Genomic DNA, 56,665 nt, shown 5'->3' with positions numbered 1-56,665 from the left:
ACCGCCCGCCGCCTCGGCGCCGTCGTCACGGCGTACGACGTACGCCCCGCGTCCCAAGGGGAGGTGGAGTCACTGGGGGCCCGGTTCCTCGACGTCCAGAGCCCGCCCGACGAGGAACCGGACACCGGACACGGCGGCTACGCGCGGGAGCTGACGCCCGAGGAGCAGGAGGCCCAGCGCGTCGCGCTCGACGAGCACATCGCCCGCTGCGACGTCGTCATCACCACCGCGCAGGTGCCCGGCCGCCGCCCGCCGCTCCTGGTCACCCGGGACGTGCTGCGGCGGATGCGGCCCGGCTCGGTCGTCGTCGACCTCGCCGCGAGCGAACGCGGCGGCAACGTCGAGGGCTCCGAACCCGACAAGACGGACGTCCTGGCGGGCGGTGTCACCGTGATCGGCGCCGGCCGGCTGCCGTCCGCGACGGCCACCGCCGCCTCCACGGCCTACGCCCGCAACCTCCTCGCCCTCCTGCGCCACCTGGTGCGGGACGGCGAACTCGTCCTCGACCCCGCCGACGAGATCACGGTGGCCCTGACGGGAGGCGGACCGTCATGAACGACCTCGACCTGCTCACCGCGATCACCGTGTTCGTCCTCAGCGTCCTCGTCGGCGTCGAGGTCATCAGCAAGGTGCCCGCGACCCTGCACACCCCGCTGATGTCCGGCTCCAACTCGGTGCACGGCATCGTCGTCATCGGCGCCATGCTCGTCGCCGCCGAGTCCCACACCTGGCCCGGCTACGCGCTGGCCTTCGCGGCGATGGTGTTCGGCGCGATGAACGTCGTCGGCGGATACGTCGTCACCGACCGGATGCTGGAGATGTTCAAGGCCCGGCCGCGCGACGACGCGAGGGAGGGGCGGGCGTCATGAACGTCTCCGACACCGTCCACTACGTGTTCCTGGCCGCGGCGGCCTGCTTCGTCCTCGGCCTGCACCTGATGAACCACCCCCGCACCGCCCGCCGCGGCAACACCCTCTCCGCCGCCGCCATGTCGGTCGCGATCGCCGCCACCGTCTGGCTCGTCGCCGCTGACGGCACCATCACCCGCACCGGCTGGCTCGTCCTGGCCTGCGGCGGTCTCCTCGGTGCCGCTCTCGGCCTGTGGGCCGCGCGCGAGGTGAAGATGACGGCCATGCCCCAACTGGTCAGTGTCTTCAACGCCGTCGGCGGCGGCGCGGCGGCCCTGATCGCGGTGACCGACCTGCTCCAGACCCCGGACCCGGCGGGCACCGCCGCCCGGGTCTCGCTGCCCGGCGCCCTCGACATCGTGATCGGCGCCGTCACGTTCTCCGGCTCGCTGATCGCCGCCGGGAAACTCCAGGGCGTCGTCTCCGGGGCGCCGGTCGTCTTCCCGGGCGCACGGACGCTGAACGTCCTGCTGCCCGCCTCGTTCGTCGCCGGCACCGTCTGGCTCGTCCTCGATCCCGGGTCCCGGCCCGCCCTCTACGGGCTCGCCGCGCTCGCCCTGCTGTTCGGCGTGACCATGGTCCTGCCGATCGGCGGCGCCGACATGCCCGTCGTCATCGCTCTCCTGAACGCCTTCACCGGATCCGCGGTCGCCATGGCCGGCTTCGTCCTCGACGAGACCGCGCTGATCGTCGCCGGGATGCTCGTCAGCGCCTCGGGCGGCATCCTCACCAAGCTGATGGCCGACGCCATGAACCGCTCCGTCGCGAACATCGTCGTCGGCGGCTTCGGCACCGGCGACGACGCCCCCGCCGCGACCGGCGCCGGGCAGGCCCAGGTGCGCGCCCTGTCCGCGGACGACGTCGCCATCCAGCTCGCCTACGCCCGCAAGGTGATCCTCGTCCCCGGATACGGGCTCGCCGCCGCCCAGGCCCAGCACGAACTCGGCGCCCTCGCGCAGCTCCTCACCAGCCACGGCGTCGACGTCAGCTACGCCGTGCACCCGGTGGCCGGCCGCATGCCGGGCCACATGAACGTGCTGCTGGCCGAGGCGAACGTGCCCTACACCCAGCTCAAGGAGATGGACGACGTCAACCCCGAGTTCCCGCAGGCCGACGTGGCCCTGGTGATCGGCGCCAACGACGTCACCAACCCTCTCGCCCGCCGCCCCGGCAACGCGATCTCCGGGATGCCGATCCTCGACGTCGACAAGGCGCGTAGCGTCGTCGTCATCAAACGCTCCATGGGACACGGGTACGCGGGTATCGACAACGAGCTCTACACCGACCCGAGGACCGGCATGTTCTTCACCGACGCGAAGAAGGGCCTGACCGAGCTGAAGGCCGCCGTCGGCGAGTACGTCGCCTGACCGCGAACGCGGGACGGGCCCCGCCGGCCGGCGGGGCCCGTCCCGGTGCGCTGGACTCACTCCTCCGGCACCATGTCGATCGCTCCCGCAGGGCACTCGGCCGCACACAGCCCGCACCCCTTGCAGTAGTCGAGGTCGATCGAGAACCCCTTGCCCGGCCCGAGCTTGGTGATCGCGTTGTCCGGGCAGACGCCGTAGCAGTTGTCGCACTCGAAGCAGTTCCCGCACGACATGCAGCGCCGTGCCTCGAAGAGCGCCGTGGAGCGGTCGAGGCCCTGCACCACCTCGTCGAAGGTGGAGACCCGGCGGGCCAGCGTGAGCCGGGGCCGTACGGAGGCCGGCGCGTCGGAGTAGTACCAGGTGTTGAGCCGGTCGGCACTCGCGGGCGGATGCTTCGTGCCGGGCGCGTAGGGCGTGCCCCGCAGAAAGGCGTCGATGTGCCGGGCCGCCTTCTTGCCGTGCCCCACGGCCACGGTCACCGTCCGCTCGGCGGGCACCATGTCGCCGCCCGCGAAGACGCCCTCGTGGCCGGTCATCAGCCCCTGGGCCACCTGGACCGTGCCGTGCTCGACGGTCAGGTCCGGCACGCCCGCGACGAGGGACAGGTCCGATTCCTGGCCGAGCGCCAGCACCACCGAGTCCGCCTCCAGCTCCTCGAACTCGCCCGTGGGCTGCGGGAATCCCGTCTCGTCCAGTGCCATCCGCTCGACGGTCAGCCGGCCCTCGGCGGCGTGCTTGATGGTGGACAGCCACTTCATCCGCACACCTTCCTCCAGAGCCTCCTCGACCTCCTCGTCGTGCGCCGGCATCCGGTCACGGGTGCGCCGGTAGACCACCACGGCGTCGGTGGCACCGAGGCGGCGGGCGGTGCGGGCCGCGTCCATCGCCGTGTTCCCGCCCCCGTAGACGGCGACCCTGCGCCCCAGCAGCGGACGCCCTTCCCCCTCCATGCTGCCCAGCAGCGCCACCGCGTCGAGGATCCGGGCGCTGTCCCCGGCCGGGATGTAGGCCCGCCTGCCGATGCCCGCGCCCACCGCGAGGAACACGGCGTCGAAACCGCCGTCCTCCTGAGCGGCCAGCACGTCCGCCACCCGCGCGCCGGTCTCGAGGGCGACACCGAGCCCGCGGATCCGGCCGATCTCCGCGTCCAGTACCTCGCGCGGCAGCCGGTAGCGCGGAATGCCGTACCGCATCATTCCGCCGAGCCGCTCCTGGGCCTCGCGGACGGTCACCTCGTGGCCGAGCAGCCGCAGGTGGTACGCGGCCGACAGGCCGGCCGGACCGGAGCCGACGACCAGGACCCGCTTGCCCGAACCGGTGGCGGGCGCCGGCACGCTCCAGCCCCGCCGGATCGCCTCGTCGCCGAGGAACCGCTCCACGGAGTTGATGCCCACCGCGTCGTCGACCTGCACACGGTTGCAGGCGGTCTCGCACGGGTGGTAGCAGACCCGGCCCATCACGGCGGGCAGCGGGTTGTCGCGCATCAGCTCCCGCCACGCCGCCTCGTAGTCACCGCTCTCCGCGTGGAACAGCCACTGCTGGATGTTCTCCCCGGCCGGGCACGCCTGATTGCACGGCGGCAGCCGGTGGACGTACTCGGGACGCTCGGTGCGCCAGGCCCCGGTGTGGTTGGCGAGACTCGACCCCACATCCAGGGTGATCGCGAACGGCTTCTCCTTCACGGTGCCTCCTCCTCGTCCTCGGCGAGCCCGAAGCGGGCGATGTTGCGGTCGGCGGCCCGTTGCAGCCGGGCGACGACCTCGGTGCGGACCCGGGGCTCGAAGAGGTGCGCGTACCGCTTCTGCGGACGCAGATACTCCTCGACCGGCACCCGCCGGCGGATCGGCGTCACGTCGGTCACCTCGCCGTCGACGGCCTCGAACACCGGGAACAGGCCGCACCGCTCGGCGAGCCGCGCGATGCGCACCGTGTCGTGGGCCGGCGTGCCCCAGCCCAGCGGACAGGGCACCAGCACGTGCAGATAGCGGGCCCCGCGCATCCCCATCGCCCGGTGCACCTTGGCCTCCAGATCACGCAGCCCGGCGACGGTGGCGGTCGCGACGTACGGAATGCCGTGCGCCATCGCGATCAGCGGCAGGCTCTTGCCCTGACCGAACGGCGCGCCCGACTGGGTGGTGGCGGTGCGCGCCGCCGGGGGAGTGGCCCCGGAGCGCTGCACACCCGTGTTCATGTACGCCTCGTTGTCGTAGCAGACGTACAGGACGTCGTCGCCCCGCTCGAACATGCCCGACAGACAGCCCAGACCGATGTCGACCGTGCCGCCGTCCCCGCCCTGTCCGATCACCCGGACATCCGTGCGGCCCTTGGCGCGCAGCGCGGCGGCCACGCCTGCGGCGACGGCGGGCGCGTTCCCGAACAGCGAGTGCAGCCACGGCAGTTGCCACGACGTCTCCGGGTACGGGGTGGAGAACACCTCCAGGCACCCGGTCGCGTTGACCGCGATCACCTTCCCGCCGGACGCCCGCTGCGCCGCGTCCAGTACGTACCGGGCGCCCAGCGCCTCCCCGCAGCCCTGGCAGGCGCGGTGACCGCAGGTGAGTGTGTTGGAGCGGCCCGGGTCGGCCTGGTCGGAACGGAGTTCGGGAGCCAGCAGCCGGTTTCCCGCCGCGAGACTGCCCACCTGGTAGAACCTCACCTGCCGTGCGTCGCTCACCGGTTGCTCCCCATGTCCCGAAGGATGTTCTCCGCCGAAGGACCCGACCGCCGGGTGCGCGCCATGCGGGCCAGCTCCCGCTCCACGAGCTCCGTGTCGAGGTCCAGGAACGTCAGCTCGCCCAGCCGCCCGGCGAGCGCGTCGTCCAGCAGCCGGTGCAGCGATGCCTTCGTGATCGCGCGTCCGCCGAGCCCGGCGACCACGGTGTGGCCGTCGAGCCGGATCCCGGACAGCGCCATCCGCACGTTCGCCGACACGATCCCGCCGACCCCCACCGAGAACGCCCGCTCCAGCACGACGACCCGGCGCGCCCCGCCCAGCACGGCACGCACCGCCGCCAGCGGGAACGGCCGGAACGACGTGATCGCCAGGACCCCGATCCGCACCCCCCGCCCGCGCAGCTCGTCGACCACGTCGCACACCGTGCCGCACACCGAGCCCAGCGCGACGACCACCGTCTCGGCGTCCTCGCACGCGTACGGATGCACCAGCCCGCCGCTCTCCCGCCCGAACACCTCCCGGAACTCCCGCGAGACGCGCGGAATCACCTCCAGCGCCCGCATCTGCTTGGCGTGCGCGAGATAGCGCACCTCGGTGAAGGCGTCCGGCCCGACCATCGCGCCGATCGACACCGGCTCGGCCGGGTCCAGGACCTGACGGGGCTCGTACGGCGGCAGGAACGCGTCCACCCGGTCCTGTTCGGGGATGTCGATCCGCTCCCAGGCGTGCGTGAGGACGAAGCCGTCCATGCACACCATCACCGGCAGCGACAGCTCCTCGGCCAGCCGGAACGCCTGCGGATGCAGGTCGGCGGCCTCCTGGTTGTCGCGGGCGTACAGCTGGATCCACCCCGAGTCGCGCTGGGACATGCTGTCGCTGTGGTCGTTCCAGATGTTGATGGGCGCCCCGATCGCCCGGTTGGCGACCGTCATCACGATCGGCAGCCCGAGCCCCGACGCGTTGTACAGGGCCTCCACCATGTACAGCAGGCCCTGGCTCGCGGTCGCCGTGTACGCGCGCGCACCGGCCGCGCTCGCACCGATGCACATCGACATCGCCGCGAACTCCGACTCCACGTTCACGTACTCGCAGGAGCCGACCGCGCCGGATTCCACCAGCCGGCTCAGCTCCTCGACGATGTGCGTCTGCGGGGAGATCGGATAGGCGGCGACCACCTCGGGCCGGCAGTGCGCGACGCTCTCGGCGACCGCGCGCGAGCCCTCAGTCTGCTTCAGCATGGGCGTACTCCTCACACACGGTCCGCACGAACGCGTACGCCTCCCGGGCGGCGTCCGCGTTGGCCGGTCCCAGCAGGCCGGGGAAACGGTCACGGATCGCCTCGGTCAGCGCGTCGATCCCGACACAGCCGGTCAGCGCGGCCAGCCCGCCCAGCAGGGCGGCGTTCGGCACCGGCCGGCCGGTGCGGCGCAGGGCGATCGACGCCGCGGGGATCGTCAGGACGCGGCCGGTGAGCGTCTCCAGACCGAGGCCGGCCGCGTCCCGCGCGGAGTTCACGAGCACGGCTCCGTCGCCCCGCAGCCCTTCGAAGACGTCCACCTGGTGCAGCAGCGTCGCGTCCTGGACGACGAGCGCGTCGGGCCGGGTGACCGGTTCACGCACCCGGATCGGCCGGTCGTCGATCCGGCAGAACGCCGCCACCGGCGCGCCGGTCCGCTCCGAGCCGAAACTCGGGAACGCCTGTGCGTGACGGCCCTCGTCGAACGCCGCCACCGACAGCAACTCCGCGGCGGTGACAGCTCCTTGACCGCCGCGGCCGTGGATACGCACCTGGAACACGGGGACTCCTTCCGCTGGGGCCGGTGCTTCCAGTCGTACTGCGCGCCCCGTCCGCGCTTCAGGGGCCGAACGGCCCGGTGAGGGGGCCGAGCGGGATATCGCGGCAGGGCCGGCGCGCGGTCAGACGGAGTGGTCGTCGTCGGCGTCGCTCTGTTGCCCGTCGGCCGACGGCACGGGGGGTATCGTCAAACCCTTCAGCTGCCGGCCGGGTTCCGCGTCGCTGAGGTTCTTCCGGAGCCGGTCGGCCTTGCGCAGCTGCTCCATCGCCGCATCCGTCTCACCGTCGGTCCTCAGAGCCGCTTCGTGTACGCGGGTGAGCCGGATCCTGTCGCGGCGCTGCTTCCAGGTGTCGTCCCGGGTGTCCTGTTCGAGGATGTCCAGCGCCTCGCCGGCCAGGTCGCGGGCTCTGCCCGAGTTGCCCAGGGCCAGCTCCAGCGCGGCCTTGATCCCCATGGTCCACGCGTTGTGGGCCCGTTCGGCGTGGCGTTCCTCCGGGGCCATCGCGTCGTGGTGGCGGCAGGCCTGGCCCGCCCAGCGCAGCCCTTCGTCGAGTTCCTTCTTCCAGCGGCCCCGGCCGAGTGCGTGGGCCTTGTTGAGGTGCGCGAGCGCCAAGTCACGTAGCGCGGCGGCGTGGTGGGGACGTTCCGCCTCCCGGTAGAGGTGCTCCAGTTGCGCGCACTGCTCCACCGCCTGGGAGAGGAACTTGATGCTCTCGTTCCAGTGGCGGGCGTCGCCGTGGCAGCGGCCCAGGACGGTCAGCGCCCGCGCCAGGTCCCGTTCCCACCAGCCGTTGCGGCTGTTGTGCAGGCGCTGGTAGAGGTCCAAGGCACGGTCGGCCGAGACGAGCGCGTCGTCGAACTTCTCCGCGTCGGCCTGGCGCCGTGCGAGGGTACGCCAGGCGAAAGCCTCGGCTTCCGGGATCTCCCAGGGGCGCAGCGGCGGCTGCGGCGACTCGGCGGGAAGTCCGGTCGTGACCAGGTCGAGGGCGTCGGCCGCGACCTGTAGAGCCTCCCGGCAGCGGCCCGTCTGCGCCAGTGACTCCGACAGGTTGCACTGGGCACTGCTGAGATAGCGGTGGTGCGAGCGGTCGGGGTGGCTGTGCAGGAGGGTCTCGTAGATCCGGACGGCCTCGCGTGCGCTCTCCAGCGAATCGGACAACCGTCCGATCTCCAGATGGCGCACCCCGGCGTTGCTCAGCGAGTGGGCCTTCTCCAGCAGGTACGCGTACGAGTCGTCGAGCCGGGCCAGCGCGTTGAACTGCCGCACCGCCTGCAAGGCGGGGTCGTGCGCCTCGTGCCGGTGTCCGGCGTCGGCCAGGACCCGCGACAGTTTCCGGTTCTCGGTCGCCCAGCGGAACTGTGTCTCCCGGCTGGGCGGTTGCTGGGTCTCGTAGAACGCCACCGCCTTCCCGCGCAGGATGATCGCGAGGTTCAGGAGGGCGTCGGGCTCCTTCTCCTCCAGCTCCCGCGCGGCGGTCGCCGCGAACTCCCCCTCCCAGTCCCCGGGGCGGTCGAAGACCGTCTCCAGGGCCGCCGCGAGGGACCTGCCGGTGGTCGCGTCGGCGGTCTCCAGCGCGGCACGGACCAGCCTGATCAGGGCCGCCGCGTGCCGCCCGACCGCCACCCGCAGCGCGCCGCGGACCACTGGATCCGAGGGCCGCCCGGACGCATCGTCCCCGAACGCCGTGGCGCTGACCATCCGGAGCGTGGCCAGCGCCTGCCGGGCCCCCGCCTCGGGCTGACACGTCGGGTCCACGTCGAGCGCCTCGCAGAGGAGTTCGGGGAAGTCCCGGACCGTGTTCGCCACCAGGTGCTGCGCGAGCCGGGCGGGGCGCAGGGGGCGCAGGGCGCCGTACCCGTCGATGCGCTCCTGGAAGTAGCGCACCAACCGGCGGCGGTACTCCTCCGACGCGTCCTTGAGGTCGGGCACCATCCGCAGCCGTTCGGCGGCCTGGGTCTCCTGCTCGCCCCGGGTCTCCCCGCCCGCGAAGGCCAGGCTGGACACCGCCACCACCCGGTCGAGCAGGACCGGGTCCTTCGGCAGGCAGGCCCGTTCGGCGTGGTCGATCCAGTCCTCCCGCTCCAGGGCGAGTGCCTGCTCGTAGAGGGACTCCGGGAGGGGGCGCGGACCGGTGGTGCCGTGCTGGGCATCCCACTCCGGGTGCAGGAGGCTGTGTGCGTCGCTCATGGCGAGGATGAGGACGAACAGACAGCTGGCGAAGTCCGGGTCGGCGAGGTTCGCGGACGGCTGCGGAAGTCCGCTGTCCGCGGTCCGCTCCGGTTTCCCCTCCGACCCCGCGCTCCGGCGCAGGAACGCCCGGCACGCCTTCGTGTAGATGTCCTCGCGCTCCGCCGCGTCGAGACACAGGAGCCGGTACGGATCCTTCTTCGCCAGTTCGCCGTAACGGTGCCGGAAGGCGGGCCACCACCGGCTCTCGTACCGGGTGGTCGCCAGTACGCGGACCTTCCTCCCATCACTCCGGTGGCGCAGCAGGGCGTCGAGTTCGCCGATCCTGCCGTCCGCGTCGTCGACGACGATCAGCCGGTCCTCGTCCAGATCCATCAGGCGCGCGATGTCCTCCGCCGTCGCCAGCGGGTTGAGCGGTCCCGCCACCCAGCCGAGACCTGTCATCCGCGCGCACAGCTCCCGGGCCAGCCGGGTCTTGCCCACCGAGTGGTCACCGCTGACGAGTTGCAGGGAGACGGGGCGCGGAGCCGAGTCCGTCGTGCACCACTGGGTCAGTCTGCGGAGGTCCTTCTCACGTCCACAGAAGTCCACCAGCTTGTGCTGGGGAAGCAGCAGGTCTGCGGCCGACGAGCTGTCGGAGAGATCCACATAGGGCGGCTCCAGCACCTCCTGTCCTTTCCAGACCGGCTCGATCACCATGGACCGTGCATCCCCTTCCGTGAGCAGGCGCAGGAACTCCTCCTGCTCGCTCAGCAGTTGGACGGGGATCACCTTGAGCCGTCCGGCCTCGCACGCGTCGTACGCGCCGATCAGGCCGAGCAGCCTGCCCCGGCTGAAGACCGCCGCTCCCGAAGCGCCTCGCCACAGCGCGCTCTCGGTGAAGGAACCGGTGCTGACCTGGAAGACCTGGTACCAGCCGGTCCGTGCGGGACCGGTCACCGTTCCGCTGCCGGGGATCAGATGCCCCAGGGTGTGTTCCAGGTTCTGGCTGCGTGCTTCGGACGCCCCCCGCGGGAAGGCGTACGTCTCCGCCGCGAGAGGCTCGGTGCCGGTGAGCCGGCCCCATGCGACGGGCCGCGTCGTCCGCAGTCCGAAGGGGTCGGCGCTGGACGCGCGCAGGAGAGCGAAGCCGTCCACCCCGGTCTCGCGGAAGCCGTCGCTCAGCGCGGCGACCTCGAACCGCGCGGCCGGACCGGCCTGCCGGGCACCCTGCCGTGCCCCCGGCCGCAGCACCCGGACCTCGGCGCCGTCCCCGACCTCGCCGACGCAGTGCGCGGCGGTGAGGACCAGCTGCGGCGCGACGAGATACCCGGAGGAGGTCCCGCGCTCCGAGCGGACGAACGCCACCCGCGGCAGATCAGGGGAGGCCACGGAACTCACCTCCCGGATCGGAGACGAGAGCCGTTCCCTCCAGGCCCAGCCGGATCGTCACGCGCTGCGTCACGCTGTCGCCCCGGCCGGCGCCCGCCTGCGTGGTGACCAGCCAGAACCTCACCCCGCCGGAGGCCCGCGCATCCCGGACCACCTGCACGGTCGTCTCCAGCTCGATCCCCTCCACCTGGAAGACGGGACCGCCGGTCCGTGCCCCCTCCCGCTGCGCGTCCTCCAGGGACCGGCGCAGCGCGGTGATCATCGACGCCAGGTCGATCCGCTCGTTCTCGGACACTGGCCCTCCTCGTCCGGCGTGTCCCGTCCCGCCCAAGGGACGGCCGTACCTCACCCCCGGCCCTCACCGGCCCACGGCCCGTGCCTCAGCTCATCGGCGATGCCGGCCGCCCACTCCTCGACGGCCGCCCAGTCCCGGTAGTCGCGGAACCGGCCGCCCAGGAGGTGGAACAGCAGCCGCCCGCCGCGCGACAGCTGGTCGCGTGACACGACGCCGGAGAACAACCGGTGCTCTCGGTACGACAGACCGTCGGGGAGCGCCGCGAGGATCAGCGGTATCTCCTTCGGCGCCAGCCGCCGCCACGGCCCGCGCAGCGCGGCCGGCATCCCGACGCTGAACAGCCACACGGGCCGCGTCGCCAGGACGCCGAGGTTGTCGTACGCGAAGTCCCGGGCCGGCACCAGCCATGCCTGGCCGTGCACCGCGCTGCCGAGGACGAACGCCCGGTACGCGTCGGCGTCGTCGACCGACTCCACCGGCCGGGCCTCGGCGCTCAGTCCCGCCGAGCACAGCCGGGACGCGATCCGTTCGGCGATCTCCCGCGTGGAGCCGTGCGCGGTCGCGTATCCCACGAGGACGTCCATGGCCTCACCTCCATCCGTTCCCGCGCACAGCGGTCGTGCACCGTGCGCCGACGCCACCCTGTGCCGCCGACGGCACCGCCCGGCAGGGGCCGTACGGCCCTCTCCGCCGTACGGAGGAACCCCGCGAAAGAGCCATGCGGACCAACACCCCCTGCCCGTCCGGCACTTGGGGTGAGTGAGGGGGAGGTGTCGGATGGAACCGTCGGGAGGAGTCCGCCATGAGCACCGCGAAACCGGCCACGCGCCGGATCCACCGCCCCCTGCTCCTCGCCACGGCCGTCGCCCTGGCGGCGTCCCTGACGACGGCGTGCGGGAACAGCACCGGCGGCACGTCCGAGAGGAACACCGGGAACACTGGGAACGCCGGGACCACGGACGGCGCGAGCGGCGGAACCGCCGGCGGCTCCGGCTCCCCGGACGGTCGCGGCACGCCCGGGTGCCCCGGTGCCGTCGGGACACCCGGCGGCTCCGGCATGCCGATGTCCCCCGGGACCGGACCGCACCGGATCCGGACCTCGGTGTACTTCCTGCACGGCGAGCAGGTCTCGCCCGCCCCGCGCACCGTGACCGCGCCCACCACCGCGGCCGGCGCCCTGCGTGCGCTCCTCGCCGGCCCCGACCGCTACGAACGCGACCACGGCCGCACCACCGCCATCCCGGCCGGTACCCGGCTGCGCTCCGTCGTGGTGCGCCGGCACGTCGCCACGGTCGACCTGACCGGCCGCTACGACGACGGCGGCGGAAGCCTCTCCATGCGGGCCCGGCTCGCGCAGGTCGTGTTCACCGCGACCCGCTTCCCGTCGATCGAGAAGGTCGGCTTCGCACTCGACGGCAAGCCGGTGACGGTCTTCGGCGGCGAGGGCATCGTCCTCGACCACCCCGTGGGCCGCGCCGACTTCGAGGACCTCGCGCCGCTCGTCCTGGTCGAGTCGCCGCTGATCGGCGACACCGTCCGCACACCGATCCGGGTGTGGGGGAGCGCCAACACCTTCGAGGGGACGCTCCGGCTGAAGCTCACCGACGCGGCCAAGCACACCGCGGCAGACGTCCGGGTCACGGCCACCTCCGGCTCCGGCACCCGCGGCACGTTCGACGTGACGATCCCCTACCGGGCGGCCCGCTCCGGCGCCGGGACCCTCACCGCGTACTGGAACTCGCCCAAGGACGGCCGCCCGGTGATCGAGGACACCGTCCCGCTGAACCTCCTGCGGTGACCGCCGCCGGCGGGAGCCGGGTCGGTGGGCCGGGGGCGGCGGACGCCCCCGGCCCACACCCGTCACACCGGGACCGGGCCGGTCAACTGCACGATGTCGTCGCCGGCGACGTCGTGCAGCCGGATCGCGAGGTCCTCCAGGGCACGGCTCGCGGCGAGTTCGTCACCGATCTCCGGGACAGGACGGTCGACCGGGTTGCGCCGGGCCAGTCCTCGGCCCGTGAGCTTCGAGGTGTCACGCGTGGTCAAAACGGCTCGCGCGCGCGTCTCGTCGCCCTCCTGGGTCAGATAGATGCGGACCGTCCACTCCTTGGCTTCCATCGTGGGCACTTCCTCTCGGCCGTTCGGAGCGGGCCCCGGTGTCCGGGGCCGTGGACGGGGCCGGCCTCCCGAACCGGCCGGCCCCGCCCTGTCGGATCAGGAGACACGGCGCAGGTGCTGTTCCCTCTCCAGGACAGCCGCCTGGTCGGTGACCTTGCGGGACAGACCGGACAGGAAGCGCAGCACCTCGTACCAGAACCAGGCGCAGCCGGCGATGAGCAGCCCGGTGAGGGTGGTGCCGATGGTGGCGTTGCGCACGGTGAGGTTCCAGGCCCCGAAGAGGTCGAAGTCGGCCAGCCACGCGGCGCCGACACCGAGGGCCACGAACGCGAACGCCCAGAGTTCCGGTATCAGTTGCAGATAGCGGTGCCCGACCTGCGCGACGATCAACGAGGCCAGACCGAGCAACGCCAGCATTCCGAAGGCGTACATGGGTTGTGCCGCCTTTCTGGCGTGATGGAACGGCAGGACCGGGGGAAAGGGGGCCGAGGCCGGCTCCTTCCTCCCTCCCTCTCACCGTTGCGCGCGCGGTGAGCCTGTGCCAGGGACCGACCGGACTTTCCTGGAGAGGGCGCTCGTCACACGGCGCACGCGGGGAAGCGGGCCCTTCGGACCGGCAGGTGAGCCGTTCGGCCCATGCTCCGGTGTCCCCCGGGATGAAACGGTGGGAGACGTGCCCGTGAGACGTACGGCGACGCCGTTCCTCCCGGAACGGATGCCGTACGAGGCCGCCCGTGCGGCCTCTCGGGAAAAGTGGGTGGGCCGCCCACCCCGGTGCCGGGTCCGCACCGGTCGGAACGGGGAACGACATCGTCGTCGGAGGGGATCCCCGTACGACCCGCGGGGCCGGCACTCTCGGGGGAGGGCGGCCGGGGCAGGAACGGGAACAGTCCGCGGAAGCAGGTGGTGACCATGCGAGCCAGAGTCGGTGACATCCTCGTCGTCGAAAGCCCGACCACCGGTGTCACCCGGCGCGACGGAGAGATCGTCGGACTGCACCACGAGGACGGCACGCCCCCCTACGACGTGCGCTGGTCGGACACGCACGAGGTGACCCTGGTGTTCCCCGGCCCCGACGCGCACATACGCCGGACCGCCCGCGGGGATCGCACCTGACGTCCCCGACTCAGCCGATCTCGACCGTGATCCCGGGAGGGGCGCACAGGCTGTTGTGCACGGCGCAGCGGTCGATGACGGCCCGCAGGCTCTGCCTCAGGACCGAGGTGAGCGGCGCCGGCGGCAGGACGCGCAGGCGGACGGCCGCGACGCGCGGTGCCGGTCCCTCGGCGAGCGTGAAGTCGGCCTTGACCCGCAGATGTTCGTACGGCTGGTCCAGGAGCCGCAGGAAGCGCGTCGCGTCCGACGCGGCGCAGGAGGCGAGTGCCGAGACGAAGAGCTCCAGCGGGGTGGGCCCCTCGTTGTCGCCGCCTTCCTCGACCGGTTCGTCCACGGTGAGTTCGTGGTCACGCACGAAGAGGGCGAACGCCCGGTCCGCGACGTGGGTGACCTCGACTCGCCCGGGAGGCCCGGCGAGCGCCCTGCGCAGCGTGGGGACATCGGTGTCACGGGCTGGTGAGAGCTGGTTCATGGGACCACCCCCTGGGGTGCGGCGGATGCCGGTACGGGCGCGGCGCCGGGCGGGCCGACAACTTCATCCTGGGACGGAGAGCCGTGTCCGCGAACGGGCCGGTCGGGCCCTTCCACGGGGACGGTCGGCCCGTGACAGGCGCACGAAGGGTGTGCGGGGGCGCGTACACGGGGCGCGGTCCGTTCCGGCGTCTCAGTCCCGGCCGTCGAGGCACTCCACCGCCAGGTCCCTCATCCGGGCCCGCTTCTCCCGCAGTTGTTCCCCCTCCTGGCGCCAGCTGCGGTGGGCGTGCAGACGCCAACGCCGTGGTCCGCGGCGCTGCCAGCTCTCTTCGGCGATCCGGGCACACGCGTCCTCGACCACCAGCATCATCACGTTCGGCAGCCGGAGGGCGGCCTCCACCCCCACGGTGCGCTGCGCGCACGTCAGCTCCAGGAACGCCGACGGACGCCGACGGGAGCGCAGCCACCACGGAATCCCGCTCACCGTCACCACCTCCGCTCCCGCCCAAGTGGTCGAGCATGCAGGTCCGCGGCACGGAGCGGAACAGGCCGACCGGCCCCGACCGGGGCACCGGGCGGCCTGTTCACGAACGGACGGTCACTTGACGGTCTTGACGCCGGAGATCAGCTTGCTCGCCAGGTCGGACTGGACCAGCAGATGTGTGTGGCGGACCGGACCGCCGGGGGTCGTCCAGGTGAGCGTGACCAGGCTCCTGCAGCGGCCGGAGCCGGTGCCGTTGGAGGAGACGGACCACTGGACGGGGACGTCCTTCGTGCGCAGCATGCCGTCCTGGTGGTGCACCGCCTCCCAGCGGACCAGGGCACGACGGAAGCTCGCGGTCAGGTAGTGCTGGCGCAGCGAGGTGCTGAGCCGTCCGTGACCGGAGTCGTGCAGGACGTCGATGTAGACGCCGTAGAAGTCGGCCACACGGTCGACGGCGGACAGGGTGCTGCCGCTGCGGACCGGGTGAGCCGCCGGTGCCGCGTCGGTGCCACCGGCCGCGGCGGCCGGGGCGAGCAGCGCGACGAGAAGGACCGGGGCTCCGGTCGCGACACCGCGCCGCATGCGTGAGGCGCTCATGGTGTTCTCCCTCCTTCCTGATGTCCGGAAGAACACGGGGAGTTGCCCCGCTTCCAGTACACCGCGCGGCTTCCGCGGACGTGGTGGGCCGATCGGTCCGATCCGGCGGCCGTCCGGTTCACCGGGCACGTGGAGGCTGCGCGCCGGACGCCGCAGCCCGGCCGAGGAGCTCGGTGACCTCGGCGTCGGAGATCTGGCCGAAGTCGCGGTACCAGGCACCTACCGAGCCGAGGAGGCGCGAGGCCCGGGGACAGACCACGGCGTCGGCCGCGGTGCGCAGGCGGCGGACGGCGGCCTCGGCCGCGACCGGCACCGCCAGCACGACCGCGGCCGTCCCGCGCCGACGCGCGATCCGGCAGGCGGCCTCGGCGGTCACCCCGGTGGCCAGTCCGTCGTCCACGATCACGACGGTGCGTCCGCTCAGCGGGACAGCCTCGCGTACCGCACGGCACAGGCGCAGACGCCGGTCGAGTTCGGCCCGCTCGGCGCGCAGTACGCTCTCGCGTTCCGCGGCCGTGAGCCGGGCCCGGGCGATCATGCCGTCGTCGAGCAGGAGCACCTCGTCCTCCCCGACGGCCCCGAAGCCCACCTCGGGCTGTCCGGGCAGCCCGAGTTTGCGGACGACCAGCACGTCGAGCGGCGCGTCCAGCGCCCGGGCCACCTCGTAGGCCACGGGCACCCCGTCCCGCGGCAGACCGAGCACCACGGGGAGACGCTGGCGCAGGAACCCCAGGTGTCCGGCCAGCTGTCGTCCGGCCGCCCGACGGTCGTCGTACCGCACGGGCCCCTCCTTCGCTGCGGGATGCCGTCCGGCATCATCCCTCCATCCGAGCCGTCGGCGGTCGACGCGGTCAGGGGCGACCGGGTCCCGGCGGGGGACCATCGGACCATTCCGGGCGAAGGCCGCAGGCGCCAGTGTGACGGCTGTCCGCGCGCTGTGGCCGCTACGGCGGGACGACCGACAGAGGGAGGTTCCATGGCGTGGAGCAGGCTCACCCCTCTGCGTCGGCCGACGGTCTTCCTGCGCCGCGTCCGTGGTGCGGTGCGGGTGGCCCTACCCCGGTCGGCCCCCCTGCCCGTCGCGATCCGCTGCCACGGGGGATGCCTCGTCATCGAGGTGCTGCGCGAGATCGGTCCGGCCGCGGAACCGGGCCTCGGCCGCCTGCTGCACGCGGCGATCCGTCCTGGCGGCACGGCCGTCCTCGTCGATCTGCGGCGGGCTCCCCGGCTGGGAGGCGGAGGCCTGGGACTGTTGTGCATGGCCCGTCTGCTGGCGGACCGCCACGGCCTCGCGTTCGCGCTCGTCGGCGCCGACGAGCCTCCGCCGGTCCCGCTCGAGCCGGACCGGCCGCGCGGCGAGGCGGTCGCCGACCGGCTTTCCGACCGGGCGCCGGTCCCCGTCGGCCGAGGGCCGGCCGGTCGCGCTCTGTGACGGGTGTTCGCCGGTCCGCAGGCGCGCGCACCGAATGCTTCGCCTTGGGAGGGCCGTCCCAAGGCGCGCTGACGTGGACGCGTCTGATGCGTTCGGCTGAGAGGAAGGGGGCCGGATCGCCCTGCGGGCCTGGTCGGTACGGCGTATTCGTGCCTGTGACGTCCTGGTCGGACGTCGGTTGTCGGGAATGCGCCGCTCTCGGGAGGCGCGACGGCCTTACGCTCCTGGTCCGCGCCCCGGACCCCGGCCGGATCAGCACGACCAGCGCAGCGGAGATGACGTGCCGTGAGGAGAACCCTCAGCGCCGTGCCGTCCGCAGTACCGACGGCGGCGGAGTCCGGGACCGTTCGTCCCCGCCGTGCTGCCCCCGTGCCCGGCCCCCACGGCCCCGGCGCCTTCCCTCTCCCGCGACCCCGTGCGCCCCCGCCCCAAAACCCCGAGGTGTCCGACCGTGCCGTCCCGCGTCGCGGGTGCCCGGCCGAGGGGGAACGGGGGCGATCGATGACCTGGTACACGACGAGTCGGCCGACCGCTCGCGGGAACCGGTGCCGTACCCGGTTCCGTCGAGAGCGCGGGCCCGGTCGAGCCGTCGACCGAGGGTGGGGAGACCAACGTGAGCACGGAGAGCGGCGGACCGCTGCGCAGGCTGCGACTGGACGACTTGCTGGACGAACTGCACGCGCGCATCGGCGCGGTCCGCAGCACCCGCGACCGGGTGCAGTCCCTGCTCCAGGCGGTGCTGGACGTGGGCTGCGGACTGGAGCTGTCTCCGGTGCTGCACCGCGTCGTGGAGGCGGCGGTGACCCTGGCGGACGCCGAGTACGGAGCGCTCGGCGTGATCGGGGAGGACCGGCGCCTGTCGGCCTTCGTACCGGTCGGGATGAGCGAGGAGACCCAGGAGCGGATCGGCCCGCTGCCCAGGGGCCACGGCCTGCTGGGCACACTCATCCGGAACCCGGAACCGGTCCGGACCGCCGACGTCGCCGGCCACCCCGACTTCCGGGGCTTCCCCGAACACCACCCGCCGATGCGGTCCTTCCTCGGGGTGCCCATCCGGGTCCGCGACGAGGTCTTCGGCAACCTGTACCTGACGAACCGGCGCGGCGCGCCCGAGTTCGATGCCGAGGACGAGGCCGTCGTCTCGGCGCTCGCCGTCGCGGCCGGCGTCGCCATCGACAACGCCCGGCTCTACGAGGAAGCGCGCCGCAGGGAGACGTGGCTGGCCGCCGCGGCGGAGATCACCTCCGCTCTGCTCGCGGACAGGACGCAGACGGAAGTGCTGCGGATGGTCGCCTGGCACGCGCTGCGCAACGTCTCGGCAGACCTGGGAGCCGTCCTCGTCCGCACGGACGGTGGCCGGGCGCTGCGCACGGCGGTCTCCGTCGGCGAGGGCGCGGAATTCTTCGCCGGCCTGCGACCGCTCCCGCGGGCGGGCCTCCTGGCGACGGCGCTCACCGGCCGTGGGGCCGTCGCCGTCGACGACCTCGCCCGCGAACTGCACGTCGGCGAGGAACTGGGACTCGGCGTGGCCGTCCTCGTGCCGTTGGGGGTCGCCGGGTCGGCCCGGGGGGTCCTGCTGCTCGCCCGGGGCAAGGGACGCGCGCCCTTCGGGACGGCGGAGACCGGCCCGCTGGTCGGTTTCGCCGCCCAGGCGGCCGTCGGCATCGAACTCGCCGAGCGCAGGAAGCGCGCGCGGCGGACCGCCACCGACGAGGAGCGCGAACGCGTCATGGACGACCTGCACGACGTCGCCGTACAGCGGCTGTTCGCCCTGGGGATGGGGCTGGCGGCGCTGCGGCGCCTGGTGAAGCGTCCGCCGGACGCAGTCGAGCGGATGGCACGGCTGGTCGACGACCTCGACACCACGATCAAGCTGATCAGCTCGGCGGTCCTGAGGCTGCGCCTGCGGGAGCACCAGGGGACACCGAGCCTGTGGGCGAGGGTGGCGGCGACGGTGGAGCAGGCGGCAGGGCCCCTCGGCCTGGTACCCGTCCTGCGGATGGAGGGCGTACCGGACGGCGGGGCGTCCGGTCCCGTCGCCGACCAGGCGACCGCGATGCTCACCGAGGCGCTGGACAACGTCGCCCGGCACGCCCGTGCCCGGTCCGTCGACGTCCGTCTCGTCGCCGGGGACGGGATGCTGGCCGTCGACGTCACCGACGACGGCACCGGCATTCCCGAGGGCGTGGTCCTGGGCGGACTGGCGGACCTGGAGGTCCGGGCAGCCGCACTGGGCGGCGGCCTCGTCGTGGAGATACCACCCGGGGGCGGCACCCGCCTGCGCTGGCGTGTCCCCCTCACCGGCCGACCGCGGCCCACGACACCCGGAACGTGACAGCCCGCCGCCGCGCCCCTGCGGCGTGCGCCGCCGGACGCCCCCGCGCGCCCTTTCACCCCCGGTGGTGGCCCCAAGGGCCGAGAGCGGGGCCGACCGGCCCCTCCTGCCCGGCGGGCCCCTGCCGGTATGACGGGAGCGGAACACGACCGGGACGGCGAATCCGCAGCACTCCAACGGCTTCGGGAAGAGAAAGAGGAGGCGACGATGCCCGAGTGGTGGACCGGCGGTCCGTCCCACACGGTCCGCCGGTGGTGGGACGGCCGACGGCAGTTCGTGGAACTGCACGGCGAGATCGACGTGCACGCGGCCCCTCCCGGCAGCGACTTCCTGGACGGCACCCCCGGCACGCGGGCCGACACCGTCGTCGACCTGCGGCACGTCACCTTCATCGACGGCAGCGGCCTCAACGCCCTGCTGCGTACGGCCGTGCGGCTCAGCGCCGCCCGGCACCACCTGGCCGTCGTGGTCACCGATCCGCTGCATCGGCGCCTCCTGTACCTGGTCGGTCTCGGCCCGGACACCACCGTGCACACCACTGTCCCCGAAGCGGACCCTGCGCCGGGCGCGACGCCCCCGAGACCGGGCCACGACACCCCGGTGACCGGTACGGCAGGCGGCGGGCTGCGCACCGGGTGACGGGCCGTCCATGAAGGCGCCGGCCCCGCCGGAACCTCACTCCGGCGGGGCCGGGACCCGCGGGCCGGTGGCATCCCGCAGGTCCTCGTCCATCGCCTGGCCCACCGGCCGGCGCGGTGTCGCCGCGCCCTCGGGCCCGTAGCCGAGCCGGATCACCATCTGCGCGTGCGCCTTGCGGCCGTCCGCGCCGGGGACGAGCTGTTCGCGCAGGTCGGGCCATTCCAGAGCCTGATGCAGCAGGGACGCGCGCAGCCCGTGGGCGGTGGCCACCAGCAGGACGCGTTCCAGGGCCTGCCCCGCCCGCAGCCAGTCGGTCCGCCGGTCGTGCGCGGTCGACAGCACGGCGAGCGAGGGCCTGCGCTCGAACGGACGCGAGGGCAGGTCCGAGGGGTGCCGGTGGGCGCCGAAGTCCCGCAGGGGGAGCCGTTCCCGGAAGTCCTGCGGCCCGAGCACACCGGGCGGCAGGCCGAGCCGCTCCCCGTCCGGCTCGCGCACCCAGTGACGGCTCTCCGCGGCCCGGTCGGGGTCGGCGGTGTTGCGGTGCTCGGCGTCCCACGTGAGCCGCAGCAGCCGCTCCGTCTCGCCCGGACCGGGACGGCTCAGCACGGCGCCCTCGTAGTGCGCCGCCTCGGCGAGCTCCGTCAGGACCGCCAGGGGAACCGGCACGTCGTAGAAGGGCAGCCGGCTGCTGTGCCGGTACCACAGCGCCTCGTACAGCCGGGCGGCCGGCGCACCCCGTGCCGGACCGCCCAGCCGCACGGTGGCGAGCAGCTCCGGCTCACCGGGGGAGGGCAGCAGCCTGGTCACCGGCTCCCGGCCGAGCCGGGCCACCGCCACCCGCAGATTGAGGACCGCGCAGCCGACGGACAGATGCAGGGCGCGGCCCGTCGGGTCGGCGTGCCGCAGTCCGCGGTGCGCCGCGGCCCGGACCTCGAACGTCGTGCCGTCCGGGGCGAGGCGGAACCGCCAGGGCTGGGTGTTGTGCACGGACGGCGCCGCCACGGCCGCCGAGACCAGGGTCTGTGCCGTGGGAGCACCGAGAGCCGTGGACCACATCGGGACCTCCTTCCCGCCCCGTGCCACGGGGCCGGTGGGCCGGGGAAGCGACGGTGCCCAGTGTGCTGACGGCGCGCCGCCCGCGGCAGGGGCCGTCCGGCACCCCGGGGTGGCCCCAACGGCACCCTGTGGCGCGGTGCGCTCCGTGATGCCCTGGAAGGAGACGGCCGAGAGGGGGCATACCGTGCGTGGACCGGCGTGGCCGACGGGCCGAGGGCCCTACGCGCTGCTCGCGGCGGGCTCGGCGGGTGTCGCCTTCACGCTGAGCGCCCTGCGGGACGCGCGGCTGCTGCGACGCACGCGGGAGCGCTCCGAGTGGCCGCGGAACGGGCCGGGAGGTGCTCATCATGCAGCGTCACGTGACCGCCGGGATCGACGGATCGGCGGAGAGCCTGGCCGCCGCCCACTGGGCGGCCGGGGAAGCGCTGCGACGGGGGGTCGGGCTGAGGATCGTCCACGTGTGGCCGCGCCCTCTCACCCCGGGCCGCTCCGCCGCCGCCCACGAACAGGCCGAGCACACCCTTGACCGGGTGGCCTGCGGCGTCCGGGCCAGGCATCCCCGGCTGGCGGTCGTCGAACGGCTCGTGCGGGACGCCGCGACCGACACCCTGGCCGCGGAAGCGGACCGGGCGGATCTGCTGGTGCTCGGCTCCCGGGGACTGGGCGGGCTGCACGGGTTCGTCGTCGGATCGGTCTCCCACCGGGTCCTGGCCCGCTCGACGGCTCCCGTGGTGCTCGTGCGCGCGGGGGTGACGTACGCCGCCGAACACCTGCCGGCCACACACGGCGTCTCGCCGGAGGAGATCCCCGGCCTGCCCTACCGGGACGTCGTCCTCGGACTGGACACCTCGCACCCGTGCGACGAACCGGTCGCGTTCGCCTTCGCGTCCGCCCTGCGCCGGGAGAGCGCACTGCGCGTCGTGCACACCTACCGCGCCCCGGACGGCGGGAACGCCCACGGCACGCCACCCGGGCAGCTGCGCGCACGGCAGGAACAGGCACTGGCCGCGGCACTGCGACCGTGGCGCGAGAAGTTCCCGGCGGTGACCGTGACCGAGACGGTCACCGAGGGGAGCGCCGCCGCCGAACTCACGCACGCCTCGGCCAGGGCCGCCCTGCTCGTCGTGGGCCGGCGGACCCGGGACGGCCGCTCCGGGCCGTACCTCGGCGCGGTCACGCACGCGGTGCTGCACCACGTGGGCTGTCCCGTCGCCGTCGTCCCGCACACCTGAAGCCGGCGGCCCCACCGGCCCGGACACAGGGCCGGACGGCCCCTGTCGGCCCGTACCGCCGCACCGGGACGCTGGAGACGGTCCACGGAAGGGTGGAACACCATGTCAGCGCCGTACGAAACTCCCGTCTCCGCGAGGCCCGGCCACGCGGCCTTCCACCTCGCCCGCGCCGCCGGCACCGCGCCCTCGGTGCACAACACCCAGCCCTGGTCCTTCGTCGACGAGGGCGGGGACCACGGGTTCGAACTGCACGCCGATCCCGGACGCCGGCTGCCCCTGACCGATCCGGGGGGCCGGCAGATGGTCATCAGCTGCGGGGCGGCGCTGTTCAACGTGCGGGTCGCCGTGCGGCATCTGGGCTTCCGGCCCGTGGTGACCCTCCTCCCCGACCTCGCGCGCCCGGACTTCCTGGCCCGCGTACGGTGGGGCGCCCACGCCCCGCTGACCCGTGAGGTGGCCCTACTGGAACGGGCGATGACCATGCGCCACACGCACCGCGGGCCGTTCGGCCCCGGGCCCCTGCCGTGGACCCTCGTCGAGGAACTGCGAGAACACGCCCGCGCGGAAGGCGCCCTGCTCCAGACGATCGACAACCCGGAGAAGCTGAGGATCCTCGCGGCGGCGGTACGGGAAGCGGAGTCCGCGCACCGCGCCGCCCCCGGCCACGTCTCCGAGATCGCCGGGGGATCCGGCCCCGCCGTACGGCCGTGGCCGGAGCGCGTGCCCCACGACGCCTGCCGCCTCGATCCGGACCGCACGTTCCTCGCCGGGCGCGACTACACCGGCCGCCTCACCGAGTGCGCGAGCGGGATGCGCCGGTGGACGGAACGCTCCGGCACGGTCACCGTCCTGTCCACCGTCTACGACACCCGCGCCGACTGGCTGCGGGCGGGGCAGGCCCTCCAGCGGGTCCTGCTGTGCGCCGCGGCCCACGGCGTGCAGGCGGCCTTCCACACCCAGCCGCTGGAATTCCCCTCGCTGCGCGCGGAGGTGCAGGACAGGCTGACGGGAGACCGCTTTCCCCAGCTGATCCTGCGGCTCGGCCGCACCCAGGACTCCTGGACCTGCCCGCGCCGCCGCCCCGCACAGACCCTGGCTCCGGCGACCGGCTGACCCGGCGTCACTCCCAGGTCAGGTCGGCACCGGCACCTCCCTCGACGACCTCGCGCGCGACATCGTGCAGCGGCCGCTGGTGGGCGCGCGCATGCCGGCGTATGCGGGTGAACGCCTCGTCCACGGTGACCGTCCAGCGCACGGCGAGGATGCCCTTGGCCTGTTCCACGACCACCCGGCTGGTCAGGGCCCGTTCCAGCTGGGCGGTGAGGGCGCGGCTGCGGTCTGCCTCCCGCGCGCGCCGCAAGATCGCAGAGGCGAAATCCGCCAACGACTGACCGAGCACCAGGCTCTCCTCGGACAAGACACACCGCGGATCGTCCGACAGCAGCACGAGCGCGCCGCACGAACGGGTCGGCTCGCGCAGCGGAAGAGCCGCCACACGGCGGTGGCCCAGCCGCAGCGCCCGCGGAGCGTAGTGCGGCCAGCGCTGCCGGGCCGGACCACTGTCGAGGACCGCCCGGACTCTCCGCCCGGAAGCGGACCGGCAGTCGTGACCGGGACCTTCGCACAGGGCCACGGCGTCGCGCTCCAGCCGTGCCACCTCGGGATCGGAACCCGCCACGTGGGTGGTCTCGCCCTCCGAGGCGGAGAACACCGCGGTCGCGGCACCGGCGCCCAGCAGGGCCGAGCCGCTGCGTACGAGGACCGCGAGGGTCGTGGGGATGTCGGCGGGACCGTCCGCGGTGCCACCGGCCAACGCTACGAAGACATCGGCCAGCCGTTGTTCGGGTGTCACAGCGCCTCTCCCCAGTCGAGTTCCGCCCGCCTGTGCAAAATGCTCTCCGCGATCGTCTCGATGGACACGTTGTCGGTGAACGCGCGGGCCTTGATGAGTGCCAGTGCGTCACCGGCGCCGCAGCCGATGCGCGCGGAGAGCATGCCGGCGGCCTGCTGCACGGTCGCTCGGAGATCGGTGCCGCCGTAGAGGCCGGGATCGGCGTCGGGGCCGAGCAGCACGATGCGGACGAGGGCAGCGGCGACATCGGCGAGACAGGCACGAGAGGTGAGAGCCGGCCGGGTGTTGAACGCTGCCAGCGCACCGATGCAGCTGTCGCGGGTCCGCATCGGGACGGCGGTCACCGAGACGATGCCGAGGGACAACAAAGCCGAACCGTAGGCGGGCCAGCGTGTCCCGATAGCCTGCCCCGTCGCCTCGACGGGATGGAGCTCCGACGCCGCGTCACGGGACGGCCCCTCGCCCAGGATGTACTCCAGGTCCTCGGCGGCGCGGGACCGCTCGTCGGACACGGCGACCGCGAGCTGATTGTGGCCGGAGTCTGTCAGGATGAGCGCCGCGCTGTCCGAACCACAGACATCGGCCACGCCGGCCATGAACCGGGGCCAGGTGCCCTCCCCGGTCCACTCCGCCGTACGCCGTGCGAACGACTCCTGGAGAGCCGCCGACGATCGGTGGCACGCGGCCGTATGGCGCTGCGTCTGCGCGATCTGCGCGAACACCTCACTGCCGGTTCTCTCGGCCAGCCGTTCATGGCGCTCGGCGGACGCCTCTGCCCGCTGCGCACGCTCCAGAGCCCGGACGGCGCGGTCGCGCGCCGTCGCCGCCGGACTACGAGGTTCGTCACGACCTGGCGGGTTCATACCTGAAGCTTACGACGTCCCGTCAGTCGAGGTCCGGGGATCTACTCTCCTCCATCAGCAGGACGACACCGCCGTTGTGGCCGTCGAACGGAGAGCAGAACACGTCGCAGGTGATGGACCGTCCGATGCGGCTGAGTGCCTGGAGGCTTATCGGACCGGTGCGTTCGCGGGTTTTCAGGCAGGCACGGACGACGGGTTGCAGCAACTCGGTGGGCAGACCGAAGTCCAGCGCGAAGAACTTCTCGCTCAGGACCTCGTCGGAGCGCAACCCCCACAGATCGACCGCACCGCGATTCCAGCCCTTGACCTTCAGGTCGCGGTCCAGGACCACCACACCCGCCTCGATGCTGGTCAGGACGGCCTCCAGAAAGGCCCTGGCCTCGTCCAGTTCCTCGGTGCGGATGCGCATCTCGTCGTTCATGGTCTCCAGTTCCTCGTTACCGGACTGGAGTTCCTCGTTGGTGGTCTCCAGTTCCTCGTTGGTGGACTGGAGTTCCTCGTTGGTGGTCTCCAGTTCTTCGATGCTGGACTGGAGTTCCTCGTTGGTGGTCTCCAGTTCCTCGTTGGTGGACTGGAGTTCCTCGTACGCCGTCTCCAAGTCCTCGCGCACCCGCTTGATCTCGGCCTTGAGCTGGGTGGGCACTGTGACGTCGAGGAAGGAGATCGCGGTGGCGGCGTGCAGTCCGCTGGGGCCGGCGAGCGGCTGGATGACGATGTCGAAGTACTGGAGGTCCTCACCCGTCCTGCGCTCTACCCGGTTGACCCGCAGGGTGCGCCGCTCGTGCGTGGACTGGTCGATCAGGGAGCGGAGTTCGACCGGCCGGTAGGAGATCTCCAGGTCCTGGAAGGGGCGGCCGACGTCGGTGGAGGCCAGCCCGAACTGGATCCGCGCCTGGCTGTTGATCACCACCACGGAGCCGTCGTCGTCGACGGCGATCGACGGGGTCGGTCCCGCGTCGAGGACCAGATCGCGCAGCTGCCGGCTGCGGGACATCGAATGCAGCTCGATCCCCGCACCGGCCCGGCCCTTCGAAGGGGCCGGGTGGTGGGGCAGGCCGGAGTCGCCCGCGCGGCGCTGGAAGATCCGCTCCCGCATGTTGACCACGTCGAAGCGGTCGGCGTCGTTGAGGAGCATCTCGGCCTTGCCGAGGAACAGGAGCGCGTTCTTGCGCAGGGCGAAGTGGAAACGGTCGATGATCTGGGTCTGGGCCTCGACATTGAAGTACATCAGCGTGTTGCGGCAGACCAGCAGGTCGAGCCGGGAGATGGGAGCGTCCCGGGTGATGTCGTGCCGGCCGAAGATCACCCGGCGCCGCAGGTCGGGCCGGAAGCTGTACTGCGCGCCGTTCTGGTCGAAGTACGTCTCGCGCAGCGCGGCGGGAAGGGACTCCAGCGACTTCGCCGGGTACAGGCCCGAACGGGCCTGCCGCAGCGCCTCCTCGTCGATGTCGGTGGCGTAGATCTTGACGCGGCGCAGACACTCGTCGAGACCGAGTACCTCCGCGAACATGACGGCCAAGGAGTATGCCTCCTCGCCGCTGGAGCATCCGGCGCTCCACACCCTGACCTCCTGGTCCGGCACGAGGTCGGCGAGCAGTTCGGGGACGACCTGGTGCTGGAGGAAGTCCCAGGCGTCGGGGTCGCGGAAGAACGACGTGACGTTGATCAGGATCGTGTTGAAGAGAGCGCCGAACTCTCCCGCGCTGGTTTCGAGGAGATCCTGGTAGTCCTGGTAGGAGCGGGTCCCGACATCGGTCATCCGCTTGCGGACGCGCCGTCCCAGGGTGGAGCGCTTGTATCCGGTGAAGTCGAAGCCGCGGGCGTCCCTGAGGAAGACGAGCAGTCCCTCCAGCGCTTCGTCGGTCTGTCCCTGCTCAGATTCGTCCATCACTGCCTCTTGGTCTCGACAAGTCCGCGGATGACGGACGCGATCTCCTCAAGAGGTAGCACGAAGTCCACCGCCCCCGTGTTTACCGCAGCCTGCGGCATTCCGTTGAACTCGGCCGTCAGAGGATTCTCCGCGATCACCGTGCCGCCGCGCGACTTCACGGCGTCGGCACCCATCGCGCCGTCGTTGCCGGTTCCGGTGAGCACGCACGCGATCGCCCGCCGACCGTAGGCGCCGGCGACGGATTCGAACAGGAGATCCGCGGAGGGCCGCAAGAAGTGGACCAGTTCGGCGTCGGACAACGACATCACGCCGTCGGCGCCGACGAGCAGGTGCCGGTCGGGAGGAGCGATGTGGACGGCGCCGGGCAGTGCCCGCTCCCCGTCCCGCGCGAGCGTGACCGGGAGGGCGCACCGCTTGGACAGGATATCGGCGATCACCGTTCTGTGCCGGGGGTCGAGGTGCTGCACCACCAGCACGGGCACGGGGAAGGCCGGGCCCAGCGCCCCCAGGAGCACGCTCAGACCGTGGATGCCACCGGCCGACGAGGCAACCGCGACGATGGCGTATTCGTCCCCCTGGGACGGGTCGATCGTCACAGGGGCGAGCTTAGCGGAGTGTCCACGGAGTGTGGCGCCCGCATTGATTTCAGCCGAACGTGTCAAGCACAATTGGCGAATTCCGTCCTGACAGGTGAGTCGGCCGGCGTGCGAGGTGCACATGCCCTCGGCACGGTCCACCCTGTCCCTGACATCGTCGCACGCGTCACCCCTGTCCCCGGTGACGGCGGGAACCCTGCCCACGCCCGCCCGGAGACCGGGTCGGGCAGCTCGTTGAATTCTTGGTGATCTTCCCATGTTCAGGGATGCCTCCTTGTCCACGTCCACCCGGTACGTGCGCGTTCACCGGACGCGGGGACGTACCGTCGTCGAACTTCGCGGTGAAGTGGACATCGCCGCGGCCGTCCACATCGCTCCGGAACTGGACGCGGCGACCCGTGGCCGCACCCCCGTGGTCGTGATCGACCTCGCTCCCGTCGAGTTCATGGACTGCTACGGGCTGGGGCTGCTGTGCCGTGCCCGTCGACGCGTCGAAGAGCGGGGCGGGCACCTCACACTCGTCTGCCCCCATCCCATGATCCTCACCATGCTCCGGAGTGTGCAGCTCCGTCATGTCTTCGCCCTGGCGGCCACTTTGGACGACGCGCTCGACGGGCCTGCGGTGACGGACTGAGCGCGTGCCCCTTGCCCCGTCCGGCCGGGAGCGCATGGGGCCGGTCGGCCCCCGGAACGAGCCGGTCGGTACCTGCCCGGGCGGCGTCCGGGAGGCGAGAGTGGGGGACGTGCCCGTGAGACAGACGGCTGCGAGGTTCTTCTTGGGGCAGGGCCTCCCCGCCGTGGTCCGCACGGCCGGGCCGGGCTGCCGTGGCCCGGGGGAGCGGACACGTCTCGGGGGCGGCGCCGGCGCAGGGACCGGCGCGGGCCGCTGCGGCGGCTCCTCGGAAAAGAAAGAAGGGGCGGGCCGGGGGGGCCCGCCCCGCCGGGCCGGCGCGAGGCCGGCCGGGGAGGCCGTCGTCGCGGGTGTCCCCCCGGCCGCCGCGCGGGCCCGGCATCGGGCCCCGGGCACGAGGGCCGCCCGCGCGGCGTGCTCGTGGGCCGGCTGCCGCGGCATTGCGGGCTCACACGGGTGGTGAAGCAACGGCCTGCGGGTCCGCGCCGCCCTGGTCCAGCCGGAACGGCGGGTAGACGTCGGTCAGCAGGAGAGCGTAGACCAGGACCCGCACCGTCCACCGGTTGAGGCCGGTCACCAGCTCGAAGATGCCGCGCGGATAGACCCCGGTGAACAGCAGGGCGACCCCGGCGAAGAACACCAGGACCGAGATGAGGCCGCCCGAGGCCCACAGCACCCTCGGACCGCCGCACAGGAAGCCCAGGACCACATAGTGGGGAAGGGCGAGGAGCCACCACTTCACCAGGACCAGGCCGCGGGAGAGCTCCTTGGGATAGGCCACCTCCAGGCGCGCGGGGTAGTCGGGGACGTCGGCGAGCGTGAAGGGCGGGTAGCGGTCGGTGCCCAGGGCGGCGCCCGCGTAGTAGCCCACCCGCCAGCTCCAGCGCAGGACACCGGCGGTGAAGTCGAACAGGGCCCGCGGATAGTGGCCGGTGAACAGGACGGCGAAGAACGCCACCACGCTCACCAGGGCGCAGGCCGCCCACAGCACGACGAGCACGAGGTAGTGGGGGAGCGCCAGCAGCCACTTGACCAGCCACAGCCAGCGCGACAGCCGGGCGTCGAGGACGGCCGTGAGCCGGACCGGATGAACCGGAGGCGGGGCTGCCTGCGGGGACGCGTGCGATGTCATGGTTCTCGCTCTCCTCGGGATCGGGATCGGACAGGACCAGGAACGGGGACAGGAAGGGGGACGCCGCACAGCGCACCGAGGCAGCTGCCGTCACGTGCCGGCGGGCCGCTCACGGAAGGCGATCCGGACCGGCGTCCGGGAACCGCAGACCGGTGCGCGCGGAGAACAGGTGCAGGGCGTCCGGGCGCGGCGTGATCCGCAGCCGTTCCCCCTTGGCCCACTTCTCCCGCCCGGGCGCGCGGACGACGACCTGGACGGCCTCCCTGCCCACCTCGGCCGTCGTGTGCAGGTAGGTGACCGCGCCGGTGTCCTCCACGGCGTCGACCACCACCTCCCACCCCGGGACGTCCGCGTCCTCGCGGGGCAGGACGGCGAACTGTTCGGGACGGACCCCCAGGGTGATCTCCGTGCCCCCCTCACCACGGGCGGCGTCCAGGACCGGCCGGGGCAGCGGGACGGACAGCCCGCCCAGGGCGACACCGGACCCCGTGAGCGCGAGACGGAAGAGGTTCATCGCCGGGGAGCCGATGAACCCGGCGACGAACGCGTTGGCGGGCCGCCGGAACACTTCCCTCGGGGTGCCCACCTGCTGGAGCTCGCCGTCCTTGAGGACCGCCACCCGGTCGCCCATGGTCAGGGCCTCGACCTGGTCGTGGGTGACGTACACGGTGGTCGTGCCGAGCCGCCGTTGCAGCGACGCGATCTGGGTGCGGGTCTGCACCCGCAGCTTGGCGTCCAGGTTGGACAGCGGCTCGTCCATCAGGAAGACCTGCGGCTCACGGACGATCGCCCGGCCCATCGCGACCCGCTGGCGCTGGCCCCCGGAGAGGGACTTGGGCTTGCGCTCCAGGTATTCCGAGAGGCCGAGGACACCGGCCGCCTCGGCGACCCGGTGCCGGACGTCGGCCTTGCCCATCTTGGCGATCCGCAGGGCGAAGCCCATGTTGCCCGCCGCCGTCATGTGCGGATAGAGGGCGTAGTTCTGGAACACCATCGCGATGTCGCGGTCCTTCGGCGGCAGCCGGGTCACGTCCCGGTCGCCGATGCGGACGGTACCGGAGTCGACGTCCTCCAGCCCGGCCAGGATGCGCAAGGTGGTCGACTTCCCGCAGCCCGACGGGCCGACGAGGACCATGAACTCGCCGTCGGCGACCTCCAGTTCGAGATCGTGGACGGCGGGCCGGTCCGTCTTCGGGAAACGGCGGGTGACCTTGTCGAAGGCGACCCCTGCCATGACCCCTCCCTCCCCGTGCCGCGGCCTGGGCGCGGGCGTGCCCAGGCCGCGGCACGGCTCCAGCGTCGGACGCCCGGCCCGCTCGGCAGCAGAGGCCGGACGGCCCTTTCCCCCGGCCGAAGGGCCTGCGACGGAACGGGCCGGGCGACCTCTGGGCGACGGCCGCCGCGCGGAGAAGGCTGGTATCGGGGAGGGGCGACGAGCCGGGGAGGCGGGATGCCGAGGTCCACGGAGGGGAAGCGGCGCCTGCGGCGACTCCTGGCGCGGGCGGTGCGTGGCGCGACCGGCACGGCCACACTGCCCCTCGTCCGCCCCGAAGCCGCCCGGTCCGCCGCGCGCGAGAACCCGGCCGCCCCCGTCTTCACCGATCGCACCGGACGCCGCGCCCGCGTGGTGCGCCGCCTCGCCGTCACGGCCGGAGCGCTGTGCGCCGCCTACACGGCCGTCCTGCTCCTGAGCTTCCTCGGGGCGACACCGTTCGCACCCCGGTCGGTGCTCCCGGTGCCGGGAGTGCCCTCCGAGGCGCCCGGCACCGTACGGCGGACCCCGTGGCCGACTCCGACGGTTCCAGCCACGTCGCGGCCCGCGCCGACCGTCTCCCCGTCGCCCACCCCGCACCCCTCCGTCACCCCGGTCCCGAGCGGATCGCGTACCGTCCCGGTCACGACCGGGCCGCCGAGCACGAGCCCGCCGGAGTCGACCACCCCGTCCGTCACCGCCACCGCCACCGCCACCGTCACTGCCACTGCCACTGCCACCGCCTCCCTGTCGGCCACCCCCCGCACGCCGACCGCGACCGGGTCCCCGTGATGGCCACCCCGCCCGCTCCCGCCCGTCGGCCACGCCTCCTGCTCCCACTGCTCGCGCTCGTCGTCGTCATCGGCATGCTGCTCCTGCACGGCTACATCCATGGCGACTTCACCGCCGACCACACGGCGCCCTCCTCCGTGGCGGCCGACCGCGTCCCCGAAGCGGTGCTCGGTGGCGGCCCTGTGCTGGACCCGGACGGCTCCCCCGCGGGCGGACGCCACCTCCCCGCCGGCACCGTCGCCCTCACCTTCGACGACGGACCCGACCCCGTCTGGACACCCCGCGTGCTGGCGGTGCTCGACCGGTACGCGGTCCACGGCACGTTCTTCGTCACCGGTACGGCGGTGGCCCGCCGGCCCGGACTGGTCCGCGCGCTGGTCGCCCACGGCCACGAGATCGGCCTGCACACCTTCACCCACCCCGACCTCGGGAACGCCTCCGAGGCACGCCTGGACCGCGAACTCGCCCAGACCCAGCTCGCCCTGGCCGGCGCCGCCGGCCTCCACAGCACCCTCGTCAGGCCGCCGTACTCGTCGACCGCCGCCGCCCTGGACAACCTGTCCTGGCCGGTGGTCCGACGGCTCGGGGCGAAGGGATACGTCACCGTCCTCGTCGATGTGGACAGCCAGGACTGGCGACGCCCCGGAGCGGACGCCATCGCATCACGGGTCGTACGGCCGCTGACCGGGCAGGGCGCCGTGGTGCTGCTGCACGACTCCGGCGGCGACCGTTCGCAGACCGTGCGCGCCCTGGAGCGGATCGTCCCCGAACTCAGGAGCCGGGGCTACCGGTTCACCACCGTGACCGGCGCCCTCGGAGCCGGCGGCACCCAGCAGCGCGTGCACGGCGTCCCGCTGTGGAGCGGACGGGTCTTCGTCGCGGCGACCGTGGCCGCCGACCGGATCGTTCCGCTCCTGGCCCTGTCCCTGGCCGTGGTGGCGGTGCTCGTCCTCGGCCGCGCCGCCGTGATGCTGACGCTCGCCCGCCGGCACGCGCGCGTGCGGGCCGGACCCGGGTTCTCCTGGGGCCCGGAGATCACCGAGCCGGTCAGCGTGGTCATCCCCGCCTACAACGAACGCGCCTGCATCGCCCAGACGGTCCTGTCCGTGGCGAACAGCACGCATCCGGCCCAGATCGTCGTGGTCGACGACGGCTCGACCGACGGCACCGCGGACGTCGTCCGCGCCCTCGCCCTGCCCGCCGTCACCGTCGTGGAACAGGCCAACGCGGGCAAGGCTGCGGCCCTCAACACCGGGGTGGCGCACGCCGCGCACGACCTGATCGTGATGATGGACGCCGACACCGTCTTCGAACCCGACACCGTGCACCGCCTCGTCCAGCCGTTCGCCCGGCCCGTCGTCGGCGCGGTGGCCGGCAACACCAAGGTCGCCGACCGCACCCGGCTGCTCGGCGCCTGGCAGCACCTCGAATACGTCACGAGCCTCAACCTCGACCGCCGCATGTACGACATCCTCGGCTGCATCCCCACCGTGCCCGGAGCCGTCGGCGCCTTCCGCCGCACCGCCCTGCGCCACTCGGGCGGCGTCAGCGGCGACACGCTCGCCGAGGACACCGACCTCACCATGGCGCTGCACCGGGGCGGCTGGGACGTCGTCTACGAGGAACGCGCCAGAGGCTGGACGGAAGCGCCCGCCACCCTCGGCCAGCTGTGGCGGCAGCGGTACCGGTGGAGCTACGGCACCCTCCAGGCGATGTGGAAACACCGCCACGCCCTCGTCGAACGCGGCCACGCCGGCCACTTCGGCCGGTACGGGTTCGTGTTCGTCGTCCTGTTCACGGTGGTCACCCCGCTGCTGGCACCCCTGGTCGACCTGTTCCTGCTGTACGGACTGCTGTTCCTGGACCCGGTCCGTACGGCGCTGGCCTGGGGCGGGCTGCTCGCGGCACAGGCCCTGTGCGCGGGCTACGCGCTGCGGCTGGACGGGGAGAAGGCGCGGGCCCTGTGGGCGCTGCCGCTCCAGCAACTCGTCTACCGGCAACTGCTGTACCTCGTCCTGCTGCGCTCCGCCGCGACCGCGGTGAGCGGTGCCGGCCTGCGGTGGCACAAGCTGCGGCGCACCGGCCGGGTGACCGCGCCCGCCGCGCCGAAGCCCTTGCCCGCCCCCATCGCACCGAAGCCGCCGCGCGCCCCCGCCGGGCCGCCGTCCGCGCGGCCCGCGAAAGGCGCCCGGGACCTCTACCTGGACCTGCTGCGGGCCCTCGCCCTGATCCGGGTGGTCACCTACCACACCTTCGACTGGGCCTGGCTCACCCTGGTCTTCCCCGCCATGGGCGTGATGTTCGCTCTCGCGGGCTCGCTGATGGCACGTTCCCTGGACCGGCACGACCGCACCGTCACGGCGGTGCTGCGGGCCCGCGTCCGGCGGCTGCTGCCACCCCTGTGGGCCTTCGCGCTGTGCGTGGTCGGCGTGATGGTGTGGCGGGGCTGGAGGCCGGGCAAGGACGACGGGGCCACGGGCTGGGCCGGGCTCCTGTGGTGGATCGTGCCGCTGGGCGACCCGCCGACCGACGGCAGCGACTGGGCGCTCCAGGTCGCCGCCCCCCTCTGGTACCTGCGCGCCTACCTGCTGTTCGTCCTGCTCTCCCCCCTGCTGCTGCCGGTGTTCCGCAAGGCGCCGTGGACGAGCGTGACCGGCTTCCTCGTGTTGGCCGCCGTGCTCGGGAGCGGAGCGGTACCCCTGCCCGGACCCCTCACCGACCCGGTGACCGACCTCGTCGTCTTCGGCGCCTGCTGGCTGCTCGGCTTCGCCCACCGCGACGGGCTGACCGACCGGCTGCCCGTGCCCCGGGTGGCGGGCACGGCGGCCCTCGCAATGGCGGCAGGAGGCTGGTACGCCGTCACCCACCCCACCGACGAGGGGTACGACCTCGGCGGGATCCCGGTCGCCCAGGCTCTGTGGTCCTTCGGGTTCGTCCTCCTGCTGCTGCGCCTGCGCCCGCGCGGCGACCGCTGGGTGACCCGCCTGCGCCCGGTGCACGCGACGGTCGTCCTTCTCAACGCCCGCGCGGTCACGGTCTACCTGTGGCACGAGGTGGCCCTGGTGCTCGGCGTGCTCCTCATCGACCGGATGTGGCGGGTGCGCGCCCTGGAGACGGCGCTGCCGCTGGGCGCCGACTGGTTCCTGTATCTCGTCGCCTGGCCGCTCATCGGCGCGGCCGTCCTGCTGGCGGGTTGGGCCGAGGACACGGCGGCCCGACGCCCGGTCCGCCTGTGGCCGCGGCCGGGCCCCGCGCCGGAACGTCCGTGAACGAGGAACACACCGGCCCTGAGACGCCTCCCAGCGGGAGCGACGCCGAGCCACCGCGCGACGGTGCCCAATCCGTTCGCCGGTTCGGCCACGGGCGCGCGGGCGGCGTGTGCGAGCCCGTTCACCTCCCCGGCGCGGACATCAGCCGGCGGCGCAGGGCCATGGCGGCGAGGGTGAGGAGGGCCGTCGCGAACGCGGCGAGGACGGCCAGGTCGGGGAGGATCGCCCGCAGGTCGCCGTCGCGCGACAGGAGCGTCGTCCACGCGTCCACCACCCAGGCGTGCGGCACCGCGTGGCCGGCGGTGCTCAGCCAGTCGGGGACGAGGGTCAGCGGCCACATGCAGCCGCCGAGCATGCCCAGGACGATGCCGGCCGTCGGGCCCACCGCGTGCACCTGTTCCGGAGTCCGTGAGAGCGCCCCGGCCAGCACTCCCGCCCCCGCGCCGACCGCCGCCCACACGAGCACGAGGACCAAGGCGGCGAGCGGATCGCCCCAGTCGACGCCGAAGGCCACCGCGCCGATCCCCACGATCACCGCCGACTGGACCAGCGCCAGCAGCAGATAGGCGACCGTCTCGCCGAGCACGAGGACCCGGGCCGGCACGGGGGCCGCGAGGGCGCGGGCGTACACCCCCGTCCCCCGGGTGCGGACGATGGCCGCGCCGCCCCCGAGGGCGTTGATGAACACGAACAGCACCAGCATGGTGGGGGTGCTGTAGCTGTAGCCGAGCGGAAGGTAGTCGCTCTGCCCGTCGACGGTCCGGGTGCGTACGGCGACGGGCACGGCGTCCGCCGCGGCACCGCGGGCCAGGGAGAGGTTCCCGTCGAAGGTCCCGCCGGCCTGCTCGGTCGCGAACCGTGCCGCCTGGAGCCGCGCCGCGTGATCGGCGACGACAGCCGACACCGTGGAGACGGCCGACTGCCCGGCGCTGCCGGAGGGCTCCACCAGGACGGTGACCGTGACCGGGCGCCCGGCTCCCACATCCGCGTCCAGCGAGGCCGGCACCAGCACCACCGCGTCCAGTTCGGCCCGCCGCAGCGCCGTACGGGCGTCCCCCTCGTCCGCGTACGTCCGAAGACGCAGCCCTCGCGCCGCGTCGAGGTCCGTGACCAGTTCCTGGGACAGAGGGCCGGGCCGGGGCGCCGGGACCAGCCCCACCCGGAACTCGTCGAACCCGCGGATCGTGACCCCGAGCACGACGATGATCGCCACCGGGAGCAGCACCATGAAGAACAGCGCCGTGCGGTCGCGCAGACTGCGCAGCACGGTGGCCCAGGCCACGGCGAACACGGTCATCGAGTCCCCCTCAGCCGCAGCAGCACCGCCGTCACCGCCACCACGGCCGCCGAGAACGCCGCGATGCCGAGCAGCGGAGCCCCGACCGCCGCCCAGCCGCGCACCCCGGTGCCCAGGTCGGTGAACCCGCGCAGCGCCCACCCGTTGGGCGTGAACAGCGCGAGACGGCGGATCGTCGGTGTACTGCTCGCGGCGAAGACGAAGTTCCCGCCGAGCAGGGCGAGCGCGAACACCGTGATCGAGGCGAGCCCCTCGGCCTGCTGCTCGGTGCCGGCCAGCGCGATCACGAACGCGGTCAGGCACACGACCGCCACCGCCATCGCCACCCCGAGCGCCACCACCCCGAACGGGTCGGCCCAGCGCGCGCCGAAGGCCAGCCAGGACACGACCGCCACGGTCACCAGCCCCGCCAGGCTGTACACGAACGTCGACAGCGACTTGCCGAGCAGCAGCACACCGCGCCCCACAGGGGCCGCCGCGATCCGGTCCAGGGTGCCCTGCTCACGTTCGACGAAGTAGCCGCGCGCCCCGAACCCGACCGTGAACAGCACGAAGAACATGCCCATGCTCGGCCCGAAGTAGCTGATGACCTTCAGCGGATCGTCGGACAGTCCCCGCGCCGCCACCCGCTCCGGCAGCCGCAGCCGCCCCGCCTCGGCGGCCAGCCGGGAGGCGTCCCGGTCGGGTACGCCCGCCGCCACCGCCGTCGCCACGGACAGCCGGTCGGCGTCGACCTGCGCCAGGTAGGACTCGGTGACCGCCCGCGCGAGCTGCGCCTGGAGACCGAAGTCGACGCTGTCGAACACCGTGACCGAGGGCGCGCCGCCCCCACGCAGCGACGCGGAGAACCCCGCCGGCAGCACGATCGCCACCTGCACCCGCCCCGCGTCCACCGCCCGCCGCGCCGCGTCCGCGCCGCCGTACGGCCGCACCCTGACCGTCTCCGCGAGCTGCGGACTCCTGAACGCCCGGACGAGCCCGGCGGCGGCCGGACCCCGGTCCAGGTCCACCACGCCGATGTCGGCGCGGAAGTCCGCGTTGTGTTCGAAGGCCAGGGCCATCAGCCCGGAGATCAGCACCGGCGCCAGGAACACGATCACCCAGGCCGACCGGTCGCGCAGCCGCTGGCGCAGGTCCTTGGCCACGATCACGAGCACGACACGCATGGCGCTCACTCCCTCAGGGCGGTGCCGGTCAGATGGAGGAAGACCGCCTCCAGATCGGGTTCGTCGATCTCCACGCCCCGGATGTCGGCGCCGTGCTCCCGGGCCAGCCCGATCAGCTCCGGCAGCAGACTGCGGGCGTCCTCGACGACCAGTTCCACCACCTCGCCGCTCGTGCCGGTGCGGGCCGCGCCCTCGACGCGCGCGAGCCCCCGGCACGCCCGCACGTACTCCGTCAGGTCCCCGACGGCGGTCAGCCGCACCCGGTCGCGCTCGGCCACCAGGGACACCAGTTCGCGCGGGCTGCCCTGTGCGACGAGCCGGCCCTGGTCGATGATGCCCACACGGTCGCAGAGCCGCTCGGCCTCCTCCATGTAATGCGTCGTATAGAGGACGGCCATGCCCTGCTGCCCGAACCGGGTGACGCTCTCCATGATCGCGTGCCGGCTCTGCGGGTCGACACCGACCGTGGGCTCGTCCAGGACCAGCAAGGACGGCGAATGCACCAGCCCGGCGCCGATGTTCAGCCGCCTGCGCATGCCGCCGGAGAGCGAGTCGACGCGGTCACCGGCCCGTTCGCGCAGTTCGACCAGGTCGAGGACCTCGTCGACGCGCCGCTCCCGGTCACGCCGCGGCATCCGGTACAGGCGGCCGAAGAAACGCAGGTTCTCCCGGACACTGAGATCCGGATACAGGGCCACGTCCTGGGGGACGAAGCCCACGAGCCGCTTCGCCGGACCCGCGGCCGTGCTCATCGGCCGGCCCGCCACCCGCACGGTCCCGGCGTCGGGGCGCAGCAGCCCGCACACCATGCGGATCGTGGTGGTCTTCCCGGCACCGTTCGGGCCGAGCAGCCCGTACGTCTCACCGGGAGCGACAGACAGACTGACGTCGTCGACGGCGGTGCGCCTGCCGAAGCGCCGGACGAGGCCGGAGCAGTCGAGCGCGGGGACGTCCATGGCATCACCTCAGGGCCTCAGGGAGAGAGGGCGAAGTAGCTCTCTTCTTCTTGCGTGAAGTGCAGGCGCAGCACCGTGTACAGCCCGTACAGGCAGGCCCGCAGGTCGTCGAGTTGCTCCGGCACCGGGGCACCGCCCGGCGCGGCGAGCGCGAGGTGGGTGGCGAGCCGTCCGGTGAGGCGTTCGATCTCGGCGTGGGCGCGGCTCATCGTGGCGGTCGACTCGGGCCCGCCGAGCGCGGGGGCGAGCGCCGGGTAGAGCTGGTGCTCCTCGGCGTACTCGTGCGGCAGCAGCCGCTCGGTGAGCAGCCGGTGGGTGCGGACCAGTGCGGCGTACGACGCCGGTCCGGGGTCGTCGCACAGGAGGTCCGCGGCCGACCGCACGGCCTCCAGCACGTCCTGGAGGCCGTCGTGCTCGGCGGCGAAGCGCCGGACCAGCGCCTGGGTGGAGGGGCGCAGCGCCGGGTGCGCGGCCCGGCCGCCGCCCAGCGCGCGCAGCGCGTTGAGGATCACCACGACATCGATGCCCTCCTGGAGGAGGGCCCCGGCGGCCGGCGGGAGCAGCCCGAGGCCGGCCGCCGCCATCGCGGCCAGCGACAGCGCCATCCCGCCGAGCGCGCTCTGCACGGCGATGCGCCGCGACCGCACGGCGACGCCGACCGTGTCGGCCAGACGGTCCACCCGGTCCGTGGTCAGCACCACGTCGGCGGCCTCCGAGGACGCCGTGGAACCCCGCGCCCCCATCGCCACCCCGACGTCGGCTGCGGCGAGCGCGGGAGCGTCGTTGACCCCGTCGCCCACCATGACCGTGACCGCCCGTTCGCGCTCCGCGCGCACCGCGGCGACCTTGCCGGCCGGGTCGAGCCCGGCTCGCACCTCGTCCAGACCGAGCACGGCGCCGACCTCCGCGGCGGCCTCGGCCCGGTCACCGGTGAGGAGCGCGATCCGGGTCACGCCCGCCGTACGCAGCCGGCGCACGGTGCGCGCCGCGTCGGTGCGCAGCGGGTCACGGAGCAGGACGGCGCCGACGGGTTCGCCGTCGACGCTGAGCCAGGCGACGGCGGCCCCGTCGAGGACGGCCCGGTTGGCCGCCGTGCGCGCCCAGCCGGGCCACCGCGCCGACGGGGCGAGGCGGCCGACGGCCGTGCGGCGTCCGGCCACGGTCCCGGCGGCGCCGCGTCCGGGCAGCTCCGACATGTCCTCGGGCACGGACAGCCGCAGGCCCCGCCGCCGGGCCGCGTCCACGATCGCGCGGGCCAGCACGTGCGGCGAGAACTGGTCGAGGGAGGCCGCCAGCCGCAGCACCTCGGCCGGACCGCACCCCGGCGCGGCGACCACGTCCAGGACCTCGGGCCGGCCCCGGGTGAGGGTGCCCGTCTTGTCCAGCAGCAGAGTCCGCGCCCGCCCGAGCGTCTCCAGTGCCCCGCCGTCGCGCACCACCACACCCAGCCGCGAGGCCCGCGACAGCCCGGAGACGACCGCCACCGGCGCCGCCAGCAGCAGCGGACAGGGCGTCGCCACCACCAGCACCGCCACCGCGCGCACCGCGGAACCGGTCACCGCCCAGGCCAGCGCGGCGGCGCCCACCGACAACGGCAGGAACCAGGCCGCGTACCGGTCGGCCAGCCGCACCACGGGCGCCGCCTCGGCCCCCGCCTCCCGGGCCAGCCGGACGATCCCCGCGTACGTGCTGTCCCGCTCGGCCGCCGTGGCCCGCACCTCGAACGCGTCGCCCGCGTTGAGCACACCGCTGCGCACGGCGTCGCCGGGCGGGCGGCGGACCGTCGCCGCCTCGCCGGTGAGCGCCGACTCGTCCAGCACCGCCGCCGCACCGCTCACCCGGCCGTCCACGGGAACGACCTCGCCGGGCCCCACCACGACCAGGTCGCCGGCCACGAGATCGGCGGACGGCACGACCCGCACCTCGGAGCCGGTACGGCGCCGCGCGGTACGAGGCGCGCGCTCCAGCAGGGCCCGCAGGTCACGGGAGGCCCGGCGCTGCGCCGCCGACTCCAGGGTGCGCCCGGAGGCGAGCATCACCGCGACCAGCGCACCGGCCAGGTACTCGCCCACGGCCAGCGTGCCGGCGAGGGCCAGCACCGCGATCACGTCCACCCCCGCCCGCCCCCGGCGCAGAGTGCCCAGCACCCAGCCGACCGCCGGGACGACGGCGACGGCCGTGCCCAGCGCCCAGCAGAGGTCGGCCGGGCCGCGGGCACCGGACAGCCAGGCCGCGCCGCCGGCCGACAGCGCGGCGGTGGTCACGACGAGGAGGGCGGGTTCGGCGCCCGGCAGCCGGAGCCGCCGGGCCTGCGTGCGGTGCTGCATGAGAGACCTCGCTCGGGCGACGAGGGCGACCGGACCCGCGCGGCGGCCTCCGGGCACAGGCCGTCGCCCGTCCGGGGTGCCTGCCGCGCGAACGCCCTCCCGCCTCCAGCCTGTTCGCGCCCCGGCCCCCGGGCGAGGGCCGACCGGTGCGCTCCCGAGGGCCGTCCGGCCCCGGGCCGGAACGAAACCGGAGCGCGGTCGAGGGAACCGGGGTGCGGAGAGAACCGGCGCCCCGCACACGGCGGCCCCCGGCCTCGGGCGCATCGGTGGCGGGACTCGCCCGAGACTGTCGGGAGGGCTCGGCTCACCTCGACCGGCTCCTTCCGGCACCGACCCCCTGGCGTCGCCCCCCCGGTACCGACCCGCTCTGGCCAGTTCCTCTCAGCCCGCCTCGGCTCGCCCCGGCCGGCCCGCCCCCGGGACCCTCGGCCGGCCGTCGAGGGCCGAACGGCCCCTGGAGAGGGCCCGTGTCGCCGCCCACCGTGGGAGCCATGACACAGAGCCGGCACGTCGCCGTCATCGGCGTCGGCAACGAGTTCCGCCACGACGACGGCGTGGGCTGGGCCGTGATCGCCCGACTGCGCGAACGTGCGGGGGAGCGGGGGAGGGAGCGGCCCCTTCCCCCGGGCACCACGCTCGCCACCTGCGACGGAGACCCCGGCCGGCTGATCGGCCTGTGGGACGGCGCCGCCCTGGCCGTCGTCGTGGACGCCGCCCACGCCCACCCCGGCACCCCCGGCCGCGTGCACCGCCTGGCCCTCGACCGGGGCCGCCTGGCACCGCCGTCGGCCACCAGCTCCCACGGACTGGGCCTCGGCGAGGCCGTCGAACTCGCCCGGATCCTGGACCGCCTGCCCGAGCACCTGATCGTGTACGCGGTCGAGGGCGCCGACGGCTCCTTCGGCGAGGGCCTGTCGCCCGCCGTCGCCGCCGCCGTCCCGGCGGTCGCCCGATCCGTCGAGAACGACCTCGCCCGCGCGACCGGGCGGCGGCCATGACCGTACGCCGCTTCCACGTCGAGGGCACCGTCCAGGGCGTCGGCTTCCGCCCCTTCGTCCACCGCACCGCCGCCGAACTCGGCCTGGACGGCTGGGTCGCGAACGTCGACGGCCACGTCGAGGGCGAGGTCGCCGGACCGGAGGACGCCGTCCGCTCCTTCGCCGCCCGCCTGCGCGGCGACGCACCACCCCTCGCCCGGATCCGCCGGATACGGCTGGCCGACAGCACCGCGAGCCCGCCCCCCGGCTTCGAGGTCCGCCCCAGCACCACCGCCCGAGGCACCGGCAGCCGCGAGATCCCGCCCGACGCCGCGATCTGCGCCGCCTGCCTGCGCGACCTGCGCGACCCCGCCGACCGCCGCCACCGCTACCCGTTCGTCAACTGCGCGGACTGCGGACCGCGCGCCACGATCATCGAGGACCTGCCCTACGACCGGGTCCGCACCACCATGCGCCGCTTCCCGATGTGCCCGGACTGCGCCGCCGAGTACGCGGACCCCGCCGACCGCCGCTTCCACGCCGAACCCGTAGCCTGCCCCGCCTGCGGCCCCTGTCTGGCCTGGGACGCCCTGCGCGGCGAGGCCGCCCTGGACGCGGCCGTCAAGACCGTCGCCGACGGCGGGATCGTCGCCCTCAAAGGACTCGGCGGCTACCAGCTCGTGTGCGACCCGGGCGACCCGCGCGCCGTCGCCGCACTGCGCCGCCGCAAACACCGGCCGGCGAAACCGTTCGCCGTCATGGTGCGCGACCTCCACGCCGCCTCCCGGCTGGCCCGCGTCTCCCGGAGCGAACGCGACGCCCTCACCTCCCCGGAACGCCCCGTCGTCCTGCTCGCCCGCCGCCACCTGCACGGCGCGCCGTCCCTGGCCCCCGGCATACACCCCGGACTGGCCCGCATCGGCCTGTTCCTGCCCACCACGGGCCTGCACCACCTCCTCCTCGACGACCTCGACCGCCCCCTCGTCGTCACCAGCGGCAACCTCGGCGACGACCCCATCGCCATCGACGACGCCACCGCCAGGGCCACCCTGGAAGGGATCTCGGACGGCTTCCTCACCCACGACCGCCCCATCCGCGCCCGCCACGACGACTCCGTCATCCAGTTCGCGGGCCGCGTCCGCGTCACCCTGCGCCGCGCCCGGGGCCTCGCCCCCGCGCCCCTGCCGAGCGCCGCCCGGCAGCCGGTGGCGGGCCTCGGCGCCCACCTGAAACACACGGTCACCCTCGCCGCCGCCGGCCGCGCCCACCTCGGCCCGCACACCGGCGACCTCTCCGGCCCCGCCACCTACGACGCCTTCCTGTCCGCCTACGACCGGCTGCGCCGGCTCACCGGCATCCAGCCCCGCCTCCTCGCCCACGACCCGCACCCCGGCTACCTGTCCACCCAGTGGGCGCTGCGCCAGCCCCTGCCCCGCACGGCCGTCCAGCACCACCACGCCCACGTCGCCGCCTGCGCCGCCGAGCACGAGGTGCGCGGCCCCTTCCTCGGCGTCGCCTACGACGGTCTGGGCCTGGGCGACGACGGCACCCTGTGGGGCGGCGAGATCCTCGTCGCCGACCTGCACGGCTACCGCCGCGTGGGCCGCTTCGCGACCGCCCCGCTGCCCGGCGGCGACGCCGCCGTACGCCACCCGGCCCGCACCGCCCTCGGTCACCTCCTCGGCGCCGAGGCACTCGGCTCGCCGCTCCCGCCCGACCGGCTCACCGTCCCCTTCACCGCGCGGCTCGACCCGAGGGAGCACGCCGCCGTGCGCGCCATGGTCGCCCGGGACGTCAACTGCCCGCGCGCCTCCAGCGCCGGACGCCTCTTCGACGCCGCGGCCTGCCTCCTCGGCCTCGCCGACCACGTCACCTACGAGGGCGAGGCCGCCGCCCTGCTGGAGACGGCGGCCGGCGACACGCACGCGGCGCCGCTCGCCCACCGCGTGGTACGCGCCGGCGGACTGTGGGTCTACGACTCCACCACCACCCTCACCGACCTCCTCCGGCGCCGCCTGGACGGGGAACCGGTGGACCGGCTGGCCGCCGCCTTCCACCTGGCGCTGGCCGCCGCCACCGCCGACCTCGTCGCCCGCGCCGTCGCCGAGGGCGCGCCGCGCACCGTGTGCCTGGGCGGCGGCTGCTTCGCCAACCGGCTGCTGCTGACCGGCGTCCGGCGCCGCCTGCACGCCCAGGGCCTGCGGGTCCTGGTCGGCTCCCAGGTCCCGGTCGGGGACGGCGGCATCAGCTACGGCCAGGCCGCGGTCGCCGCCGCCCGGCTCACCGACGGGAGATGAGGAACCCATGTGTCTGGGCATCCCGGGACGCGTCCTGGAGATCCACGACGACGCCGGACTGCGCATGGCCACCGTCGACTTCGGCGGCGTGCGGCGCGAGGCGTGCCTGAGCTGCGTCCCCGAGGCGGACGTCGGCAGCTATGTCGTCGTGCACGTCGGCTTCGCGATCACCCTCGTCGACGAGGCCGAGGCGCACCGCACGCTCGACGTGCTGCGCGCCATGGCGGGCGCGGTCGAGGGCGAACTCGGCGAGGAACTGCCCCCCAGGTCCGGCAGGCCCGCCCCGTAGGGCCGGTCGGCCCCTGCCCCCGGCCCCGGCGGGGCCGGAGGCTGGTGGTGCAGGAGCACGGCACCACCCCGACGACGAAACCCGACGACGAAAGGTGTGGACCGTCATGACCGTCACCGTGCCCCCGGCCGTGATCGACGAGGACGGGCTGGAGGTGCTCGTCGCGACCCTGGTGACCCAGGGCCGCACCGTCGTCGGACCGACCGTGCGCGACGGCGCGATCGTGCTCGCCGAACTCACCTCCGCGGCCGAACTCCCCTACGGCCAGGGCGTCGAACTCGACGCCGGCCGCTACCGCCTCGTGCCCCGCACCGACCGCGCCGCCTTCGCGCACAGCGCCGGACCCCAGTCCTGGAAGTCCTGGCTGCACCCGGCACGCGAACGCCTGTGGAGCGCCGACCGCACCCCCGAGGGCGACGTCGCCTTCACCCCCGCCGACCCCGAACCCCCCGCCTACGCGTTCCTCGGCGTACGCCCCTGCGACCTGCGGGCCATCGCCATCCAGGACCGGGTCCTGACCGGCGGCCGGTACCAGGACACCGGGTACGCCCGGCGCAGGCGGCGCGCCCTGCTCATCGCCGCCGAATGCACCGAACCCGGCGCGACCTGCTTCTGCGTCTCCACCGGCGGCGGCCCCGCGGCCGACCCCGGCTACGACCTGGCACTCACCGAGGTCGTGGACGACGACGGACACCGCTTCCTGGCCCGCGCCGGCAGCGAGGAGGGCGCCCGGCTGCTGGACGCCGTACCGCACCGGCGGGCCGATGCCGCCACCGAGAGCGCCGCCCGGGGCGCCGTGGACGCGGCCCGCGACCGGATGGGCCGCGCGCTGCCCCCGGTCGACGTACGCGCCCTGCTCGGCGGGAGCCCGGAGGCCGAGCGCTGGGACGACGTCGCCGAACGCTGCCTGACCTGCGGCAACTGCACCATGGTCTGCCCCACCTGCTTCTGCGTCACCACCGAGGAGGTCACCGACCTCACCGGCGACCACACCGAGCGCTGGCAGCGCTGGGACTCCTGCTTCGACCTGGACTTCTCCCACCTGCACGACGGGCCGGTCCGCGCCTCGGGCCGCTCCCGCTACCGGCAGTGGCTCACCCACAAACTCTCCACCTGGCACGACCAGTTCGACAGCTCCGGCTGCGTCGGCTGCGGCCGGTGCATCGCCTGGTGCCCGGTCGGCATCGACCTCACCGAAGAGGTCGCCGCCCTGGACGCCGAACGCGGGACGGAGACTCCCCGATGACCGTCGCGAGCAGACTGCGCATGACGAGGGCGCTGGGCAACGAGCACCGCGAGCGGCTCCTGCGGACCGCCGGCGCGGCCGACCTGCGCCCCGGTACCAGGCTCTTCGACGAGGGCGAGTACGCGGACCGCTTCTGGGTCCTGCGCGAAGGCACCGTCGCCCTGGACGTGCACATCCCCGGCCGCCGTGCCGCCGTCGTCGAGACCCTCGGCGCCGGGGACCTGGTCGGCTGCTCCTGGCTCTTCGAGCCGTACGTCTGGCAGCTCGGCGCCACCGCCACCGCCCCGGTGCGCGCGTACGCCTTCGACGCCGTCGCCGTGCGCCGGATGTGCGACCAGGACGCCGACTTCGGGCGGGCGGTCGGCCAGTGGGTCGGCCAGGTGCTGTCCGGGCGCCTCGCAGCCGCCCGCACCCGCCTCGTCGACCTGTACGGCACCACCGGAACGGGAGGCGCTCCGTGAGCGGACTGCCCGTACCGCACGTGGTGACCGACCGGCGCGTCGAGACCGCGGACACGGTCACCCTGCGCATCGAACCAGTCGGCGAGGCGCTCGCCGCGTTCACGCCCGGCCAGTTCGCGATGGTGCACTGCTTCGGCCGCGGCGAGATCCCCCTGTCGGTCAGCTCCGTCCAGTCCACCGGCGGCCTCGCGCACACCGTGCGCGCCGTCGGCGCGGTCTCCACCGGGCTGTGCGAGGCCCGCGTCGGGGACGTCCTCGGCGCGCACGGCCCCTACGGCACCGGCTGGGAGCCGGAGCGGGCGCGCGGCCGGGACGTCCTCGTCGTGGCCGGCGGCATCGGCCTGGCCCCGCTGCGCCCCCTGGTCCTCGAAGCGCTCGCCGAACCCGGCCGCTACGGCCGGATCAGCGTCCTCGCCGGAGCCCGCACCCCCGCCGACCTGATCGCCCGCGACGACCTGGAGAAGTGGCGCACCGCGTACACCGGGGTGACCGTCGACCGGCCCGGCCCGCACTGGGAAGGGGACGTCGGAGTGGTGACCCGCCTCCTGGACCGGGCCCCCTTCGACCCCGCCCGCACCTGGGCGTTCGTCTGCGGACCCGAGCCGATGATCCGCGCCACCGCCCGCGACCTCGTCCACCTCGGCGTGCCCCCGCAGCGCGTCCGCGTCTCCCTGGAACGCAACATGCGCTGTGCGACCGGCCACTGCGGCCACTGCCAGCTCGGCCCCCTCCTGGTGTGCCGGGACGGCCCGGTCGTCGGCTGGGACCGGGCCGAACCCCTGCTGTCGGTAAGGGAACTGTGAGATGAGCCCACGCGACACCCCCACGCTCGCCGTCTTCAAACTGGCCTCCTGCGACGGCTGCCAGCTCACCCTGCTGGACTGCGAGGACGAACTCCTGGGCCTCGCCGGCGAGGTACGCATCGCCCACTTCCTGGAGGCGACCAGCGCGGTCGAGCCGGGCCCCTACGACCTGACGCTCGTCGAGGGCTCCGTCACCACCCCCGAGGACGCCGAACGCGTCCGCGCCATCCGCGCCGCGTCCCGCCGCCTCGTCACGATCGGGGCGTGCGCGACCGCCGGGGGCATCCAGGCCCTCAGGAACTTCGCCGACGTCGACGCCTACCGGCGCGTGGTCTACGCCCACCCCGAGTACATCTCCACCCTGGCCACCTCCACCCCGGTCTCGGCCCACGTGGACGTCGACTTCGAACTGCGCGGCTGCCCCGTCGACCGGCGCCAGCTCCTCGAAGTGATCACCGCCTACCTCGCCGGCCGCACACCCGACATCCCCGGGCACAGCGTGTGCTTCGAGTGCAAGCGGCGCGGCACGGTCTGCGTCACCGTCGCCGACGGCACCCCCTGCCTCGGCCCCGTCACCCAGGCCGGCTGCGGCGCCCTGTGCCCCGCCTACCGGCGCGGCTGCTTCGGCTGCTTCGGGCCGTCCGGGTCGGTGAACCTGCCCGCCCTGATCCCGCTGCTGCGCCGCGACGGCCTCGACGAGGACGCCGTCTCACGCTTCCTGCACACCTTCAACGCCGCCGCCTTCGCCGCTCTCGACAAGGAGTCGAACCCGTGACACACCAAGGTTCCCGCGTCCTGCACGTCGGCGCCCTCTCCCGGGTCGAGGGCGAGGGCGCGCTGAGCCTGCGCGTCCACGACGGCGCGGTCACCGAGGCGCGCCTGGAGATCTACGAACCGCCCCGCTACTTCGAGGCGTTCCTGCGCGGCCGCTCCTACACCGAGCCGCCCGACATCACCGCCCGGGTCTGCGGGATCTGCCCGGTGGCCTATCAGATGAGCGCCTGCGCGGCGATCGAGGACGCCTGCGGGGTGCGCGTCGACCCGGCGATCCGCGCCCTGCGCAGACTCCTGTACTGCGGCGAGTGGATCGAGAGCCAGACCCTGCACATCTACCTGCTGCACGCCCCCGACTTCCTCGGCCGCAGCGGCGCGATCGAACTGGCCCGCACCCACCGCGCCGACGTGGAGCGCGGCCTCAGACTGAAGAAGGCCGGGAACTCCCTGCTGGAACTCCTCGGCGGACGCGCGATCCACCCGGTGAACGTCCGCCTCGGCGGATTCCACCGGACCCCCTCGCGCGGAGAACTGCGCGCCCTGGAACCGGAGCTGAGGCGCGCCCTCGACGACGCCTGGGAGACCGTGCGCTGGACGGCCGGATTCGACTTCCCCGACGCCCGCACCGACGCCGACCTCCTCGCCCTGGCCGCCCCGGACACCTACGCGATCGAGGGCGGCACCCCGACCGTCCTGCGCGCCGACGGCACCACCGGCTCCTTCCCGCTGCGGGACTTCACCCAGCGCGTCCGCGAGACGCACGTGGCGCACTCCACCGCCCTGCACTCCCGGCTCGACGGCCGCACCCACCTCACCGGCTCCCTCGCCCGGTTCGCGGTGGGGGGCCGCCGCCTGTCCCCGCTGGCCCGGCAGGCCGCCGTCGAGGCCGGACTCGGGGACCCCCACGAGGGCGCCGTGTGCCGCAACCCGTACCGCTCGATCCTGGTGCGGGCCGTGGAGGTCGTGTACGCGCTGGAGGAAGCCCTCAGGATCATCACCGCGTACGAGCCCCCCGCCCGCCCGTACACCGAGGTCCCGCCCGTCGCCGGCGTCGGACACGGCGCCACCGAGGCCCCGCGCGGCCTCCTCTACCACCGCTACGCACTCGACGCCCGCGGCATCGTCACCGACGCCGTCATGGTCCCGCCGACCGCGCAGAACCAGGGCGCCATCGAGGCCGACCTGCGCCGCCTCGCCCAGCGGGCCGTGAGCGAACAGAACCTCGGCGACGAGGAGCTGACGGACCTGTGCGAGCGGGCGATCCGCAACCACGACCCGTGCATCTCCTGCTCCACCCACTTCCTCGACCTGAGGATCGTGCACACCACGGGGGACCGGTGAAATACCTCGACGAGTACCGCGACCCCGTCCTCGCCCGCCGCCTGCTGGACGCGCTGCGGGCCACTGCCACCCGCCCCTGGCGGATCATGGAGGTGTGCGGCGGCCAGACCCACACCCTGGTCCGCCAGGGCATCGACGAACTCCTGCCCGCCGGCATGCGGATGATCCACGGCCCCGGCTGCCCGGTCTGCGTCACCCCGCTGGAGACCCTCGACCGGGCCATGGCGATCGCCGCCCGCCCCGGCGTCACCTTCACCAGCTTCGGCGACATGCTGCGCGTCCCCGGCACCACCACCGACCTGCTGTCCCTGCGCGCCCGCGGCGCCGACGTCCGCGTCGTGTACGCCCCCATGGACGCCGTCCGCCTCGCCGCCCGCCACCCCGACCGGCAGGTGGTGTTCCTCGCCGTCGGCTTCGAGACGACGGCACCCGCCGCCGCCACGGCCGTCCTGCACGCGGCGCGCCTGGGCCTCACCAACTTCTCGATGCTGGTCAGCCACGTGCTGGTGCCCCCGGCGATGACCACACTGCTCGACGACCCCGACTGCGAGGTCCAGGCGTTCCTCGCCGCCGGACATGTGTGCGCGGTGACCGGCTGGCGCGCCTACGAACCCATCGCCGCCCGCTACCGGGTGCCCATCGTCGTCACCGGCTTCGAACCGCTCGACCTCCTGGAGGGGGTCCTGATGGCCGTGGAACAGCTGGAGACCGGCCGGCACGAGGTGACCAACCAGTACGCGCGCGCCGTGCGCCGTACCGGCAACACCGCCGCCCAGGACGCCGTCCGCACCGTCTTCCAGGTCACCGACCGAGCCTGGCGGGGGCTGGGCGCGCTGCCCGACAGCGGACTCGGACTCGCCGCCCCGTACGCCCGGTTCGACGCGGTGATCCGCTTCGACGTGGGCGACCTGCACCCCGTCGAGGACCCGGCCTGCATCGCGGGCGCCATCCTCACCGGCGCCCGCGTCCCCACGGACTGCCCCGCCTACGGCACCCGCTGCACGCCCCGCCACCCCCTCGGCGCCCCCATGGTGTCGTCCGAGGGCACCTGCGCCGCCTACCACGCGGCCGGACGCGCAAGGAGCGCCCCATGACCATCGAGTGCCCGGCACCCCTGCGCGAGAACGAGGTCGTGCTCCTCGGCCACGGCGCCGGGGGACGCCTCACCGCCGAACTCCTCGACGAGGTGATCCTCCCCGCGACCGGCGGCGGGATCGGCCCCCTGGAGGACGCCGCCCTGCTGCCCGGCCACCGCGACCTGGTGATCAGCACGGACGGCTTCGTCGTCAGCCCGCTGTTCTTCCCCGGCGGGGACATCGGCTCCCTCGCCGTCCACGGCACCGTCAACGACCTCGCCATGCGCGGCGCGCGGCCCCTCGCGCTGGCGGTCTCCCTCATCGTCGAGGAAGGGCTGCCGCTGGCCGACCTGCGGGCCGTCATGCGGTCGCTGGGCAAGGCGGCCCGCGAGGCCGGTGTCCCCGTCGTCACCGGGGACACCAAGGTCGTCGGCCGGGGCGCCGCCGACAAGCTGTTCGTCACCACCACCGGCGTCGGACAGCGCATCCGCGCACTGGACCCCTCCGCCGCCCTGGCCCGCCCCGGTGACGCGGTCCTGCTCTCCGGGCCGATCGGGCTGCACGGCACGACCGTCCTCAGCACCCGCGAAGGGCTCGGCTTCGAGAGCGACATCGCCTCCGACACCCGGCCCCTGCACCGGCTGGTCGCCGCCCTGGCCCCGCTGGGCCCCGCGGTCCACACCCTGCGCGACCCCACCCGGGGCGGGCTCGCCGCCGCCCTCAACGAGATCGCCCGCGACTCCTCGATCGCCGTCGAGATCGACGAACACACCGTCCCCGTCCCCGAGCCGGTCGCCTCCGCCTGCGACCTCCTCGGCCTCGATCCCCTCGTCGTCGCCAACGAGGGCTGCCTGGTCGCCTTCGTCGCCCCCGACGCGGCCGAGCCGGCGCTGACCGCCCTGCGCTCCCTGCCGGAGGGCGCGGGCGCCGCCCGCATCGGCGAGGTCCTGCCGACCGGCCCCGCAGGCCGGGTCACCCTGCGGACCCTGGTCGGCGCCCGCCGCATCGTCGAGATGCCGCTCGGGGAACAACTGCCGCGGATCTGCTGACGCGGGTCTGCCGGCGGGGGCTCCGGCGCAGCCACGCCTGGAGCGCGCCGACCGCACCAGCGCCTGAGCCGGACGACTCGGCCGGTCCCCGTCGGAGGGACCCGGCGGATCAGCGAGCGGGGCGGATGCTTTGAGCGCCCCCGGCCCGGCCTCGACAGACCGAGGCGATGCGCCTCCTCGGTCCTCGGGGCGCGCTCCACCTCGTAGCCGCCGCACACCCGGCGGCCCGCGGTTTCAGGGCGTGAGGTCGGCCAGCAGGACGTCCAGGACGGTCTCCTCGTCGATGCGCAGGCCGAGTTCGGTGAGGGCCGGGGCCAAGGCGGGGTCCCAGGGGGCGGTGGTGGGGGTGCCGGTCAGGGGCGGGGCCAGGGTGTCGGCGGCGGTGGCGAGGACGGCCGGGTTCTCGCAGACGTGGACGATTGCGGGCGCTGTCCTCGGCGGGGTGCGGGTGAGCTGGCGCAGGGTCAGGACGGCTGGTTCGCCCGTGTCGGTCAGCCAGTCGAGGGCGGGTGTGCCGCGCAGGCCCACGGTCAGGACCGTTGAGGAGAGGGCGTCGCGCAGCAGGCCGGCCGATGCCCACGCCTCACGGCGCCACTCGGCTCCGGTGCCGTCCGGGAAGCCGGTCAGGGCGCGGACGCCGGACAGGACGAGTGTGGCGAGCGGGGTCCCGTCGTCGAGGGCGTGGGCGTCACCGAGTGTGCCGGCGGCGAAGGCGGCCAGGGACACGGCGGGGTCGGCGGGCAGTGCCCGCAGGGCTGCCGCGGCGCCGGTGAGGAGGGTCTTCGCGGTGGACGGGGTGCGGGCCAGGCGGCGTACGAGGCCGTCACCGCGCAACCGATCGGCCCAGCTGGCGAGACGCGGGACGAGGCCGGTGAGCGCGGACAGGGCCAGGTGCGCCTCGGCCGGGTTCGGTTCACCGGTGAGTACCAGCAGGGCCCTGAGCCGCGTGACGATGTCGTGCAGGGCCACCGCCTGGAGTGCGCCGCGCCGCCCCAGCGCCTCGTCGTACACGGACAACGCCTGCTCGGTGGCCTCGCCGGCCCGGGTGGGCTGGTAGATGAAGCGCTTGCGGCAGAAGTCGCCGACCGCCGTCGCCCGGGACGTGTCCTGGTCGGCGGGACGGTGTTCCGGCTCCAGCGCCGCGTGCACGTCCTCGGGCCGCAGGTGCACCGCGAAGCGCTTCTTGGCCGCGTGGAACACGCGCATCACCCGGCGGTGGAGGGCTGCGTCGGGGGCGGTGAGATGGGCGAGGCCAGTGCCTCGCTCAAGGTGGCATCCGTTCGTTCGGTCATCGCGCGACACGGCCGTCGGCCCCCGGTCGCCCCAGGGCCGAACGGCCCCTCTACGAGCCCTGTCCGGCACTCCCCCCGGTGATCGCGAACGGCGAGCATCGAGATACAGGAGACGAGACACGAGGAGAGGAACGGCGATGACCGTGACCACGGCGGCAGCGGACCGGACGGCATGGCGGGACTTCGCGGGGAGCGGCTGGCGCGAACGCATCGACGTCCGTGACTTCATCCAGGCCAACTACACCCCCTACGAGGGCGACGCGTCCTTCCTGGCCGGCCCCACCGACCGCACCCGGACCGTGTGGGACAAGGTCAGCGCCCTGTTCCCGGAGGAGCGTGCCCGCGGCGTCCTCGACGTCGACACCGCCACCCCCTCGACGATCACCTCCCACGCCCCCGGCTGGATCGACCGCGACCGCGAGCTGATCGTGGGCCTCCAGACGGACGCCCCCCTCAAGCGGGCGATCATGCCCAACGGCGGCCTGCGCATGGTCGAGAACGGCCTGCGCGCGTACGGCTACGAGCCCGACCCGTTCGTCACGAAGGTCTTCGGGACGTACCGCAAGACCCACAACGACGGCGTGTTCGACGCGTACACCCCCGAGATGCGCGCCGCCCGCCGGGCCGGTGTCATCACCGGCCTGCCCGACGCCTACGGACGCGGGCGGATCATCGGCGACTACCGGCGCGTCGCCCTGTACGGCACGGACCGGCTGACCGAGGCGAAGAAGGCGGAGCGGGCCCTGCTGGACGCCCGCCCCTCCAGCCCCGACGTCATCCGCGACCGCGAGGAACTCGCCGAGCAGATCAGGGCACTGGGCGAACTCACCACGATGGCCGCCTCCTACGGCTGCGACGTCTCCCGCCCCGCCGCCACCGCGCACGAGGCCGTCCAGTGGCTCTACCTCGGCTACCTCGCGGCGGTGAAGGAACAGAACGGCGCCGCGATGTCGCTGGGCCGCACCTCCACCTTCCTCGACGTCTACCTCCAGCGCGACCTCGCGGACGGCGTCCTCGACGAGACCCGCGCCCAGGAACTCATCGACGACTTCGTCATCAAACTCCGCATCGTCCGCTTCCTGCGCACCCCCGAGTACGACGCCCTCTTCTCCGGCGACCCGACCTGGGTGACGGAGTCGATCGGCGGCATGGGCGCCGACGGCCGCACGCTGGTCACCCGTACCTCCTTCCGCTTCCTCCAGACCCTGTACAACCTCGGCCCCGCCCCGGAACCCAACCTCACCGTGCTCTGGTCGCCCCGACTGCCCGCAGGGTTCAAGGAGTTCAGCGCGCGGGTCTCCATCGACACCAGCGCCGTCCAGTACGAGTCCGACGACCTGACCCGCCCGCACACCGGCGACGACACCGCGATCGCCTGCTGCGTCTCCGCGATGGCGGTCGGCCGCCAGATGCAGTTCTTCGGCGCCCGCGTCAACCTCGCCAAGGCCCTCCTGTACGCCGTCAACGGCGGCCGGGACGAGATGACCGGCGACCAGATCGCACCCCCAACACCCGCGCTGACGGGGGAGTACCTGGAGTACGGGGAACTGTCGGCGGCGTACGACAAGGTCCTCGACTGGCTGGCGCAGACCTACGTCAACACCCTGAACGTCATCCACTACATGCACGACAAGTACGCCTACGAACGCCTGGAGATGGCCCTGCACAACCACCCCGTGCACCGCTTCATGGCGTGCGGCATCGCCGGCCTGTCGGTCGCCGCGGACAGCCTCTCGGCCGTCAAGTACGCCCGGGTGAAGGTGTTCCGGGACGCCACCGGCCTCGCCGTCGACTTCCGCACCGAGGGCGACTTCCCCGCGTACGGCAACAACGACGACCGCGCCGACCGGATCGCCGTCGGCCTCGTCGAGTCGTTCATGGCGAAGGTGCGCCGCCACCCCACGTACCGGAACGCCGAGCACACCCAGTCCGTCCTGACGATCACCTCCAACGTCGTCTACGGCAAGCACACCGGCAACACCCCCGACGGCCGCCGCGCCGGACAGCCCTTCGCGCCCGGCGCCAACCCGATGAACGGCCGCGACCGGCACGGGGTGGCCGCCTCCGCCCTGTCGGTGGCGAAACTGCCGTACGAACAGGCCCGCGACGGCATCTCCCTCACCACGACCGTCACCCCCGAGGGACTGGGCCACAATCCGGCCGAACGCGCCGGGCACCTCGTCGGCATCCTCGACGCCTACACCGCGACCGGTGGCTTCCACATGAACGTCAACGTCCTCGACCGCGCCACCCTCCAGGACGCCATGGACCACCCGGAGAAGTACCCGGACCTGACCATCCGCGTCTCCGGATACGCCGTCAACTTCGTCCGCCTGACCCGCGAGCAGCAGCTCGACGTGATCAGCCGCACCTTCCACGGATCGCTGTGACCGCCACGACCGGCCGGATCCACTCCTGGGACCTGTCCACCGGCGTGGACGGTCCCGGGACCCGGTTCGTGCTGTTCGTCTCCGGCTGCCCGCTGCGCTGCCTGTACTGCGCCAACCCCGACACCTGGCACCTGCGCGACGGCCGGGAGACGACCGTCGACGAGGTGATGGCCAGGATCGAACAGCACCGTCCCTTCCTCACCGCCTCGGGCGGCGGCGTCACCCTCACCGGCGGTGAACCGCTCCTCCAGTCCGCCTTCACCGGCGAGATCCTGCGCCGCTGCAAGGCGCTCGGCCTGCACACCGCCCTCGACACGTCCGGCTTCCTCGGCGCCCGCGCCGACGACACCCTCCTGGCCCGCACCGACCTCGTCCTGCTGGACATCAAGTCCTTCGACATCACCGCCTACCGTCGCCTGACCGGCGCACCCCTCGCCCCCACCCTCACCTTCGCGACCCGCCTCGACCGCCTCGGCGTCCCGATGTGGATCAGATACGTCCTGGTCCCCGGCTGGACCGACGACCCCGACGCCGTCGACGGCCTGGCCCGCTTCGTCGCCGGCCTGAGCGCCGTGGACCGCGTCGACGTCCTGCCCTTCCACAAGCTCGGCGCCCACAAGTACGACACCCTCGGCATCCCCTTCCCGCTGCGCGACACCCCGGTCCCCGCCCCGGATCTCACCGAGAGCGTCCGCGCCCGCTTCCGCGAGCACGGGGTCCCCGCCTACTGACGCGCCTCCCAGGCCCGGTACGCGGCCACCGCCGTCGGCAGCGTCGGGAAGATCCGCTCCTCGCCGACCGACTCCACCAGCCCGTACGCCCGCAGGTCGGCCAGCAGATCCTGCTTGACCCGCGCCAGCGCGAACACCACGCCCCGGCGGCCGAGTTCACGGCGCAGCCCGTCGACGGCGTCCAGCGCGGTGATGTCGACCTCGACGTTGGCCTCCGTGTTGAGGACGAACCAGCGGACGGGCGTGGTCTGTTCGTCGACGGCGGCCAGCGCCCGGTGCCGGAAGTCCTCCGCGTTCGCGAAGAACAAGGGCGAGTCGTAGCGGTACACCAGCAGCCCGGGAACCGTGCGCGCCTGCGGATAGTCGTCGACGTCGTGCATGCCGGCCACCCCCGGCACCAGCCCCTCCACCGCGTCGTGCGGACGCGCCACCCGGCTCAGCAGCTCCGCCACCGACAGCCCGACGGCCACGATCACCCCGTACAGGATGTCCAGCGCCAGCACCCCGGCCAGACAGCCCAGCGCCAGGAGCAGTTCGCGGCGGCGGAAGGACGCCAGGCGCCGGAAACCCGCCAGGTCGATCATCCGGGTCGCCGCGTACACGACGAGCGCACCCAGGACCGCCGACGGCATCCGGGTCAGCAGCGGACTCAGGAACAGCAGCACGGCCAGCACCACCGCGCCCGCGACCAGCGCGTACGCCTGGCTGCGGGCGCGCGCCGAGGCCGCCAGCGCGGTACGGCTCGCACTGCTCGACACCGGGAAGCCGTGCAGGACGCCCGCACCGAGGTTGGCCGCGCCCAGCGCGAGGAACTCCTGATCGGCGTCGATCCCGGGACCGTCGCTGAACGCCCGCGCGGTCAGCACGACGTCCGTGTAGGCGACCAGCAGCACGCCCAGCGCGGGCAGGACCAGGTGCGGCAGCCCGCCCAGGCCGGGCAGGGCCACGCTCGGCAGGCCGGACGGGACCTCGCCGATCACCTTCAGGCCGTACCGCTCGTCCAGGCCGAACACCGCGACCGCCGCCGTGGACAGGACGACCGCGAGCAGCGGGCCGGGGACGGGGCGCGGGGAGCGGGCCGCCAGGAAGAGGAGCGCCAGGGCGACGGCGGACAGGATCGCCGTCGCCGGGTGGACGTCCGGGACGTGGCGGACGAAGGACCACACCTGGGGGAGGAACTCCTCGCCCGACGTGCGGACGCCGGTCAGCTTCGGCAGCTGGTCCACCATCATGATCAGGGCCACGCCGGTCAGATAGCCGACGAGGACCGGGCGCGACAGCAGGTCCGCGAGGAAGCCCAGCCGCACCGCGCGGGCCGCCAGGCACAGCAGGCCGACCGTCACCGCGAGGGCCGCCGCGAGCGACGCGTACCTGCCGGGATCACCGGCCGCGAGCGGCGCGACCACGGTGGCCGTCATCAGCGCGGTCGTCGACTCCGGGCCCACCGACAGCAGCCGCGAGGAACCGAACACCGGGTACAGCGCGAGCGCCGGCAGGATCGCCCACAGCCCGGCGACCGGAGGCAGCCCCGCCACCCCCGCGTACGCCATCACCTGCGGCACCAGATACGCGGCCACCGTCACCCCGGCGAGCAGGTCGCCGGTCAGCCACGTACGCCGGTAGCCCCGCAGCGTGACGAGACCGGGCGCCAGCCGGTGCCATCGGGGTGCGCGTGTGTCCTTCGGCATCTGCTGCCTTCCGCCGGGATTCCTCATGATCCACCTCGGTGGGGCCGGAGGCGAGCATCGCGCCGAACGGTCCCGCAGGACAGGGCCGGTCGGCCCTCGGAGGCGGACTTTCGGCATCCGGCGGTGGTGACGCCGGGAGAGAAGG

50 protein-coding genes and 2 pseudogenes (1 of these 52 cut by a window edge) are annotated in these 56,665 nt (G+C 73.8%); 26 read left to right on the top strand and 26 right to left on the bottom strand.

Annotated features, from left to right (window positions below; translation table 11 throughout):
- The 3 genes in view from PV682_RS38285 to PV682_RS38275 are tightly spaced (each overlapping or abutting the next) and all read left to right on the top strand, a layout consistent with a single transcriptional unit that may run on beyond the window.
- Positions 1-555: the final stretch of an NAD(P) transhydrogenase subunit alpha gene (locus tag PV682_RS38285; RefSeq protein ID WP_319736723.1), read on the top strand. It extends 558 nt beyond the left edge of the window; only the last 555 of its 1,113 coding nucleotides appear in the window; the start codon falls outside the window, past its left edge; it ends in the stop codon at positions 553-555.
- A complete protein-coding gene (locus PV682_RS38280; protein WP_319736721.1) occupies positions 552-869 on the top strand; it encodes an NAD(P) transhydrogenase subunit alpha in 318 nt (105 codons plus the stop codon). The genes PV682_RS38285 and PV682_RS38280 overlap by 4 nt, the downstream gene beginning before the upstream one ends.
- A complete protein-coding gene (locus tag PV682_RS38275) occupies positions 866-2,275 on the top strand; it encodes an NAD(P)(+) transhydrogenase (Re/Si-specific) subunit beta (RefSeq protein ID WP_319736719.1) in 1,410 nt (469 codons plus the stop codon). The genes PV682_RS38280 and PV682_RS38275 overlap by 4 nt, the downstream gene beginning before the upstream one ends.
- A 56-nt stretch (positions 2,276-2,331) precedes the next feature.
- Here the strand turns inward: PV682_RS38275 and PV682_RS38270 are convergent, their stop codons facing one another.
- The 7 genes from PV682_RS38270 to PV682_RS38240 form a co-directional block, all read right to left on the bottom strand.
- Positions 2,332-3,957, bottom strand: coding sequence for an NAD(P)-binding protein (locus PV682_RS38270; RefSeq protein ID WP_319736716.1), 1,626 nt, complete (start codon positions 3,955-3,957; stop codon positions 2,332-2,334).
- Positions 3,954-4,949 (bottom strand): thiamine pyrophosphate-dependent enzyme, encoded by a 996-nt coding sequence (locus PV682_RS38265; protein WP_319736715.1) that lies wholly within the window; start codon positions 4,947-4,949, stop codon positions 3,954-3,956. The genes PV682_RS38270 and PV682_RS38265 overlap by 4 nt, the downstream gene beginning before the upstream one ends.
- Positions 4,946-6,187: a transketolase C-terminal domain-containing protein gene (locus PV682_RS38260; RefSeq protein WP_319736714.1), complete on the bottom strand. Its 1,242-nt coding sequence runs from the start codon at positions 6,185-6,187 to the stop codon at positions 4,946-4,948. The genes PV682_RS38265 and PV682_RS38260 overlap by 4 nt, the downstream gene beginning before the upstream one ends.
- On the bottom strand, positions 6,171-6,746 hold the full coding sequence (locus PV682_RS38255) for a 2-oxoacid:acceptor oxidoreductase family protein (protein ID WP_319736712.1): 576 nt from the start codon (positions 6,744-6,746) through the stop codon (positions 6,171-6,173). Before PV682_RS38255 ends, PV682_RS38260 begins: the two co-directional genes overlap by 17 nt.
- A 120-nt stretch (positions 6,747-6,866) precedes the next feature.
- On the bottom strand, positions 6,867-10,304 hold the full coding sequence (locus PV682_RS38250) for a trypsin-like peptidase domain-containing protein (protein ID WP_319736710.1): 3,438 nt from the start codon (positions 10,302-10,304) through the stop codon (positions 6,867-6,869).
- The gene (locus tag PV682_RS38245; RefSeq protein ID WP_319736708.1) at positions 10,291-10,599 is read right to left on the bottom strand and encodes a trypco2 family protein; all 309 of its coding nucleotides are present in this window, start codon (positions 10,597-10,599) and stop codon (positions 10,291-10,293) included. Before PV682_RS38245 ends, PV682_RS38250 begins: the two co-directional genes overlap by 14 nt.
- Before the next feature lie 50 nt (positions 10,600-10,649).
- Positions 10,650-11,183 carry a flavodoxin domain-containing protein gene (locus PV682_RS38240; protein WP_319736706.1) on the bottom strand — a complete coding sequence of 178 codons (534 nt, stop codon included), beginning with the start codon at positions 11,181-11,183 and terminating at the stop codon, positions 10,650-10,652.
- Between the two features lie 218 nt (positions 11,184-11,401).
- On the opposite strand from PV682_RS38240, the gene PV682_RS38235 reads away from it, so the two are divergent.
- Complete coding sequence (locus PV682_RS38235; RefSeq protein ID WP_319736704.1) at positions 11,402-12,397, top strand: Gmad2 immunoglobulin-like domain-containing protein; 996 nt, start codon at positions 11,402-11,404, stop codon at positions 12,395-12,397.
- A 62-nt stretch (positions 12,398-12,459) separates the two neighbouring features.
- Here PV682_RS38235 and PV682_RS38230 read toward each other — a convergent pair whose 3' ends face one another.
- Complete coding sequence (locus PV682_RS38230) at positions 12,460-12,717, bottom strand: DUF1876 domain-containing protein (RefSeq protein WP_319736702.1); 258 nt, start codon at positions 12,715-12,717, stop codon at positions 12,460-12,462.
- A gap of 96 nt (positions 12,718-12,813) precedes the next feature.
- On the bottom strand, positions 12,814-13,149 hold the full coding sequence (locus tag PV682_RS38225) for a hypothetical protein (RefSeq protein ID WP_319736701.1): 336 nt from the start codon (positions 13,147-13,149) through the stop codon (positions 12,814-12,816).
- A gap of 480 nt (positions 13,150-13,629) precedes the next feature.
- On the opposite strand from PV682_RS38225, the pseudogene PV682_RS38220 reads away from it, so the two are divergent.
- A pseudogene (locus PV682_RS38220) lies at positions 13,630-13,815 on the top strand (DUF1918 domain-containing protein); the annotation flags it as partial.
- Between the two features lie 28 nt (positions 13,816-13,843).
- Here the strand turns inward: PV682_RS38220 and PV682_RS38215 are convergent.
- The 4 genes from PV682_RS38215 to PV682_RS38200 all read right to left on the bottom strand — a co-directional run bounded on the left by PV682_RS38215 (position 13,844) and on the right by PV682_RS38200 (position 16,169).
- The gene (locus tag PV682_RS38215) at positions 13,844-14,305 is read right to left on the bottom strand and encodes an OsmC family protein (protein ID WP_319736699.1); all 462 of its coding nucleotides are present in this window, start codon (positions 14,303-14,305) and stop codon (positions 13,844-13,846) included.
- 192 nt (positions 14,306-14,497) lie between these two features.
- Positions 14,498-14,791, bottom strand: coding sequence for a hypothetical protein (locus PV682_RS38210; RefSeq protein WP_319736698.1), 294 nt, complete (start codon positions 14,789-14,791; stop codon positions 14,498-14,500).
- 114 nt (positions 14,792-14,905) lie between these two features.
- Complete coding sequence (locus PV682_RS38205; protein WP_319736696.1) at positions 14,906-15,388, bottom strand: hypothetical protein; 483 nt, start codon at positions 15,386-15,388, stop codon at positions 14,906-14,908.
- 118 nt (positions 15,389-15,506) lie between these two features.
- Entirely contained in the window at positions 15,507-16,169 is a 663-nt protein-coding gene (locus tag PV682_RS38200; RefSeq protein WP_319736695.1) for a phosphoribosyltransferase, read from the bottom strand.
- Between the two features lie 195 nt (positions 16,170-16,364).
- On the opposite strand from PV682_RS38200, the gene PV682_RS38195 reads away from it, so the two are divergent.
- From PV682_RS38195 to PV682_RS38185, 3 genes are all read left to right on the top strand, one after another.
- Entirely contained in the window at positions 16,365-16,820 is a 456-nt protein-coding gene (locus PV682_RS38195; RefSeq protein WP_319736692.1) for a hypothetical protein, read from the top strand.
- 613 nt (positions 16,821-17,433) lie between these two features.
- Positions 17,434-19,155 carry a sensor histidine kinase gene (locus PV682_RS38190; RefSeq protein WP_319736690.1) on the top strand — a complete coding sequence of 574 codons (1,722 nt, stop codon included), beginning with the start codon at positions 17,434-17,436 and terminating at the stop codon, positions 19,153-19,155.
- Positions 19,156-19,362: 207 nt separating this feature from the next.
- Positions 19,363-19,794 carry an STAS domain-containing protein gene (locus PV682_RS38185; RefSeq protein WP_319736689.1) on the top strand — a complete coding sequence of 144 codons (432 nt, stop codon included), beginning with the start codon at positions 19,363-19,365 and terminating at the stop codon, positions 19,792-19,794.
- Positions 19,795-19,830: 36 nt separating this feature from the next.
- Here the strand turns inward: PV682_RS38185 and PV682_RS38180 are convergent, their stop codons facing one another.
- Positions 19,831-20,850: an Acg family FMN-binding oxidoreductase gene (locus PV682_RS38180; protein WP_319736688.1), complete on the bottom strand. Its 1,020-nt coding sequence runs from the start codon at positions 20,848-20,850 to the stop codon at positions 19,831-19,833.
- 347 nt (positions 20,851-21,197) lie between these two features.
- On the opposite strand from PV682_RS38180, the gene PV682_RS38175 reads away from it, so the two are divergent.
- Entirely contained in the window at positions 21,198-22,082 is an 885-nt protein-coding gene (locus tag PV682_RS38175) for a universal stress protein (protein WP_319736685.1), read from the top strand.
- Between the two features lie 102 nt (positions 22,083-22,184).
- Positions 22,185-23,195 carry an Acg family FMN-binding oxidoreductase gene (locus tag PV682_RS38170; RefSeq protein ID WP_319736683.1) on the top strand — a complete coding sequence of 337 codons (1,011 nt, stop codon included), beginning with the start codon at positions 22,185-22,187 and terminating at the stop codon, positions 23,193-23,195.
- 7 nt (positions 23,196-23,202) lie between these two features.
- On the opposite strand, the gene PV682_RS38165 is transcribed toward PV682_RS38170, so the two are convergent.
- The 4 genes from PV682_RS38165 to PV682_RS38150 are packed head-to-tail and all read right to left on the bottom strand — an operon-like array spanning position 23,203 to position 27,284.
- Positions 23,203-23,934 (bottom strand): ANTAR domain-containing response regulator, encoded by a 732-nt coding sequence (locus PV682_RS38165; RefSeq protein WP_319736681.1) that lies wholly within the window; start codon positions 23,932-23,934, stop codon positions 23,203-23,205.
- Positions 23,931-24,797: a GAF and ANTAR domain-containing protein gene (locus tag PV682_RS38160; protein WP_319736680.1), complete on the bottom strand. Its 867-nt coding sequence runs from the start codon at positions 24,795-24,797 to the stop codon at positions 23,931-23,933. The genes PV682_RS38165 and PV682_RS38160 overlap by 4 nt, the downstream gene beginning before the upstream one ends.
- Positions 24,798-24,819: 22 nt before the next feature.
- A complete protein-coding gene (locus tag PV682_RS38155) occupies positions 24,820-26,685 on the bottom strand; it encodes a CheR family methyltransferase (RefSeq protein ID WP_319736678.1) in 1,866 nt (621 codons plus the stop codon).
- On the bottom strand, positions 26,685-27,284 hold the full coding sequence (locus PV682_RS38150) for a chemotaxis protein CheB (protein WP_319736675.1): 600 nt from the start codon (positions 27,282-27,284) through the stop codon (positions 26,685-26,687). Before PV682_RS38150 ends, PV682_RS38155 begins: the two co-directional genes overlap by 1 nt.
- A 274-nt stretch (positions 27,285-27,558) precedes the next feature.
- On the opposite strand from PV682_RS38150, the gene PV682_RS38145 reads away from it, so the two are divergent.
- Positions 27,559-27,918 (top strand): STAS domain-containing protein, encoded by a 360-nt coding sequence (locus tag PV682_RS38145; RefSeq protein ID WP_319736674.1) that lies wholly within the window; start codon positions 27,559-27,561, stop codon positions 27,916-27,918.
- A gap of 445 nt (positions 27,919-28,363) precedes the next feature.
- Here the strand turns inward: PV682_RS38145 and PV682_RS38140 are convergent, their stop codons facing one another.
- Positions 28,364-29,047: a DUF4389 domain-containing protein gene (locus tag PV682_RS38140; RefSeq protein ID WP_319736672.1), complete on the bottom strand. Its 684-nt coding sequence runs from the start codon at positions 29,045-29,047 to the stop codon at positions 28,364-28,366.
- Between the two features lie 109 nt (positions 29,048-29,156).
- Positions 29,157-30,281: an ABC transporter ATP-binding protein gene (locus tag PV682_RS38135; protein ID WP_319736671.1), complete on the bottom strand. Its 1,125-nt coding sequence runs from the start codon at positions 30,279-30,281 to the stop codon at positions 29,157-29,159.
- A 216-nt stretch (positions 30,282-30,497) separates the two neighbouring features.
- Between PV682_RS38135 and PV682_RS38130 the strand changes: the two genes are divergently transcribed.
- From PV682_RS38130 to PV682_RS44455, 3 genes and pseudogenes are all read left to right on the top strand, one after another.
- Entirely contained in the window at positions 30,498-31,091 is a 594-nt protein-coding gene (locus PV682_RS38130) for a hypothetical protein (RefSeq protein ID WP_319736670.1), read from the top strand.
- Positions 31,091-33,250: pseudogene (locus PV682_RS38125) on the top strand (bifunctional polysaccharide deacetylase/glycosyltransferase family 2 protein); the annotation flags it as partial. The gene PV682_RS38130 and the pseudogene PV682_RS38125, both read left to right, overlap by 1 nt.
- A 75-nt stretch (positions 33,251-33,325) precedes the next feature.
- The gene (locus PV682_RS44455; RefSeq protein ID WP_407705814.1) at positions 33,326-34,360 is read left to right on the top strand and encodes an acyltransferase family protein; all 1,035 of its coding nucleotides are present in this window, start codon (positions 33,326-33,328) and stop codon (positions 34,358-34,360) included.
- Between the two features lie 121 nt (positions 34,361-34,481).
- Here the strand turns inward: PV682_RS44455 and PV682_RS38120 are convergent, their stop codons facing one another.
- From PV682_RS38120 to PV682_RS38105, 4 genes are read right to left on the bottom strand one after another with little or no spacing between them, the layout of a single operon-like run.
- A complete protein-coding gene (locus PV682_RS38120) occupies positions 34,482-35,657 on the bottom strand; it encodes an ABC transporter permease (RefSeq protein ID WP_319736669.1) in 1,176 nt (391 codons plus the stop codon).
- Positions 35,654-36,823 (bottom strand): ABC transporter permease, encoded by a 1,170-nt coding sequence (locus PV682_RS38115; protein ID WP_319736667.1) that lies wholly within the window; start codon positions 36,821-36,823, stop codon positions 35,654-35,656. Before PV682_RS38115 ends, PV682_RS38120 begins: the two co-directional genes overlap by 4 nt.
- A gap of 5 nt (positions 36,824-36,828) precedes the next feature.
- On the bottom strand, positions 36,829-37,779 hold the full coding sequence (locus PV682_RS38110) for an ABC transporter ATP-binding protein (protein WP_319736665.1): 951 nt from the start codon (positions 37,777-37,779) through the stop codon (positions 36,829-36,831).
- Between the two features lie 17 nt (positions 37,780-37,796).
- The gene (locus PV682_RS38105; RefSeq protein ID WP_319736662.1) at positions 37,797-40,106 is read right to left on the bottom strand and encodes a heavy metal translocating P-type ATPase; all 2,310 of its coding nucleotides are present in this window, start codon (positions 40,104-40,106) and stop codon (positions 37,797-37,799) included.
- Between the two features lie 491 nt (positions 40,107-40,597).
- Here PV682_RS38105 and PV682_RS38100 point away from each other — a divergent pair, with 491 nt between their 5' ends.
- From PV682_RS38100 to hypE, 10 genes are all read left to right on the top strand, one after another.
- On the top strand, positions 40,598-41,104 hold the full coding sequence (locus tag PV682_RS38100; RefSeq protein ID WP_319736660.1) for a hydrogenase maturation protease: 507 nt from the start codon (positions 40,598-40,600) through the stop codon (positions 41,102-41,104).
- Positions 41,101-43,380 carry a carbamoyltransferase HypF gene (gene hypF, locus PV682_RS38095; protein WP_319736658.1) on the top strand — a complete coding sequence of 760 codons (2,280 nt, stop codon included), beginning with the start codon at positions 41,101-41,103 and terminating at the stop codon, positions 43,378-43,380. The genes PV682_RS38100 and hypF overlap by 4 nt, the downstream gene beginning before the upstream one ends.
- 7 nt (positions 43,381-43,387) lie before the next feature.
- Positions 43,388-43,669 (top strand): HypC/HybG/HupF family hydrogenase formation chaperone, encoded by a 282-nt coding sequence (locus PV682_RS38090; protein WP_112477497.1) that lies wholly within the window; start codon positions 43,388-43,390, stop codon positions 43,667-43,669.
- Between the two features lie 106 nt (positions 43,670-43,775).
- On the top strand, positions 43,776-44,915 hold the full coding sequence (locus tag PV682_RS38085) for a 4Fe-4S dicluster domain-containing protein (RefSeq protein ID WP_319736654.1): 1,140 nt from the start codon (positions 43,776-43,778) through the stop codon (positions 44,913-44,915).
- Entirely contained in the window at positions 44,912-45,376 is a 465-nt protein-coding gene (locus tag PV682_RS38080) for a Crp/Fnr family transcriptional regulator (RefSeq protein WP_319736651.1), read from the top strand. The genes PV682_RS38085 and PV682_RS38080 overlap by 4 nt, the downstream gene beginning before the upstream one ends.
- A complete protein-coding gene (locus PV682_RS38075; protein WP_319736649.1) occupies positions 45,373-46,179 on the top strand; it encodes an FAD/NAD(P)-binding protein in 807 nt (268 codons plus the stop codon). The genes PV682_RS38080 and PV682_RS38075 overlap by 4 nt, the downstream gene beginning before the upstream one ends.
- A gap of 1 nt (position 46,180) precedes the next feature.
- Positions 46,181-46,954, top strand: a complete 774-nt coding sequence (locus PV682_RS38070) for an NADH-quinone oxidoreductase subunit B family protein (RefSeq protein ID WP_319736648.1) — start codon at positions 46,181-46,183, stop codon at positions 46,952-46,954.
- Positions 46,951-48,294 carry a Ni/Fe hydrogenase subunit alpha gene (locus PV682_RS38065; protein ID WP_319736646.1) on the top strand — a complete coding sequence of 448 codons (1,344 nt, stop codon included), beginning with the start codon at positions 46,951-46,953 and terminating at the stop codon, positions 48,292-48,294. Before PV682_RS38070 ends, PV682_RS38065 begins: the two co-directional genes overlap by 4 nt.
- Complete coding sequence (gene hypD / locus PV682_RS38060) at positions 48,291-49,388, top strand: hydrogenase formation protein HypD (protein WP_319736645.1); 1,098 nt, start codon at positions 48,291-48,293, stop codon at positions 49,386-49,388. The genes PV682_RS38065 and hypD overlap by 4 nt, the downstream gene beginning before the upstream one ends.
- A complete protein-coding gene (gene hypE / locus PV682_RS38055) occupies positions 49,385-50,419 on the top strand; it encodes a hydrogenase expression/formation protein HypE (protein WP_319736642.1) in 1,035 nt (344 codons plus the stop codon). The genes hypD and hypE overlap by 4 nt, the downstream gene beginning before the upstream one ends.
- 234 nt (positions 50,420-50,653) lie before the next feature.
- Here the strand turns inward: hypE and PV682_RS38050 are convergent, their stop codons facing one another.
- On the bottom strand, positions 50,654-51,922 hold the full coding sequence (locus PV682_RS38050) for a DUF2397 family protein (RefSeq protein WP_319736641.1): 1,269 nt from the start codon (positions 51,920-51,922) through the stop codon (positions 50,654-50,656).
- Between PV682_RS38050 and pflB the strand changes: the two genes are divergently transcribed.
- Together pflB and pflA are read left to right on the top strand one after the other, a co-directional pair.
- Positions 51,849-54,101: a formate C-acetyltransferase gene (pflB, locus tag PV682_RS38045; protein ID WP_319736639.1), complete on the top strand. Its 2,253-nt coding sequence runs from the start codon at positions 51,849-51,851 to the stop codon at positions 54,099-54,101. The genes PV682_RS38050 and pflB overlap by 74 nt on opposite strands.
- Positions 54,098-54,832 carry a pyruvate formate-lyase-activating protein gene (gene pflA / locus PV682_RS38040; protein WP_319736637.1) on the top strand — a complete coding sequence of 245 codons (735 nt, stop codon included), beginning with the start codon at positions 54,098-54,100 and terminating at the stop codon, positions 54,830-54,832. Before pflB ends, pflA begins: the two co-directional genes overlap by 4 nt.
- Here pflA and PV682_RS38035 read toward each other — a convergent pair.
- Positions 54,826-56,520, bottom strand: coding sequence for a SulP family inorganic anion transporter (locus PV682_RS38035; protein ID WP_319736632.1), 1,695 nt, complete (start codon positions 56,518-56,520; stop codon positions 54,826-54,828). The genes pflA and PV682_RS38035 overlap by 7 nt on opposite strands.
- Positions 56,521-56,665 lie beyond the last annotated feature (145 nt).

This window comes from Streptomyces niveiscabiei, assembly GCF_033794345.1.
GTDB classification, from domain to species: domain Bacteria; phylum Actinomycetota; class Actinomycetes; order Streptomycetales; family Streptomycetaceae; genus Streptomyces; species Streptomyces niveiscabiei.
Note: the sequence above shows the minus strand (reverse complement) of the source record. Positions and strands in the feature narration are given on the sequence as shown.

What these genes read in the sequence shown, in the direction of transcription:
- PV682_RS38280 (WP_319736721.1), top strand. Translation starts at nt 552, where the DNA reads ATGAACGACCTCGACCTGCTCACCGCGATCACCGTGTTCGTCCTCAGC.
- PV682_RS38275 (WP_319736719.1), top strand. Translation starts at nt 866, where the DNA reads ATGAACGTCTCCGACACCGTCCACTACGTGTTCCTGGCCGCGGCGGCC.
- PV682_RS38260 (WP_319736714.1), bottom strand. Translation starts at nt 6,187, where the DNA reads ATGCTGAAGCAGACTGAGGGCTCGCGCGCGGTCGCCGAGAGCGTCGCG.
- PV682_RS38240 (WP_319736706.1), bottom strand. Translation starts at nt 11,183, where the DNA reads ATGGACGTCCTCGTGGGATACGCGACCGCGCACGGCTCCACGCGGGAG.
- PV682_RS38235 (WP_319736704.1), top strand. Translation starts at nt 11,402, where the DNA reads ATGAGCACCGCGAAACCGGCCACGCGCCGGATCCACCGCCCCCTGCTC.
- PV682_RS38230 (WP_319736702.1), bottom strand. Translation starts at nt 12,717, where the DNA reads ATGGAAGCCAAGGAGTGGACGGTCCGCATCTATCTGACCCAGGAGGGC.
- PV682_RS38225 (WP_319736701.1), bottom strand. Translation starts at nt 13,149, where the DNA reads ATGTACGCCTTCGGAATGCTGGCGTTGCTCGGTCTGGCCTCGTTGATC.
- PV682_RS38215 (WP_319736699.1), bottom strand. Translation starts at nt 14,305, where the DNA reads ATGAACCAGCTCTCACCAGCCCGTGACACCGATGTCCCCACGCTGCGC.
- PV682_RS38205 (WP_319736696.1), bottom strand. Translation starts at nt 15,388, where the DNA reads ATGAGCGCCTCACGCATGCGGCGCGGTGTCGCGACCGGAGCCCCGGTC.
- PV682_RS38195 (WP_319736692.1), top strand. Translation starts at nt 16,365, where the DNA reads ATGGCGTGGAGCAGGCTCACCCCTCTGCGTCGGCCGACGGTCTTCCTG.
- PV682_RS38185 (WP_319736689.1), top strand. Translation starts at nt 19,363, where the DNA reads ATGCCCGAGTGGTGGACCGGCGGTCCGTCCCACACGGTCCGCCGGTGG.
- PV682_RS38180 (WP_319736688.1), bottom strand. Translation starts at nt 20,850, where the DNA reads ATGTGGTCCACGGCTCTCGGTGCTCCCACGGCACAGACCCTGGTCTCG.
- PV682_RS38175 (WP_319736685.1), top strand. Translation starts at nt 21,198, where the DNA reads ATGCAGCGTCACGTGACCGCCGGGATCGACGGATCGGCGGAGAGCCTG.
- PV682_RS38170 (WP_319736683.1), top strand. Translation starts at nt 22,185, where the DNA reads ATGTCAGCGCCGTACGAAACTCCCGTCTCCGCGAGGCCCGGCCACGCG.
- PV682_RS38160 (WP_319736680.1), bottom strand. Translation starts at nt 24,797, where the DNA reads ATGAACCCGCCAGGTCGTGACGAACCTCGTAGTCCGGCGGCGACGGCG.
- PV682_RS38155 (WP_319736678.1), bottom strand. Translation starts at nt 26,685, where the DNA reads ATGGACGAATCTGAGCAGGGACAGACCGACGAAGCGCTGGAGGGACTG.
- PV682_RS38140 (WP_319736672.1), bottom strand. Translation starts at nt 29,047, where the DNA reads ATGACATCGCACGCGTCCCCGCAGGCAGCCCCGCCTCCGGTTCATCCG.
- PV682_RS38135 (WP_319736671.1), bottom strand. Translation starts at nt 30,281, where the DNA reads ATGGCAGGGGTCGCCTTCGACAAGGTCACCCGCCGTTTCCCGAAGACG.
- PV682_RS38130 (WP_319736670.1), top strand. Translation starts at nt 30,498, where the DNA reads ATGCCGAGGTCCACGGAGGGGAAGCGGCGCCTGCGGCGACTCCTGGCG.
- PV682_RS38120 (WP_319736669.1), bottom strand. Translation starts at nt 35,657, where the DNA reads ATGACCGTGTTCGCCGTGGCCTGGGCCACCGTGCTGCGCAGTCTGCGC.
- PV682_RS38115 (WP_319736667.1), bottom strand. Translation starts at nt 36,823, where the DNA reads ATGCGTGTCGTGCTCGTGATCGTGGCCAAGGACCTGCGCCAGCGGCTG.
- PV682_RS38110 (WP_319736665.1), bottom strand. Translation starts at nt 37,779, where the DNA reads ATGGACGTCCCCGCGCTCGACTGCTCCGGCCTCGTCCGGCGCTTCGGC.
- PV682_RS38105 (WP_319736662.1), bottom strand. Translation starts at nt 40,106, where the DNA reads ATGCAGCACCGCACGCAGGCCCGGCGGCTCCGGCTGCCGGGCGCCGAA.
- PV682_RS38100 (WP_319736660.1), top strand. Translation starts at nt 40,598, where the DNA reads ATGACACAGAGCCGGCACGTCGCCGTCATCGGCGTCGGCAACGAGTTC.
- hypF (WP_319736658.1), top strand. Translation starts at nt 41,101, where the DNA reads ATGACCGTACGCCGCTTCCACGTCGAGGGCACCGTCCAGGGCGTCGGC.
- PV682_RS38090 (WP_112477497.1), top strand. Translation starts at nt 43,388, where the DNA reads ATGTGTCTGGGCATCCCGGGACGCGTCCTGGAGATCCACGACGACGCC.
- PV682_RS38085 (WP_319736654.1), top strand. Translation starts at nt 43,776, where the DNA reads ATGACCGTCACCGTGCCCCCGGCCGTGATCGACGAGGACGGGCTGGAG.
- PV682_RS38080 (WP_319736651.1), top strand. Translation starts at nt 44,912, where the DNA reads ATGACCGTCGCGAGCAGACTGCGCATGACGAGGGCGCTGGGCAACGAG.
- PV682_RS38070 (WP_319736648.1), top strand. Translation starts at nt 46,181, where the DNA reads ATGAGCCCACGCGACACCCCCACGCTCGCCGTCTTCAAACTGGCCTCC.
- hypE (WP_319736642.1), top strand. Translation starts at nt 49,385, where the DNA reads ATGACCATCGAGTGCCCGGCACCCCTGCGCGAGAACGAGGTCGTGCTC.
- pflB (WP_319736639.1), top strand. Translation starts at nt 51,849, where the DNA reads ATGACCGTGACCACGGCGGCAGCGGACCGGACGGCATGGCGGGACTTC.
- PV682_RS38050 (WP_319736641.1), bottom strand. Translation starts at nt 51,922, where the DNA reads ATGCGTTCGCGCCAGCCGCTCCCCGCGAAGTCCCGCCATGCCGTCCGG.
- PV682_RS38035 (WP_319736632.1), bottom strand. Translation starts at nt 56,520, where the DNA reads ATGCCGAAGGACACACGCGCACCCCGATGGCACCGGCTGGCGCCCGGT.